Source organism: Bradyrhizobium genomosp. I (2014) (assembly GCF_000261685.1).
GTDB lineage: Bacteria > Pseudomonadota > Alphaproteobacteria > Rhizobiales > Xanthobacteraceae > Bradyrhizobium.
This window is the reverse complement of sequence record NZ_AJQE01000286.1, coordinates 1-57,671: the sequence shown is the minus strand read 5'-3', so window position 1 is coordinate 57,671 and position 57,671 is coordinate 1. Positions and strand designations below refer to the sequence as shown.

At 60.1% G+C, this 57,671-nt stretch carries 38 protein-coding genes and 2 pseudogenes (1 of these 40 running past the window's edge); 34 read left to right on the top strand and 6 right to left on the bottom strand.

Features of this window, described 5'->3' with window-relative positions:
* The 5 genes in view from IC50_RS26320 to IC50_RS26300 are tightly spaced (each overlapping or abutting the next) and all read left to right on the top strand, a layout consistent with a single transcriptional unit that may run on beyond the window.
* Positions 1–462, top strand: partial view of a ribokinase gene (locus tag IC50_RS26320; protein ID WP_020607991.1) — the 3' portion only. The gene continues 462 nt to the left of window position 1, outside the view; the window shows 462 of its 924 coding nt (coding positions 463–924); the start codon falls outside the window, past its left edge; the stop codon is at positions 460–462.
* Complete coding sequence (locus IC50_RS26315) at positions 459–1,229, top strand: SDR family NAD(P)-dependent oxidoreductase (RefSeq protein ID WP_011084698.1); 771 nt, start codon at positions 459–461, stop codon at positions 1,227–1,229. The genes IC50_RS26320 and IC50_RS26315 overlap by 4 nt, the downstream gene beginning before the upstream one ends.
* Complete coding sequence (locus IC50_RS26310) at positions 1,222–2,049, top strand: HAD-IIA family hydrolase (protein ID WP_011084699.1); 828 nt, start codon at positions 1,222–1,224, stop codon at positions 2,047–2,049. The genes IC50_RS26315 and IC50_RS26310 overlap by 8 nt, the downstream gene beginning before the upstream one ends.
* Positions 2,049–3,161, top strand: a complete 1,113-nt coding sequence (locus IC50_RS26305; protein WP_011084700.1) for an ABC transporter ATP-binding protein — start codon at positions 2,049–2,051, stop codon at positions 3,159–3,161. The genes IC50_RS26310 and IC50_RS26305 overlap by 1 nt, the downstream gene beginning before the upstream one ends.
* Positions 3,115–4,974, top strand: a complete 1,860-nt coding sequence (locus IC50_RS26300) for a sigma-54-dependent Fis family transcriptional regulator (protein WP_028144081.1) — start codon at positions 3,115–3,117, stop codon at positions 4,972–4,974. Before IC50_RS26305 ends, IC50_RS26300 begins: the two co-directional genes overlap by 47 nt.
* 4 nt (positions 4,975–4,978) lie before the next feature.
* On the opposite strand, the gene IC50_RS26295 is transcribed toward IC50_RS26300, so the two are convergent.
* On the bottom strand, positions 4,979–5,485 hold the full coding sequence (locus tag IC50_RS26295) for a hypothetical protein (protein WP_018645264.1): 507 nt from the start codon (positions 5,483–5,485) through the stop codon (positions 4,979–4,981).
* A 799-nt stretch (positions 5,486–6,284) separates the two neighbouring features.
* On the opposite strand from IC50_RS26295, the gene IC50_RS26285 reads away from it, so the two are divergent.
* From IC50_RS26285 to IC50_RS26230, 11 genes and pseudogenes are all read left to right on the top strand, one after another.
* Positions 6,285–7,454 carry a Tm-1-like ATP-binding domain-containing protein gene (locus IC50_RS26285; protein WP_035711506.1) on the top strand — a complete coding sequence of 390 codons (1,170 nt, stop codon included), beginning with the start codon at positions 6,285–6,287 and terminating at the stop codon, positions 7,452–7,454.
* Positions 7,447–8,307, top strand: coding sequence for a phosphoenolpyruvate hydrolase family protein (locus IC50_RS26280; RefSeq protein ID WP_035711502.1), 861 nt, complete (start codon positions 7,447–7,449; stop codon positions 8,305–8,307). Before IC50_RS26285 ends, IC50_RS26280 begins: the two co-directional genes overlap by 8 nt.
* Positions 8,304–10,079: an FAD-dependent oxidoreductase gene (locus tag IC50_RS26275; protein WP_049802025.1), complete on the top strand. Its 1,776-nt coding sequence runs from the start codon at positions 8,304–8,306 to the stop codon at positions 10,077–10,079. Before IC50_RS26280 ends, IC50_RS26275 begins: the two co-directional genes overlap by 4 nt.
* 145 nt (positions 10,080–10,224) lie before the next feature.
* Positions 10,225–11,082 (top strand): annotated as a pseudogene (locus tag IC50_RS43935) (pyruvate kinase); the annotation flags it as partial.
* 845 nt (positions 11,083–11,927) lie between these two features.
* Positions 11,928–12,791: a branched-chain amino acid ABC transporter permease gene (locus IC50_RS26260; protein WP_035711497.1), complete on the top strand. Its 864-nt coding sequence runs from the start codon at positions 11,928–11,930 to the stop codon at positions 12,789–12,791.
* Positions 12,788–14,008, top strand: coding sequence for a substrate-binding protein (locus IC50_RS26255; protein WP_035711494.1), 1,221 nt, complete (start codon positions 12,788–12,790; stop codon positions 14,006–14,008). Before IC50_RS26260 ends, IC50_RS26255 begins: the two co-directional genes overlap by 4 nt.
* Before the next feature lie 65 nt (positions 14,009–14,073).
* Positions 14,074–15,081, top strand: coding sequence for a branched-chain amino acid ABC transporter permease (locus IC50_RS26250; protein ID WP_035711491.1), 1,008 nt, complete (start codon positions 14,074–14,076; stop codon positions 15,079–15,081).
* Complete coding sequence (locus tag IC50_RS26245) at positions 15,068–15,802, top strand: ABC transporter ATP-binding protein (RefSeq protein WP_018645257.1); 735 nt, start codon at positions 15,068–15,070, stop codon at positions 15,800–15,802. Before IC50_RS26250 ends, IC50_RS26245 begins: the two co-directional genes overlap by 14 nt.
* On the top strand, positions 15,795–16,490 hold the full coding sequence (locus IC50_RS26240) for an ABC transporter ATP-binding protein (RefSeq protein WP_018645256.1): 696 nt from the start codon (positions 15,795–15,797) through the stop codon (positions 16,488–16,490). Before IC50_RS26245 ends, IC50_RS26240 begins: the two co-directional genes overlap by 8 nt.
* A gap of 76 nt (positions 16,491–16,566) precedes the next feature.
* A complete protein-coding gene (locus IC50_RS26235; RefSeq protein ID WP_157158159.1) occupies positions 16,567–17,823 on the top strand; it encodes an amidohydrolase family protein in 1,257 nt (418 codons plus the stop codon).
* Positions 17,824–17,971: 148 nt separating this feature from the next.
* Positions 17,972–19,192, top strand: coding sequence for a substrate-binding protein (locus IC50_RS26230; RefSeq protein WP_035711489.1), 1,221 nt, complete (start codon positions 17,972–17,974; stop codon positions 19,190–19,192).
* A 59-nt stretch (positions 19,193–19,251) separates the two neighbouring features.
* On the opposite strand, the gene IC50_RS26225 is transcribed toward IC50_RS26230, so the two are convergent.
* Entirely contained in the window at positions 19,252–20,034 is a 783-nt protein-coding gene (locus IC50_RS26225) for an enoyl-CoA hydratase-related protein (protein ID WP_028144089.1), read from the bottom strand.
* A 713-nt stretch (positions 20,035–20,747) separates the two neighbouring features.
* Here IC50_RS26225 and IC50_RS26215 point away from each other — a divergent pair.
* Together IC50_RS26215 and IC50_RS26210 are read left to right on the top strand one after the other, a co-directional pair.
* Complete coding sequence (locus IC50_RS26215) at positions 20,748–22,073, top strand: MFS transporter (RefSeq protein ID WP_063615341.1); 1,326 nt, start codon at positions 20,748–20,750, stop codon at positions 22,071–22,073.
* A gap of 201 nt (positions 22,074–22,274) precedes the next feature.
* Positions 22,275–24,908 (top strand): CehA/McbA family metallohydrolase, encoded by a 2,634-nt coding sequence (locus tag IC50_RS26210; protein WP_223153743.1) that lies wholly within the window; start codon positions 22,275–22,277, stop codon positions 24,906–24,908.
* Positions 24,909–25,072: 164 nt separating this feature from the next.
* Here the strand turns inward: IC50_RS26210 and IC50_RS26205 are convergent, their stop codons facing one another.
* Positions 25,073–26,164, bottom strand: a complete 1,092-nt coding sequence (locus IC50_RS26205; RefSeq protein ID WP_018645249.1) for a LacI family DNA-binding transcriptional regulator — start codon at positions 26,162–26,164, stop codon at positions 25,073–25,075.
* Between the two features lie 264 nt (positions 26,165–26,428).
* On the opposite strand from IC50_RS26205, the gene IC50_RS26200 reads away from it, so the two are divergent.
* The 4 genes from IC50_RS26200 to IC50_RS26185 all read left to right on the top strand — a co-directional run bounded on the left by IC50_RS26200 (position 26,429) and on the right by IC50_RS26185 (position 31,604).
* Positions 26,429–27,631 (top strand): CaiB/BaiF CoA transferase family protein, encoded by a 1,203-nt coding sequence (locus IC50_RS26200; RefSeq protein ID WP_028144091.1) that lies wholly within the window; start codon positions 26,429–26,431, stop codon positions 27,629–27,631.
* Between the two features lie 247 nt (positions 27,632–27,878).
* Positions 27,879–29,027 carry a hypothetical protein gene (locus IC50_RS26195; protein ID WP_018645247.1) on the top strand — a complete coding sequence of 383 codons (1,149 nt, stop codon included), beginning with the start codon at positions 27,879–27,881 and terminating at the stop codon, positions 29,025–29,027.
* 171 nt (positions 29,028–29,198) lie between these two features.
* Positions 29,199–30,128, top strand: coding sequence for a dihydrodipicolinate synthase family protein (locus tag IC50_RS26190; RefSeq protein ID WP_018645246.1), 930 nt, complete (start codon positions 29,199–29,201; stop codon positions 30,126–30,128).
* A gap of 12 nt (positions 30,129–30,140) precedes the next feature.
* On the top strand, positions 30,141–31,604 hold the full coding sequence (locus IC50_RS26185) for an NAD-dependent succinate-semialdehyde dehydrogenase (RefSeq protein ID WP_035711516.1): 1,464 nt from the start codon (positions 30,141–30,143) through the stop codon (positions 31,602–31,604).
* Positions 31,605–32,309: 705 nt separating this feature from the next.
* Here IC50_RS26185 and IC50_RS26180 read toward each other — a convergent pair.
* Genes IC50_RS26180 through IC50_RS26170 form a run of 3 tightly spaced genes read right to left on the bottom strand, consistent with a single transcriptional unit; the run spans position 32,310 to position 35,472 of the window.
* Entirely contained in the window at positions 32,310–33,212 is a 903-nt protein-coding gene (locus IC50_RS26180; protein WP_049813052.1) for an NAD(P)-dependent oxidoreductase, read from the bottom strand.
* The gene (locus tag IC50_RS26175; RefSeq protein ID WP_018645245.1) at positions 33,209–33,895 is read right to left on the bottom strand and encodes an HAD family hydrolase; all 687 of its coding nucleotides are present in this window, start codon (positions 33,893–33,895) and stop codon (positions 33,209–33,211) included. The genes IC50_RS26180 and IC50_RS26175 overlap by 4 nt, the downstream gene beginning before the upstream one ends.
* Complete coding sequence (locus IC50_RS26170; RefSeq protein WP_232208646.1) at positions 33,892–35,472, bottom strand: hypothetical protein; 1,581 nt, start codon at positions 35,470–35,472, stop codon at positions 33,892–33,894. The genes IC50_RS26175 and IC50_RS26170 overlap by 4 nt, the downstream gene beginning before the upstream one ends.
* Before the next feature lie 1,381 nt (positions 35,473–36,853).
* Here IC50_RS26170 and IC50_RS26165 point away from each other — a divergent pair.
* The 12 genes and pseudogenes from IC50_RS26165 to IC50_RS26120 form a co-directional block, all read left to right on the top strand.
* Positions 36,854–38,047, top strand: a complete 1,194-nt coding sequence (locus IC50_RS26165; protein WP_049813053.1) for a pyridoxal phosphate-dependent aminotransferase — start codon at positions 36,854–36,856, stop codon at positions 38,045–38,047.
* A 500-nt stretch (positions 38,048–38,547) separates the two neighbouring features.
* Positions 38,548–40,302 carry a nodulation protein NodU gene (nodU, locus tag IC50_RS26160; protein ID WP_080584113.1) on the top strand — a complete coding sequence of 585 codons (1,755 nt, stop codon included), beginning with the start codon at positions 38,548–38,550 and terminating at the stop codon, positions 40,300–40,302.
* Positions 40,303–40,355: 53 nt separating this feature from the next.
* Positions 40,356–40,475, top strand: a pseudogene (locus tag IC50_RS43305) (IS110 family transposase); the annotation flags it as partial.
* 10 nt (positions 40,476–40,485) lie between these two features.
* The gene (locus IC50_RS44065; protein ID WP_223153741.1) at positions 40,486–40,779 is read left to right on the top strand and encodes an Ig-like domain-containing protein; all 294 of its coding nucleotides are present in this window, start codon (positions 40,486–40,488) and stop codon (positions 40,777–40,779) included.
* Positions 40,706–40,954, top strand: coding sequence for a hypothetical protein (locus IC50_RS42060; RefSeq protein ID WP_131233136.1), 249 nt, complete (start codon positions 40,706–40,708; stop codon positions 40,952–40,954). The genes IC50_RS44065 and IC50_RS42060 overlap by 74 nt, the downstream gene beginning before the upstream one ends.
* 369 nt (positions 40,955–41,323) lie before the next feature.
* On the top strand, positions 41,324–42,223 hold the full coding sequence (locus IC50_RS38520) for a trypsin-like serine peptidase (protein WP_049806740.1): 900 nt from the start codon (positions 41,324–41,326) through the stop codon (positions 42,221–42,223).
* Positions 42,220–42,495, top strand: a complete 276-nt coding sequence (locus tag IC50_RS26145; protein ID WP_157461078.1) for a carboxypeptidase-like regulatory domain-containing protein — start codon at positions 42,220–42,222, stop codon at positions 42,493–42,495. The genes IC50_RS38520 and IC50_RS26145 overlap by 4 nt, the downstream gene beginning before the upstream one ends.
* Positions 42,496–42,664: 169 nt before the next feature.
* Positions 42,665–43,681 carry a trypsin-like serine peptidase gene (locus IC50_RS26140; protein WP_028143549.1) on the top strand — a complete coding sequence of 339 codons (1,017 nt, stop codon included), beginning with the start codon at positions 42,665–42,667 and terminating at the stop codon, positions 43,679–43,681.
* 1 nt (position 43,682) lies between these two features.
* Positions 43,683–45,782, top strand: coding sequence for a trypsin-like serine peptidase (locus tag IC50_RS26135; protein ID WP_035711482.1), 2,100 nt, complete (start codon positions 43,683–43,685; stop codon positions 45,780–45,782).
* Between the two features lie 38 nt (positions 45,783–45,820).
* Positions 45,821–49,183 carry an ATP-binding protein gene (locus tag IC50_RS26130; protein ID WP_035711479.1) on the top strand — a complete coding sequence of 1,121 codons (3,363 nt, stop codon included), beginning with the start codon at positions 45,821–45,823 and terminating at the stop codon, positions 49,181–49,183.
* Positions 49,184–49,380: 197 nt separating this feature from the next.
* Positions 49,381–51,504 (top strand): OmpA family protein, encoded by a 2,124-nt coding sequence (locus IC50_RS26125; RefSeq protein WP_035711478.1) that lies wholly within the window; start codon positions 49,381–49,383, stop codon positions 51,502–51,504.
* 98 nt (positions 51,505–51,602) lie between these two features.
* On the top strand, positions 51,603–57,671 hold a 6,069-nt coding region (locus IC50_RS26120; protein WP_157461076.1), incomplete at its 3' end, for a hypothetical protein.

Below are 57,671 nucleotides of genomic sequence, written 5' to 3'. Positions count from 1 at the left end.
CTTATTTTCAATCCGGCCCCCGTGAGGGCGGGCCTGTCGCCCGCGGCGTGGAGGAGTGTCGATTTCGTCACACCAAACCAGACGGAAGCTTTCGAGCTCACCGGTGTCGAGGTGCATGACTTCGACGGCGCCGCTCATGCGGCTGGAAAGCTTCTCGATCTCGGGCCGAAGGCAGCGCTGATCACGCTAGGTGCGCAGGGAGCCTACTACGCCGATGCCAGCGCGACTTTCGCGCTCCGCGCATTTCCTGTGAAGGTCGTTGATACGACCGCGGCGGGGGATGCCTTTAATGGAGCTTTCGCAGCCTCTCTTGCTCATCGGTTGCCGATACGAGAAGCGATCAAAAAGGCGCTCGCGGTTGCCGCCTTATGTGTGACGCGACGCGGCGCCCAAAGATCGATGCCTAGCAGTTGGGCCGTCGACGAATTTCTGAATTCTCAATCGATCTTGGAGTTGGAATGACCGAACAGTTCTCAGTTGCAGACAGGACCGTGCTTGTGACCGGTGCAGGTGGAGGCATTGGCTCAGCCATAGCTAATGCTTTCCGTCAAGGCGGTGCGAACGTCCTGGCAACCGACGCGAATTTGGAAAACCTGCGAGTCATTCTGACTCGTTTGCCGCACGGCAATGGCATCCTGCCGATGAGCATGGATGTGTCACGAGAAGATGATGTCGGCAGGGTGCTTGATGAGATCGCCAAGCGCTTCGGCAGGCTCGATGTCCTGATCAACAACGCCGGAATAAAATCGGCTCAGGCGCTTCTGACCGGAAATGCCGATCGAATCGAAAAAACCATCCAGATCAATTCCGTCGCAGTGCTTCGTTGCGCGAAGCTGGCGATCGAGCGCTTCATGAAGAGCAAAGGCGGCCGCATCGTCAATGTCGGGTCCTCGTTGTCATCTCAAGGTGCTGTTTTCAACTACCAGGCTGGCGGCGCCGACTATTGCTTGTCAAAAGCCATCGTGCACGATGTGACAAAGCTGCTCGCTTATGAATGTGCTCCGTTCAAGATCAACGTCAACGCGATTGCTCCCGGGATTATCGATACACCCTTGCACGGGCGTCCGCGGGAGGAAACCGAAGCGCGCCATAGTGGCCGAATTCCGCTGGGCCGGGTCGGACTGCCGGAAGATATCGCAGGGCTTGCGGTGTTCCTGGCCAGCCCCGCAGCTTCCTACATGACCGGGCAGATTGTCCATGTGAATGGTGGGATGCTGATGAATGGTTAGCCTCAGCTCTAAGATCAACTGGCCGCCGATAGAAGGGATTATCTCCGATCTGGATGGCGTCGTTTATCGTGGCGGCACCGCAATAGCGGATGCCATAGAGGCGTTTACGAGATGGCAGAAAGCAGGCGTGCCATTCTGCTTTGCGACGAACAATTCAACGCATACCCCGGAGGACGTCGTCGGCAGGCTGAGAGGATCTGGTCTTTCGATCGCACCGTCTCAGGTCGTTACAAGCGCTATCACCGCCGCAGAACTCGTTCGAACCAATTATCCGCACCTAACGCGAATCTATGTCATCGGAGCTTCCTCGCTTGTGACGGCCATGCGAGATGTTGGGCTGGAGGTCACGGACCGAGCGCCCGAAGCTGTCGTGATGGGGCTTGACCGGGACATCACGCATGAGAAGCTGCGAATTGCGGTTGAGTCGATCCTCAATGGAGCTGTGTTCATAGGAACCAATCCCGATCTTCTGCTGCCGACGGCCAGCGGGTTCGAACCTGGCGCTGGTGCGACCATTGCAGCTGTGGCCGCTGCTACGCAAGTGCGGCCTTCGATCGTTGGAAAGCCGCAAGTGCCGATGATCGAGACAGCGCTCTCACGCCTCGGTACGAAGCGCGGGTCGACCATCATGATCGGAGATCAAGTTCCTACGGATATTCAAGCCGGAAAGAGGGCGGGTCTTGCCACGGTGCTTGTTACAACCGGCGTGCCAACGCGTCAGGATCCGTCCTTGATGGCTCCCGACTTCATCGTATCGAGCTTGCGCGAGATTGAGGTAAGTGCTGCTCGCGCGGCTCAACCGCGACAGAGGAGGGCATAATGGCCGACGTTCGCCTGGAGGGCCTCAAGAAGACTTTTGGGACAATCGAGATCCTGAGTAATATCGACCTGACTATCGATCACGGCGAATTTGTCATCTTTGTTGGTCCGTCCGGGTCGGGCAAATCCACGCTTCTGCGCATGATTGGCGGGCTCGAGCCCATCAGCGGTGGGCGGCTCCTCATCGACAATGAGCTCGTCAACGACATCGATGCGGCCGATCGCAACCTCGGCATGGTCTTTCAAAGCTACGCTCTCTATCCGCATATGACGGTGAAAGAGAACCTGGCCTTTCCCCTGCGCATGGCCAAAGCCGGGAAAGCCGCGATCGCCGCCAAGATAGCCAAAACAGCATCGCTATTGCAGATCGACCATCTATTGGAGCGCAAGCCTCGACAACTTTCAGGAGGGCAACGCCAGCGCGTCGCAATCGGGCGCGCCATCATGCGAGAACCAAAAGTTTTCCTGTTCGATGAGCCGCTCTCCAACCTGGACACCGATTTGCGCGTGCAGATGCGGGTTCAGATCGCCAAGCTCCACAAGCAGCTCGGAAATACCATGATCTACGTGACGCATGACCAGGTGGAGGCGATGACCTTGGCTGACAAGATCGTGGTGCTCAAGGACGGCAACATCGAACAGGTCGGCAGCCCGCACGATCTGTATCACAATCCCGCTTCGCGCTTTGTTGCAGGATTCATCGGCTCGCCCAAGATGAACTTCCTGGGCGGCAAGGTCGAAGCAGCTCATGAACATGGCATGGATGTCCGGTTGGACGCCGGGCCCACGATCTCCGTTCCGGTCCAGCCGGACCAGATGCTGGTTGGCAAGCCGGTCACTGTTGGAATTCGCCCGGACGACTTCTCCTCGTCAATGCCCGGGCAGCAGGAGATCTCGATTGAACTTGGGGTCGATTTCGTCGAGCATCTCGGCAGCGTCACGTACATCTACGGTAATGCCGGAAACGAAGCTCTCGTCGCCAGGGCGCCACAATCCGGTTGGCCCAAAGGCGCCTCCAAGTTCACCCTCACCGCCGCTCCAGCCGATTGCCACTTGTTCATGGGCAATGGAAAGGCGGTATGGCGGTTGCACGCACCTGCGAGTTGGAGCTAGTCTTCACGTAGAGCCGTGCGATGATGCGCGGCTCAGGATCGACAGGCGGACGGCTGAGGTGAAGGGAGCCGGTATCAGGCAGTTCTTCCGCAATTCCCGTTCGTTTGTCCTTGGTGCGGGGATCGGGTCGGGCATGACCGCCAGAGCCGCCGAGCGGGCGGGGGCCGATTTCGTGCTCGCGCTCAATGCGGGCCGTTTTCGTGCCATGGGTGGGGCCTCGCCTGCCTCGATCCTCCCAATCCGCAATAGTAACGAATTCGTGGCAAGCTTCGGACGGACCGAAATTCTGCCCAGCACGAAACTGCCGGTCTTCTTCGGCACCTGTACATTCGACCCCGAGCTCGATGTTGATCGTTGGCTCGATCGGATCATCAAATGGGGATTTGGCGGCGTGACCAACTTCCCATCGGTCATACACATCGACGATGAGCGCAGGTCATTGCTCGAGAAGTGTGGTCTTGGTTACTCCCGGGAAATCGAGCTCCTCGTGAAAGCTGCAAAACGCGGCCTGATGACAATTGCCTATACGCGCAGTCAATCCGAGGCGCGTCGAATGGTCGAAGCGGGCGCCGAGGCCATTTGCATCAACTTCAATCTAAACCGCGCGGTTGAAAGCGGAGCCGATCCGTCGGTCAGCCTGTCTGAACTTGCAGCGCGTACGAGCGCCGTTGCGCGCGTTGCTCAATCCGTCAACAAGAGCACCATCTGCCTGCTTGGGGGCGGCCCCATTACGAAGCCGGACGAACTCCTCGACATCTGCCGCGAGACCGGAATCCAAGGTTTCATCGGAGGCTCTTCGCTGGACCGCGTGCCTCTGGAGATGTCGGTCCTCGAGGTGACGTCGGGCTTCAAGACCATCCACCTGTTGCGCGAGAAGGTGGATCTGCTCGAACGGCAGCTGCAGTTGAGTGGTTTCAGGCACGGCGTGATCGCACAGTCCTCGGCAATGAAGCGCATCCTTGAGATCACCAGACGCGTTGCGGCGACCCCCCGCCCGGTCCTCATCTGGGGGGAGGCCGGCTCTGGCAAGCGTAGAATAGCAACCCTGGTTCACGCGTTTAGCGACCGCAGGCACGCCAAAACGGCGTTGTTTCATTGCCGCCCCGGTCCGGCGATGGATATACTTGGCCCGTTGTTCGGCGCCGAGCGTCTTGAGAGCGGCAGACGCCAATTGTCACTCCTGGAGGCGTCGAGTGACGGTGCCGTCGTGCTATTGCATGTCGACCAACTTTCGCGCGATGGACAGGAGCGCCTTGCCGATTACCTCGAGACAGGCGGATTTACCCCTCTGAACGGGGTAACTGTCATGCGTTCCAACGCCCGGATCATTGCCACCGCGACCGTGGCCCGAGGCGCTGGTCTTGAAACGGTTCTGTGCGCGCGGCTTCTCGACCTTTTTACCGGGCTGGATGTCCAATTGCCTTCGCTACCCGACAGGCTTGAAGATCTGCCGCAACTCGTTCAACACTTCACCGTCGAAGCCAAAGGAGATTCCAGCGCCCAGACGCTCACGATAGAAAACTCTGCATTCCTTGCGCTCGCGGGGCACGATTGGCCAGGCAATTTGCGCGAGTTGCGGCAGGTCGTGAACCAGCTCGTGACCTTGCCATCAAGTCACATCACCGGTGAGGTGCTAAAGCCGTTGTTGGAGCCACCTTTTGGCGCACGGCCCGCGGCCTCGCTGTCCGAGCGAGACTGGATCATCGAGGGCTTGAAGAGAAACCGGCTTCACCGCGGCAAGACTGCTCGCTCTCTCGGGCTTTCGCGCAAAACCCTCTACAATAAAATCAAGAAACTGCGGATCCTCGAATAAGGCCTCATGCCCGTCGTAGCGGCTGCTTGGCCGTGGCGGCCTGCTCCAGGGAGAACCTCGGTACCGACGACGATCCATGAGAGCCAAGGCTTACGAGCCCGATATCCGATCCAATCGGCAGCGCAAGCGCCTCGGGTCGCAGATAGACGGCCCCATCCAGCTGCGAACCAAGCCGTTGCTCCGCTGCTGTCATCTTTGCCTCGTCCGCCGCGATAAACAGGACTTTGAACCCGCGCCTTGCAAACCACTCCATACGGCGAAGCTCGAGCTCCTGACCGCGATCGAGCGGCACTCCTGCCGATGTCCGTTCAATCATGCAGGCTGGCGGAAAATTCGTCACTCCGGTCATCTTTGCATCCTGTAACAGATCTCCGAGATCTTCCCAGCAGGCAAAGGGATCGATCATGACGACGGCCGCATAGCAGCAAGGGGGCGCCTTGGGGCTCGCGTGCAAGTCCCGCACGAGGCAGTCGTTCCAGTCGATGACAGGAAGTGTAGCCATGACGAGCATGGCATTCTGCGGAAGAGTCCGCAGTGACGGCGCATAGATCGTTATCTGATCACCGCGAGGCGAGGGGAGACTTGCGGCAAGGCGACCAAAGACATTGGCTCTCACGGTTCTACCCAATCCTACCCATTTGAACCTTTCGCCGATCTTACACGCCATTCCATCGAGGTCTAGACCACCACTCGTCGATCTTTGGGGGAGCAATGTCATGTCTTTCTTCGGCGGGGGAGCCGGGCTCGGCTGGATGCGATGAACGCTAACGCCGTCATAGCCGTTCTTGCTTGAGTAGCCTCTCCGCGCCTTGCTGTGAGCCGGATACGATTTGCCGATGCTGCCCGAGTTCGGCTCGTTCTGAAAAAGGGCCCGTGAAGCGTCTCGGGTAGAAAATTCCGGGCGAGCTATCGCTGCGTCCTACGGATCCGCTAGCAGACCGGCTCGTCTGCTTCCTCCCTGACTCGCGCCGCTGCTGGAAGATTCCGGCAGCGGCATCTTTTTGTCTCGGAGCGCGCCGACGATGCGGGCGGCCCAAACCACAAAGCTCCGCCAGCTGACGCTCGCCTCCTTGCAAAGGGGAGAGGCGGCTTCCCTCGTTACGGTGGCGCTCAGGATGAAGCGGCTGCTGCTATGGCCGCTTGGAGCTACCCAACTTTACCCAATCGCGCTCGTATCCGGGCTTATGGGCCATTTCACTCCGATCTAGACCTCCAGGTGTCCAGAAACGTCCAGGAGGAAGATCGTGTCTCACCATTACGCGGACGACGAAAGGTCGATCCGGGATGGTCAGCGGTGCGATCCTGCGGGCATGGCCGCGATCGTCGCAACCCTGGACACAAAGGGCCGCGAAACCGCTTATCTCGCGCGCGTCATCGAACAGTGGGGCCGCAAGACTCTTACGATTGATGTAGGCACATCAAACCGGAGGAACAGCAGCGATGCACGCGTGGTTTCACCCGCCGAGGTCTTGCGGGAAATAGCTGCAAGCGCGCGTGAAGAGGTCAAGGAGCTCCTCCGATCAGGTGCGATCGACGCCATCGTCGGCGTGGCGGGCGGCAAAGGCAGCGCGGTCTTCGGTGAAGTTGTATCGGATTTGCCGTATGGATTCCCGAAGCTACTGGTGAGCAGCGCGAGGCCAGCCCTCCTGGCCGAATTGGCCCTCCACAACGACATCATCCTCTATCCGACCCTGGTCGATCTTTTCGGGATCAACGCGTTCACCGAACGCGTTCTGGACAATGCGGGGCGGGCCATTGCGGCGATGCGCTATGTGCCCGCTCAGGATCGGCGGAAGAAGAAGACGGTTGCGATCACGGCCTTTGGGGTCACGACGCCGGCGGCAAATCGCTGTGTCGCGCGGCTGGCAGAGGCAGGCATCGACGCGATTGTCTTTCCGGCCAATGGCGCCGGGGGCCGCAAGATGGAGCAGCTCGTGTCCGCCGGCGAGTTCGATGCGGTGCTCGATCTGACCACAACCGAGCTCGCTGACGAGCTTGTCGGCGGCACCGCTAGTGCGGGTCCGGGTCGGCTCAAAGCAGCATCTCGCCGCATGATTCCGCAGCTCATCGCCCCGGGGGCCGTCGATATGGTAAATTTTGGCCCTCCCTCGAGCGTGCCTGCCGAGTTCAAGGAGCGCCAATTCTATTCGCATACCCCCTTCACGACGCTCATGCGTACGACCGTCTCGGAGAATGAGCGCATAGGCAGGCTCACAGCCGAGCGCCTTTCGCAAGCAAAGGCGCCCGCCCTCGTTCTGTGGCCGGTCAAGGGGGTCTCTGACTATGACCGGGACGGCGGCATCTTTCGAAACCCTGAAGCCGATAGGGCCTGGTTCGACGCGGTCAGGCGACATCTGCCGCGATCGATCATCGCCCGCGAGCTGGATTGTCACATCAATGATCCGGAATTTGCGGAGGCGGCCGCATCGTGGATCGTCGAACAATTGACACCAGGAGATTCATCAGTTGCGGATGTTTGATCGGGCCGAAATACTCGCAAAGATCACAGCTCAAGTTGAGGCTGGAAAGGCAGTGCTTGCCGCGGCGAGCAGTTGCGGCCTCGTCGCAAAATGCGCAGCTCTCGGCGGCGCCGACATGCTCGTGGTCTACAGCACCGGGCTGTCGCGGTTGATGGGGCTGCCGACGAGCCGGATCGGCGATTCCAATGCGCGCACGCTCGAGCTCGCGGCGGAGATCCGCAACGTCGTCTCCTCGGTTCCTGTTATAGGCGGTGTCGAGGCCTGGGATCCCCTCCGGCTCGAGCTCGATGATCTCTTGGACAAGTTCTGGGCTGCCGGATTCTCCGGCGTGATCAATTACCCGACCATTTCAACGATGGGTGAGAAATGGCGCGAGCGTCGTGGCCGCGTCGGGCTCGGCTTCGAGCGTGAGGTCGAGCTGATCGCGGCGGCCCGCAAGAAGAACATCTTCTCCCTCGCCTATGTCGCAAGCCCGCACGATGCCAAGGCGATGGCAGCCGCGGGAGCCGACTGCATTGTCCCACATGTCGGCGCAACGCGCGGCGGGCTTGTGGGTCATGAGGCGGGACAGTCGATCGAAGAGGCCATCAGGCGCATCAACGAGATCAATGCTGCCGCTCAAGCCGTTCGGCCGGAAGTCATCCTTCTCTGCCATGGCGGGGCAATCGCCGAGCCCCAGGATACCTCGGAAGTCTACCGGTCTACCGGATGTGTCGGTTTCGTTGGCGCCTCCTCCATCGAACGGATTCCGATCGAGCGGGCGGTGAAAGCTGCAGCCGAAGAATTCAAAGCCGTTCCGCTCCCGCGAAAGCGTCAGCAATCAATGCAGAAATCTGCACCGAGGCAGGAATGAACAACCCGATCACCAAATTGAAACCTAGTACCGCTTCCTCCTCCAAAGCGAACAAGCCGACGCACGATTGGGAGACGGACGTGCTCGTGATCGGCAGCGGCGCTGCCGGGCTGTCCGCGGCGCTCTATGCGGCAAAAGCCGGACTTCGCGTGACGGTATGCGAGAAGTCTGGCCGGCTCGGTGGCACGACCGCCCTCTCGAACGGCATGATCTGGGTTCCATGCTCAATGCAGGCTCGAGCGGCGAAAATCGATGATTCGATTGCGAATGCGAAGATCTATCTGCAACACGAACTTGGCGATTACTATCGCCCCGACTTCGTGGATGCCTATCTTGAAGACGGCCCAACGGCGCTCGCCAGCTTGGAGAATGGGAGTGAAGTCAAGTTCACACTGGCCTCCGCTCCGGATTATCATTCGAGCCAGATCGGCGGGATCGACATGGGCCGGGCGCTGAGCCCCGCAGCTTACGACGGACGGCTTCTCGGCAAGGATTTCGACCTGATAAGTGATCCGATTCGCGTCGTGCTCGGCGGCATGATGATTTCGTCCGGCGAGGTCAGAAGCTTTCTCAATCCCTTCCAGTCGGCTGCCTCGCTCAAGCACGTCCTTCGCCGGGTCAGCCGCTACGCAGGCGACCGGCTGCGCTACAGGAGGGGCACTGAACTCAGTGGCGGCAATGCTCTGATCGCGCGGTTATTGGCAAGCCTTCGCAGATACGACACTGAAATCTGGCCAAGCTGCCCAGCGGTTGATCTGATGAGGGAGGGAGGGAGAGTTACTGGCGCACTCCTCAAGCGGGATCGCACGGATCTCCGCGTCCGAGCCTCGCACGGAGTAATCCTGGCAACCGGTGGCTTTGCGCGGAACGGTAAATTGCGAGCCCAGCTCAGCCGAGCCCACCAGCACAATGATACGCTGGCCCACAGCGATGTCACAGGAGACGGCATTGCGCTCGCAGGCAGGCTCGGAGCTGCGATCGATAATGACGTTGCATCGAGTGGATTCTGGACGCCCGTGTCGATCCTCAGGAACGGCCGCTCCTCGCAAGTGGTCCCGTACGGCTGGCTCGATCGTGGCCGTCCAGGTGTCATCGCGGTGGGGCCAAATGCTAAGCGCTTCGTCAATGAATCCAATTCGTACCATGACATCTGTCTTGCCATGTTCAATAGCGGCTATCCGGCGGACAAGCGGTTCTATTTCATCTGCGACAAGGAATTCGTCCGCCTCAGAGGCATGGGACACCTGCTCCCCTGGCCCTGGACTTTGAGTATCAAGAAGTATGCCCGCTTGGGTTACATCGAGATTGGCCGGACGATTGCGGAGCTTGCGGCGGAATTGGGCCTCGACCCGCAAGAGCTCCAAAAGACCGTTGAAGAACATAATGCCCACGCAGCTGAAGGGCGCGATCCGCTTTTCAAACGCGGTGAATCGGCTTTCAACCGAACCCTGGGAGATCCCGCGGTTGGAAAGAAAAACCCGAACCTTGGAGCTATCAAGAACGGGCCATTCATTGCGCTCCCGATTGTCCCGGCGACCCTTGGAACTGCGACCGGCCTGTCAACGGATCCTGGCGGAAGGGTCCTAAATGGAAACGGCGTGCCGATCGCAGGTCTTTATGCCTGCGGCAACGACATGACTTCACCGATGCGTGGGATCTACCCTGGGGCCGGCATTACGATCGGACCAGCCATCGTGTTCGCCTACCGCGCGGTGAACAGCATCGTACAATCCACCCATCAGGGACAGACGGCGGCGGCATCCGGTGCATAAGTGCAGTGTTTTCACCTCTTGGTCCAGCAACGACGGACGGTGGAGAGAGCGAAAGTGCGCAACGTCGGCCAGCTCGCTTTGAATACCTTGTGAGCGGCCCTATCTCGTTTGATGCTGAACTTATCTTCTGAACTAGAGGGGCACGATGCGCCGCTCACGCCATGCCAAGATTGTCGCAACCGTTGGGTCGGCAACCGCATCACCTGAAAAGCTTTGTGCGCTCTATCTTTCGGGGGCTGATACTTTCACGCTGAACTTCAGCCGCGGGGACCCATGACGATCACGCCCGTGTGCTCGTCTCGATCCGTGCGCTGGAGCTGGAATTCAATCGGCCGATCGGCGTGCTGCAGGATCCGCAAGGCCCGAAGATCCGCATTGGCCGGCTCGATGAAGGCAAGCTCGCGCTGGATGCCGGGGAGACGGTCTGCTTCGCGCTAAGAGACAGGCGGGAAGCAGTCAATCCCGCGGCCTCATCCAGAAATATTCGCAGCCGCTTATCCCGGTCAGGCCCTGCTCATTGACGATGGGCGTTCGTCTAGCTAGTCGTCGAAAAGCTCGGTTCTGAACGGAGAATGGCGTGCGTTGTGATCGGCGGCGTCATCCGTGATCACAAGGGCGCCAGCCTGCCAGGCGCGCTGCTCAAGATCTCGCCTCTAACCAAGAAGGATCGAGCCGATCTTGCGTTCGGCCTCGAGCTTGGCGTCGACTGGGTTGCTGTCCTTTGTTCAGAAACCATCTGACCTGGTCGAGGCACGAGCTTTGATCGGTGAGGCCGCCGGTGGCGTTGCCAAGATCGAGACCCCGATGGCGCTTGATCGTATTGGGATATGATCCACTTGTCAGACGCCATCATGGTCGCGCGAGGCGACCTCAGGGTTGAAATCCCCCTGAGGAGGTGCTGGGCCGGCAAAAGGAGTTCGTCAGGGCCTGCCGGCTTGTTGCCAAGCCCGTCATCGTCGCAACCCAGATGCCGGACTCGATGATCACTGCGCCGACAGCGACCTTCTCGTTGCCATCGATGCACGCTGTACCGCTCGGCAACAGCTATGGCGGTGTAAGGGAGTGGCTCGGCGTGTAGATCGACGCGCATTACGATATACTCGCAAGGGAGCGGAGAGCCGCATCGAAGCTCACGGGGAGGCAATTGCGAGCCGCATGGGGGATGCTGAACTGGTCGGTGAAGCAGTTGGCCGAGCGAAGCGGGTTATCGTGCGCCGTCATCAGGCGGCTCGAAGAGTACAATGACACGCCTCCCGCATCCGACGATCTGCTGCAGACTCTGTGGACCACGTTTGCGGGTGCGGGAATTGAATTCACATTTCCGCTGGTCGGCAAGCCAGGTGCTCGGCCACAATGACTTGATGCCTTCTCGGTGCTGAACTCACGGCCTGCGGCCATCGCAAATGGTGCGTCAGCTCTTCTGGTTTCCTCCGATAGTTCGGTAGGCGCTAACGACGCGCGCGTTTGCGGGAGCCTGCGGTGAGGGCATGCGGATAGCTCTCTATCGCTTTTGGCTGCATCGAAATTGGGCTGGCGAGAACGGCCGGCGACCCGCCGTAGGACCTCTTTAACGTGTCCGCAATGTCGGTCGCCTGGCCAACATTACCCAACATTACCCAAATCTCCCTACGTTGATCTAGGCAATCTCGAGCCGCATGTCGTGAATGAAGCGCCGACAGGCGGGCCGCCCTAGAAGCCCACCATCGCCTGCAACTCCCATTGCCGGGATGACCTTCCAGGAGCGCTCTTGTGACAGCAGCCCTTCGCATTCCAACGAGTAGCTCACGCCTTCGCGCGGTCGGCGTGAAGAAGCTGTGCTCGCAAGCCCAAGGAATGTGACGCAGCAGCATGGATACGCTACTTATCGCGACCTTCGAGATTTTGAGCTTCGGTGCCATTGTTGTGCTGGTCGTGCTCGGTCTCGGGATCATTGCCAGCATGATGGGCATCTTCAACTTCGCCCAAGGCGAGTTCGTCCTGCTCGGCGCTTACGTCACTTATCTCATGCACAGCGTCGGTTTGCCGGTCCCGCTCGGCATGCTTGCCGCGCCCGTCGCGGTCGGCACGCTTGGTTTCGTCCTGGAAAAACTCGTGGTGCGCCGATTCTATGCCGCTCCAATCGTCGCCATGCTTGGCACCTATGCGCTGGGGCTGATCATTCGCGAAGCCGTGCGCGGCCTGACCGGGGGACTGTATCTCTCGGTGCCGGAGCCAATCAGTGGCTCTATCACGATCGGCAGTCTGCATTTCGCCGCCTGGCGCGGCGTCATCGTCATCATCACTTTGCTGGTCATGGCCGCGAGCCATGCTCTGCTCGCCTACACCTCGTTCGGCCTGCGAGTCCGCGCCTCGCTGGAGAACCCACAGCTGGCGCGTGCCTCGGGCATCTCCACGGGCATGATCTACAGCGTCACCTTTGCATTTGGTGCGGCACTCGCGGGTCTCGCCGGCGCGCTGATCGTGCCGGTCTTTTCATTGTTCGCCGATCTCGGCATCCGCTTTCTTATCCAGGGTTTCGTTGCTGTGATGGTCGGTGGGGTCGGGTCCTTCGCCGGCCCAGTCGCTGGCGCCGGCGTCATCGGCACGTTCAGTGCCTGGCTGCCTTGGCTGATGTCACCGGTTATCGCCGACGTTCTGGTGTTCGTGCTTGCCATCATTTTCATCAAGTTCCGGCCGCAAGGCCTTGTTTCGGGAAGAGGGGTCAACCGATGATCAACGCCAGCCGTCAACTGAGCCGCCGCCGCTTTCTCGGCAATTTCGCCTTCGCCTCCGCCGCCATCGCGGCGGGTCCGGGCAGCTGGATAATTCGCCCGGATTGGGCAAATGCTGCGGAAGGCCCGATCAGGCTTGGCATTGCGACCGATCTTACCGGGTCACTTGGCTTTGCCGGCAACACTGACGCCAATGTCGCTCGCATGCTGGTCAAGGAGATCAACGACTCCGGCGGCCTGTTGGGACGCCCGATCGAACTCCTGATTGAGGATACTGCCTCCGACGAATCCGTCGCCGTGGGAAATGTGCGAAAGCTGATCCAGCGAGACAAGGTCGACTTGGTGATTGGCGGTATCTCGAGCTCGATGCGCAATGCGATCAAGGACGTCATTATCTCTCGCGGCAAGACGCTCTATATCTATCCGGAAGGTTACGAAGGTAAAGAGTGCACGCCCTATCTGTTCTGCACGGGACCGGTACCGGCACAGAATTGTGACCAGTTCATTCCCTGGTTGATCAAAAATGGTGGTAAGCGTTTTGCCCTGCCTGGCTCCAATTATGTTTGGCCGCAAACAATCAACGCCTATGCACGCAAGGTGATCGAGAGCAGCGGTGGCGAAGTCGTCTTTGAAGAATACTACCCGCTCGACCAGATTGACTTTTCCTCCACAGTTAGCCGGATCATATCCAACAAAGTCGACGTGGTTTTCAACGCCATTGTCCCGCCCGGCGTCAGCCCGTTCTTTAAACAGCTCTATCAAGCCGGCTTCTCCAAAAACGGCGGGCGGCTGGGGTGCGTCTATTACGACGAAAATTTCCTGGAAATGAACCAGGCCCAAGAGATTGAAGGGCTCGCGAGCAGCCTCGACTACTACAAGATGCTTGCGGCGGAGGATCCGGTAAGCGCCAGGATTCAATCGGCCTACGACAAACAATTTCCAGCCAAGTTCCGGTTCTCGGCAGGCAGCGCCGCGACCGGCACCTATCGAGGATTAAAGCTGTGGGAGGCTGCAGTGAAGGAGGCCGGCACAATTGACCGCGACGCGGTAGCCGCCGCCCTCGACCACGCGAAGATTGCGGAAGGGCCGGGCGGGCCTGCCGAAATGGCGCCCGGCAAGCGCCACTGCAGGATGAACATGTACATTGGAGTGGCGAAGGGCGGCCAGTACGAGATTGTCGCGCGTAGCGCCGGCCTGGTCGATCCGAAGGAGTGCTGATGTCATCGACCGGCACTGGCACACAGCCCCCGCCACACGTGATTGAAGCTGCTCGTTCGCCCGTCATGGCATCTGCCATCGCAGGGCGAACGAAGGTGCTTCCAATTCTCGAACTGGCATTGCTGATTGCCGCTTCGATCGCACCGCTCGTCCTGCGGGATTACATCACTGTCTATGCAACGCGAGTGCTCATCCTGTGCCTCTTCGCGTTGTCGTTCGACCTGGTGTGGGGCTATGCCGGGATCTTGAGCTTGGGTCAGTCGTTGTTCTTCGGCACGGCCGGCTACGGTGTGGCGCTGCTTTCACGCGATTTCGGGGTCGCATCGATTTTTGCCGTTCTTCCGGCCGGAACCTTGATCGGTTTTGTAGCGGCATTGTTGCTGGCAGGTTTCCTGCTGCTTGGCCGTCACCCCTCCAGTGTGGTCTTCGTTTCGCTTGGTACTATGACCGGAGCTTATGCAGCCGATCGGCTCGCTCGGGGTTCTCATTATCTTGGCGGCCAGAACGGTATCCCTTCGATCCCGCCGATGACAATCGGCTCGCACGAATTGAGCGAGGGACCAGGATTTTACTATCTGGTTCTCGCCATTCTGGTTCTGATCTACCTTCTGTCGCGCTTTTTGCTGCGGTCGCAGTTCGGTCTGGCACTGGCGGGATTGCGAGAGAATGAACAGCGCATCGCCTTCTTCGGCTACAATGTGCAGCATTTGAAGGCCATCATATTCGCAATCAGCGGCGCGATCGCAGGTGCTTCCGGCAGCCTCTATGCGTTTCACGAGGGCTTCGTCTGGACGAACATGCTGGGCGTGGTCATGTCTACCCAGGTCGTGCTCTACGTCTTGTTCGGCTCCGGGACATTGATCGGTGCGGTCATCGGCACCGCGATTGTTGAGGGCCTCAGCTTCTGGCTCTCCGACAATTATCGCGATATCTGGCCGATCATTCTCGGCGTTTTGCTGTTGCTCGTCATTCTGTTCCGCCCCCTCGGCTTGATCAGCCTCGTGCTGGGCGAGCGGGAACGTGTAGGTCATTTCGGCCCGAGCCTGAAGGAGAAGCGCAATGCCGCTCCTTGAAGCCGCCGGCATCTCCAAGGTCTTTGGCAAACTCACCGCGCTGGACGGAGCGGCGCTCAGCGTCGGCGAGAGAGAGTTTCATGGCCTGATCGGGCCGAACGGCTCGGGCAAGAGCACGCTGATGAAGTGTCTTGCAGGTGCGCTAGTGCCGACGCGAGGCAAGGTGACATTCATCAATACTGACGTCACCTCGTTGACGCCGCCAGAGCGTGCGCGAGCGGGCATGAGCCTGAAATTCCAGATCACCGCCGTGCTACCGACCCTCACGCTATACGACAACATCCTGCTCGCGCTGCAGGCCCGGTCCTCACTGCTGGATCTGGCGTTCTCGCGCAGTCGGGGACGACTGCACGAGGAGGTCATGACGTTGCTCCTCCAGTTCCGGCTCGCCGATCGCGCGTTTGATGCTGCGGCGACCCTTTCTCACGGTCAGCAGCAATGGCTGGAGATCGCGATGGCGCTCGCATGCCGGCCGCGCCTTCTGCTCTTGGACGAGCCGACCGGTGGCATGAGCCTTGAGGAGCGCCGCGTCACGGGCGAGTTGCTGCAGCCGATCAAGCAGCATTGCTCGCTTGTCATCGTGGAGCACGACCTGGATTTCATCCGAGACATCTGCGACCGGCTAACCGTGCTCGATCAGGGCAAGGTTCTGGCGTCGGGGACGGTTGCCGAGATCCAGGCCAACAGAAGCGTCCAGGAGATCTATTTGCGCCGTGCCTGAATTCCTCAATCTCAAGCATCTCGACGCCGGCTACGGACGCAGCCAGGTGCTGTTCGGTGTCAATATGACCGTCCCACCGCGGGGCGGTGTGGCCGTCCTCGGCCGTAACGGCGCCGGAAAGAGCACGCTCATGAAGGCGATCGTGGGCGAACTGCCGGCATGGAGGGGCGGCGTGCAATTCAACGGCCAAGATATCGATCGCCGCCGAACCGAAGAGCGGGTGCGGGCCGGCATTGGATATGTGCCGCAAGAGCATTCAGTGTTCGGGCGCCTGTCGGTGCGCGACAATCTCGCCGTCGGATCGCTTTTGCACCGCGATAGATCGGCAGTGGACCGGGTCATGATGATGTTTCCAAAACTCGGCCAGCGTCTGGATCAGCCGGCCGGAACGTTGTCCGGTGGCGAGCGCAAGATGCTCGCAATCGCCCGCGCGATGCTCGGAAACCCCAAACTCCTCCTGCTGGATGAGCCGACCGAGGGTGTCTGGATCGGCGTCATCGAGGAGATCACCGAGCGCTTGATCGAACTAGCCAGAGAGATCGCGATCATCATCGTCGAGCAACATCTCGATCTCGCAATGCGCGTCGCGGAGCAGGCCTATGTGGTCGATCGCGGCCGTGTCGCGCTGTCGGGCCCGTCGCAACAGCTGCGCGACGACCCGCGGCTCTTGACGTATCTGGCGCCGTAGAGGCGTCCCGGCTGCCATCCCACGCCCGAAAGATGGCGCGTTGAAGTTCCTTGCGATGACTGAACAGAGAGGGACGATGTCCAAAACCATGAGCGATTTTGTGAATGCGTGCCAGGTCGTCGATGTCCATGAACATCACATGTCCGAGGTCGCACATAGCCGGGACGTGAATCTTTTGAAACTGTTCCAGCAGAGCTATGCGGCTTGGACAAGCCACGTCCTGCCATCCGAGCCCAAGGCGACTGGCGATATGTTATCTACCGCTACCGAGCCAACCACCTGGGAGGCCCTTGCTCCGTTCCTGGAGAGGAGCGGCTCAAATGCATTCGTTCGTAACCTCGCCGGCGGTGTCGCCGAGCTTTACGGCGTCGCCGAAACCGGAATCACGCGCGACAACTGGGAGGCAGTAGACGCTTTGGTGCGCTTGCGCCACAGGGAGGCGACATGGCCAAGTGAAGTCATTGGGCGCGCCGCCATCGGAAGGATCGTAACGGACCCTTTTCTCGATCCGTTGATGGATCCGCGGCCGGTCCTAGGGCAAAGTTACGATGCGGTCCTGCGGATCAATGCATTCGCCCTCGGCTGGCACCCGGAATCTCGCGATCACAATGGAAATTGCGGCCATACGTTGCTGCGGCGCCTCGGCATGGAGGTGAAAACCTTCGACGATTATTGCGACGCAATCCGGGAGCTCGTAGCCGGCTGCGCCCGGCGCAATCACGTTGCGCTCAAAAACGCGCTCGCCTATGACCGCGATCTAAGCTTTGACGAACCGAACGAGGACCTCGCTCGGCAGGCCTGGGGACAAAGGTCTCCATCCCCTGCGGCGCGCAAGGCTTTCTGTGACTTTGTCGTCGATTTGTTTTGTCAGCTCGCAGGCGAAGCCGGCCTGCCAGTCCAAACTCATCTTGGAACGGCAATCATAAGCGGCTCCCACCCGCTACGCATGACCGGGTTGATTGAGCGTCATCCTCGGACCCGTTTTCTGCTGATGCATTTGGCCTATCCCTGGAGCCGGGACTTGTTGGGAATGGCTTTTGTGTACCGCAATGTTTGGCTCGATTTGTGCTGGTCCTTCCTGTTGAGCCCGTCCCATTTCAAGCTGGCCCTGCACGAGGCTATTGAAGTCTTGCCGGATGAATCGCGAATGATGATCGGAGGAGATTGTCTTCACGTTGAGGAGACATTTGCCGCGATACAGGGCGCACGCCGGCTCATCGGCGAGGTTCTGAAAGAAAAAGTTGCGAGCGGCTACTTTCGCCCCCGAGACGCAGAGCGCTTGGCGGTCAGGATCCTTGGCGAGAACGCGAGGGAGCTTTTCAGACTGTCCTGATTGCTGCACTTCGTTCGCGATTTTAAAAAGTTGATCCGAAGAGCCGACTTGAAACCGAAAAATGACGGATAGCGTTCCGGTTACCGCGCCCCCCAGGAAAGAGCAGGGCGCGTGGATTAAGGCCATGAGCCAAGGGGAGGTCAGTTCCATGTTGAATGATCACCGGCAACTCAGCCGCCGCCGCTTTCTCGGCAATTTCGCCTTTGTGTCTGCGGCCATTGCGGCCGGCCCGGGCAGCTGGGTGATCCGTCCTGACTGGGCCAACGCCGCTGAAGGCCCGATCAGGATTGGCATTGCCACCGACCTTACGGGGGCACTCGGCTTTGCCGGGAATACCGACGCCAATGTCGCGCGCATGGTCGCGAGCGAGATCAACGAGAACGGTGGTCCCTTGGGGCGCCCGATCGACCTCCTGATCGAAGACACCGCGTCCAACGAGTCCGTCGCTGTTGGCAATGTCCGCAAGCTGATTCAACGAGACAAGGTCGACCTGGTACTCGGCGGCATTGCGAGCTCGATGCGCAACGCCATCAAGGACATCATCATCTCTCGTGGCAAGACGCTCTACATCTATCCACAGGCCTACGAAGGCAGGGAGTGCACGCCCTATCTGTTTTGCACCGGGCCGGTACCGGCGCAGAATTGCGACCGGTTCATTCCGTGGTTGATCAAGAACGGTGGCAGACGCTTCGCGCTGCCTGGATCAAACTACGTCTGGCCGCAAACAATCAATGCCTATGCGCGCAAGGTGATCGAGAGCAGCGGCGGGGAGGTGGTGTTCGAGGAGTACTACCCGCTTGACCAAATCGATTTTTCATCGACCGTGAGCCGCATCACGTCCAACAAGGTAGACGTGGTCTTCAACAGTGTTATCCCCCCGGGCGTCGGCTCGTTCTTCAAACAGCTTTATGAAGCGGGCTTTTCTAGGAATGGGGGACAGCTGGGCTGCGTCTACTATGACGAGAACACGCTCGAAATGAACCAGGCTCACGAGATCGAAGGCCTCGCCAGCAGCCTCGACTATTACAAGGCGCTCGCGGCGGAAGATCCGGTGAGCGCCAAAATTCAGTCGGCCTACGAAAAGCAGTTTCCGGGCAAGTTCCGGTTCTCAGCAGGAAGCGCCGCGACCGGCACGTATCGAGGACTGAAGCTGTGGGAAGCCGCAGTGAGGGAAGCCGGTACAATTGACCGCGAGGCTGTCGCTGCCGCGCTTGACCACGCCAAGATTGCGGAAGGGCCTGGCGGGCCGGCGGAGATGGTGCCGGGCAAGCGCCACTGCAGGATGAACATGTACATTGGCGTGGCAAAGGCCGGCCAATACGAGATCGTCGCCCGTAGCGCCGGCCCGGTCGAGCCGAAGGAGTGTTGAATGTCGCATGTTGCGCGGGCGAGCTTCGCCGGCGCCGCGTGCGAGCCAATCGCGGGGGGCTACTTCCCGCGATAATTCGGCGGCCTCTTGTCAAAGAAGGCGTTCATTCCCTCCTTCTGGTCAGCTGTGCTGAAAGCGTGACGTATCGCTTGCCGCTCGAACTCGAGCCCGGCGTCCAACGTGGTCTGAAAGGCGGCGAGAACGGCAGCTTTGGCAAGTTCAGCCGAGCGGGGAGGCTTTTGCGCTATCAGATCGGCTATTTCGAGCGCTCGCCTCTGCGCCCTGCCGCTTTCGACAACTTCCGCCACAAGGCCGGCCTGCATCGCACTCCGCGCCGTGATGGATTGGCCGCTCAGGATCATCAGCATGGCCAGTGATTTGCCAGCCACGCGTGTCAGCCTCTGCGTTGCGCCGTCGCCGGGCAATATTCCGATGTTGATCTCAGGCTGCCCAAATACCGCCCCTTCACCTGCTATCACGATATCCGCGAGCAGCGCCAATTCGTGGCCGCCGCCGAAGCAAATGCCCTCGACCGCGGCAATGAGAGGCTTGGGGAAATTGGCGACATCCCCCCAGGCAGAACGTCGGGCGGAATTGTCGATTGCCTCAAAGCCGCGCTCCCGCATCTCCTTGATGTCGGCTCCGGCAGAGAAGAACGCATCGCTGCCACAAAGCACGACACAGCGGACATCCTCATCGATTGCGGCACGGCGCAAGATGGCGCCAAGCTCCACGATCAACTGGTTGCTCAAGGCGTTTCGTTTTGATGTCCTATTCAGCGTCAATAGGCGCACGTGGGGCGCGACAGATGTCGAGAGGATGAGATCGGGCGTCTCGGACATGGAGCGGTTCTCCTGAAGGAATATGAGAACCACGCCTTAGACTGAAATCGATTTCTTCGCAACGAGGCATCCAGAAGCCTCTTCTTGGAAGAACCAGCCTCAGCGGCGCTGAGCCACCTTGCTCAACGCGGAGCCGACGGAGACCATGAGGCGGGCTTCACCCGTAAAAAACGGCTTGACTCCGCAGTTCCGAATTCTTACTAATCTTGAAATCGATTTCAGAACTCGATGTCGAAATGCCCGGTACTGCGGGAAACCAGAAGGATGCGGCCGGCGAGAGTGGGTCACATCTGAAGGATCTCATTGACGATGCGACGGGTCTTGTGACGCCGCGCTGTCCAACAAGAACATCAGCTTCTTCAGAAGCGCGCTTAGAGCAACAGGAGGAAGGCTGGCCATGGGAATGGCACGGAATCTCGCGCGCGCTTTATGCGAGTCGCCGCGCAAGTCGGAAGCAACGATGAAGGCGTCCTGCGCCATTAGGATCGTGCAATGGCCGCTCGTGAGGCGAGGCCCGCAATTACGTGAAGCCAGGCGGACTTTCCGCCGGCATCCCGGGCAGCTGTTGCGCTTGCGCTTCCGCGGTCCGGCCTGCTCAAGGCCGCCGCTCTCGTAGACCCCCGCTCGCGGCGGGCGCAGTTGAGCCGACGAGCGGCTGCTCGTTCTCGCGCGACCCGCAAAATCATTAAGTCATCAATAGAGCCCGAGGACCCATGAACATCATTGCTCAGCCCAGCGCTGTACCCGTCCAGCTTGACAAGCAAACTGCCAACAAGCGAATGACCGCCGGCCTTGGAGGAGGGGTGGCGCTAGAGTGGTACGACTGGAATGTCTACGGCGTAATGGCGGCGTTTCTCTCGCCGCACTTCTTCCCTTCCGATGATCCCACCACCTCGCTGCTGGCGGGACTTGCCGTGTACGGCGCGGGCTTTTGCGCTCGACCGCTGGGCGCTGTTTTGCTGGGGCCGGTCGCAGATCGCATCAGCCACAAGCGCGTCATGCTGATCTCTGTCACGGCCATGGCGGTTTGCTCGCTTTTGATATCCTTGTTGCCCACCTACAAGGACCTCGGCGTCACGGCGGCCATAGCGCTGCTGATCATGCGGCTGATTCAGGGGTTTGCCACAGGCGCTGAAGCTGGTGTCGCCAACGCCATTGCAATTGAACTGGCGCCACCTGGTAAGGAGGGACGCTATCTCGGTCTGATTGGCGGCACATTCATCCAATTGGGAAGCCTTGGATCCAGCCTAGTTGCCTTCCTGGTGAGCGCCTCGGTCGCACCTGAAGCCATGCGCGAGTGGGCTTGGCGTATACCCTTTGCGGTCGGCGGCGTGCTGGGCCTTTTGATCATCTATCTGCGCACGACGGTGCCGGAAACCTTGATCAATCGAGCCATGCATCGGCAAGACGAGTCTTCGCGCATTCAGGAATCGACTGGCGGTGTGTGGAAAACGCTATGGAGCGTCCGCCTTTCGCTGCTCGCCGTCATCCTGGTGATCGGGTCGGTGCAGATCGCCAACTATGCCTGGAACACCGGTCTTCCCAACATGGCCAATACGGTCTTCAAGGAGGACAGCACGTATGTGTACGGGATCATGACCCTGATGGTCCTGATCTGGATGTCAACGGCGCCGTTTGTCGGCGCTTTCGCGGACAAGGTGCGACCCTCGCGCGCGTTCGCGCTGCTGCGCCTGTTGCTCATCCCATGCTTCTTCCTGACACTGCTCTATTCGGAAAAAGGCATCGTCACGTTCTTCTTTGTTACGGTGTTCGGCGGCGCGATCGTGGGCTTCAACATGGCCCTCTATAACTTCATCGCTACCACGCTGATGCCGCGCGCCGTGCGGACCACCGGAGTGGCTCTCGGCTATGCGCTCGGCGTCTCCTTGTTTGGCGGGACGTCACCCTATCTGCTGGTTTGGTTGCAACGCGAGCACATCGCCTGGATGTTTCCCGTCTACGGATCGTTGATCGCGCTCCTGAGCGTGCTGGTCTACCAGATCGCAAAGAAGCGCGGCTGCCTCTACATAGGTGAATGAACACGCTCTGCCCCTGCGCTTCGCCGTGCCCGCGACGGACGCAAGGCGTCCACGTTAGCTGCAAAACATAAGGGCTCGCGCGTATCTCTTCATGCTCGGCATGAGCATGGGGTCGGCGCAAGCGTCCTTGCGCGAGCAGTCATTCACAACAAACAAAGAATGCTTGCGAGGCACTGAGTTGCTGAAACTGGAGTCCGAAGCATGAAAACACCTTCATCGCCGCACTTCACGCCTGTGGACTTGAAGCGATATTTCAACGCCGAGCGCGCAAATGCCGGTGAAGGGTTCGCCGCCCGCCCGGGTGACACCGGCTGGATCGATTCACTTCGCGGGCTCCAGACCCATCGCGGCATGCCCTTTCTCTTCGGCAGCGAAATAGGGCCGGATGTGCTGGAGCTGCGCCCCGGCGCCCCTCCTGCCGTAATCGCGTTGCCGCCGACGATGGCGAGCTATGTGCTGTTCGTGCAAGTGGCGGCAGACCGCCCCAGTGCAAGCCCCGAGGGTTTCGGAGAGATCGGCCCGGCTACGCTGCCTGTAGAAGGCAATCCACTCGGCGACCGGGTGGCGACATACGGGCTCCGCTATGCCGACGGCAGCGAGACCGACGTGCCGGTGCTGCGCCGCTTCGCGATCCAGCAGAACCACATCTCCTGGAGTGCGAGTGCGTTCGCCGCCTTGCCGCTACGCGCGCCCATCGTACATGCAAGCACCGGCGAGGACTTTGTACTCGGCAGAGCGCCGGGGGCGAACTTCTTCCAGGGCGAGGCTCGCACCCAATCGGGACGCATGGATCGACAAGGTGAGAACGTGTGGCTTTACGCGCTCCCCAATCCTTATCCGGACAAGGAGCTTTCGGCGTTGAGCTTGCGCGCGGAACAGGAAATCTCGCTTGTGTTTGCGGTGACCACGACAGCGCTCACCCAGCACCCGCTGCGCCTCCAGGGCCGTCGCAAGCTGAAGGTGAGGCTGCCGCCGGGGTTCCATCTGAACAAGCTTGGCGAGCTCGATGTCGACGATCGGGGCCAGCAGATCGGCATGGACCTCGGCACGGTCATCTCGGCACGCGCAGTGCTCGAGTACTCCAGAGCGGATTGGCTGGGCGCCAAAGTTGATGTGCAGCCCGTGCGCTGCGGGAGCGAAGTCATCGTTGAGTACTCGGCGCATCCGGACGCAAGACTCTATCTGCGCTCCGACGATGGCCGCTTGCACATGTTCGAGCTTCGATCGTTGGAAGGTGGCGGTAACGCAAGCGCCTCGCTCAATGTGGCGACAGTCGAACCGGCCACAAGGCCGGTCAAGATCCGCATCATGGAAAAGGACAGTGGCGTGCGCGTTGCCGCGCGGTTGCATGTCCATGGTGCGCATGGGGAGTATCTGCCACCCAAGGGACATCACCGCAAGGTCAATACCGGCAGGTTCGAGGACTTCTCGGGCGAATTTGCCAATGGGCTGAACCAGTACGTCTACGTGGACGGCAGTTGCGAGGCGGACCTGCCGCTCGGGCCCGTGTTCGTAGAGATCTGCAGGGGTTTTGAGGTGCGCCCGTTGCGCACCATCGTCGACATCACTGCAAGCACGGACACTCTCACCTTTGAGCTCGATCGTGTGCTGCGCTGGCGCGAACAGGGATGGGTTAGCTCTGATACGCACGTCCATTTCCTAAGCCCGCAGACAGCGCTGCTTGAGGGCAAGGCGGAGGGTGTCAACGTGGTCAACTTGCTCGCCGCACAGTGGGGCGAGCTATTCACCAACGTCGCCGATTTCGACGGACGCACGACGTTCGGGGCAAAGGATTTCGGCGGCGACGGAGAATTCCTGGTTCGGGTCGGCACGGAGAACCGGATGCAGGTTCTGGGGCACATATCGCTGCTCGGCTATGAAGGTGAGATGATCAATCCGCTCTCTTGCGGCGGGTCCAACGAAGCTGCAATCGGCCATGTTCTGGAAGCGACCATGGCCGACTGGGCGGAGCGCTGCCGTCAGCAAGGGGGGCTGGTGGTAATGCCCCATGCGCCGAACCCGCAGGCGGAGCGTGCGGCCGACATTGTGCTCGGCCTTGTCGACGCCATCGAAATGATGTCGTTCAACCCGCGGACCGCGCAGCTCAGCGCATTTGGTCTCGCCGATTGGTATCGCTACCTCAACATCGGCTACCATCTGCCGCTGGTGGCGGGCTCCGACAAGATGGACGCGGCCGCGCTCCTCGGGGGCTCACGGACCTATGTGCGATTGGGCGAACGCGACTTCACGTATCGCAACTGGATGGATGCCGTACGCAGCGGGGACACGTTCATCACTGTCGGGCCTCTGGTTGAGATGACCGTTGAAGGACGTCGCCCTGGAGGCACGGTGTCCCTTCCCCGTTCAGGCGGCACCCTCACGATCGACTGGCGGATCGAATCGGTCAGCGTCCCGCCGGCGCGGGTGGAGCTCATATGTAACGGCACGGTCCTCGAGGAGGTTCGATGCGGAGGCTTGTCGTGCAAGGGGCAGCTCTCCCTGCCCATCAACGAGTCATGTTGGATCGCGCTGCGCGTTCGGGGCAGTGTCGCCGGACGCGAGGCCGACATTGCGGCGCACACCAGTGCGGTATATGTCAAAGTAGGCGGAATGCCCATCTTTGCCACCGCGGATGCAGTGTCGGTCCTTGCTCAAATCGAGGGATCGATCGCCTATATGGACACGCTCGCTCCCAAGTCCGACGAAGCGCGACACTCGCGGCTGCGAGCTGCCCTGGAACTTGCGCATCATCGCCTGCATCATAGATTGCACGAACTGGGCGCCAGCCACCACCATGCGCCCGTTCACTCCGTTCACGTTGAACGCGAGCATTGAGAAGTCTCTTGTGCCATTGACGATCGCGCAGGCGGCGCATCGCATGCTCAGCCACCTCTACTTACGGGCGAATAATGATAAGGGGCGAGCAGCTTGCGTCATCGGGTCCTGGGATGCGGACGCCAGCCTCCGGTTCTGAAATAGTTATCAGGACCGTGGCCCGGTCAATGATCTCGACTGCGCCCGCGACGGGCGGGACGGACGCTGGACCGCGGCGGGGCGCTCGATGAGCGCATGACCAGCCGGTACGGCAACACGACACTTCTCGGGACAGGACTTCCGGCAATGGCATTGATGAGATAATCGGCGGCTCCCCGGCCGATTTCTGCTGCCGGAACGCTGACTGTTGTGAGCGGCGGGTCCATTTGCGCCGCCAGCTCCACATCGTCAAATCCTGTGATGGAAAGCGTAGCCGGTACGGCCAGCCCCATCTTGCGAGCCTCTGCCATTGCACCGATGGCAAGCGTGTCGGTGGTGCAGATGACTGCTGTCGTGTCCGGATGATCGGTGAGGAGCTGACGAAGGGCGCTACGGCCCTGGGCAAGCGAATAATCGGCCTTGACGACCTGGCTCGGCTTGAGCGGGAGACCGGCGTCCGACAGCGCGCGCTGAATTCCCTCGAGCCTGGCGCGGGATCTGTCGTTGGACGCGGCGACAACGTTGGCAATCGCGCCAAAACGGACGTGTCCAAGCCTTAGCAGATACTCCGTCATCTCGCGGGTGGCGCTTTCGTTGTCGATTCCGATCGCGGGGATGCCGCCGCCGGCCTTGGCAACATAGGTGGTGATGACGGGTACGCCTGCCTGTTCGATCAGGCTCCTCAGCTCCCGTCCGTGGGAAGCTCCGACCAGCACGATTCCATCGATGCCGCGTTCAATGAGACTTTGCAGTTCCTGAAATTCACGCCGCTGGTCATATTGCGAATTCGCAATGAACAGCGTGTAGCCGCTTTCGCTGAGGCGGTTCTGGAGGGCTTCCACGCCTTCTGCAAAGATACCGAGCGCCAGTGTCGGAACGATGACGCCGACGGTCCGCATGCGTCCCGATTTCAATGCTCTGGCTGCGCTATCGCGCGTGTAGGCGAGGTCATTGATATGCCGCATGACCCTGTCGCGAAGCTCCGGCCGTACGATATCGGGGTGATTGAGAACCCGCGACACCGTCGCCGGCGACACATTCGCCTTCCGGGCAACGTCCTCGATCTTCACGCGCGGCTGCTGCCGGCCTTTGGGCGCGATTACAGGTTTCTTGTCCATTTGCGTTGGTCAACCAGGAGAAGGAGAGGGTCTCCCCTCAAAAGGGTTAAACCATCACGAGCGCTACCTTCTCAAGCCCTGTATGCGGGCCATCGGCGCTATTTTCTGCCCCTCTCATGCACAGATGGAGCGGGATGAAGCGAATCTCATTCGAAAGTTGGTAGATTCGCTTGACTCCGCTTCTCGCACAGCCTAAGTCTGAAATCGATTTCAGAAATCGAGAGCCAGCACCTCGATTTCAGGTAAAACCGAAAGCAAGGATGTATGGTCGATCTTTTGAAGGGCATTCGAGTCCTCAGCCTCAATCACTTTCTGATGGGTCCGGTCGGCGTGCAGTTTCTCGCCGACCTCGGTGCGGACGTGATCGCCGTGGAACCGCCCGGGGGGGCCTTTCAGAGGAAATGGGGCGGGGCGGACAAGCGGGTTGACGGCCAATCAATGTTGCTTCTGACGGGAAACCGCAACAAGCGCAGCCTCACGCTCGATCTGAAAAAACCCGAAGCCGTGGTCATCGCCAGGCAACTGATCGCCAAATCGGATGTGATCGCAGAGAACTTCCGCCCGGGTGTGCTCGACAAGCTTGGTCTCGGCTACGAGGATGCAAAGAAGATCAATCCGCAGATCATCTATGCCGCTGCCTCCGGCTACGGTCCTGACGGGCCCTATGTCGATCGCCCAGGCCAGGATCTCTTGATCCAGGCGCTATCAGGACTTGCGATGATCACCGGAAGTCGCGAGCAGGGGCCGCGGGCTGTCGGCGTTTCCGCCATCGATCATCACGGCGCCGCCTTGTTTGCGGCGGGGATCCTGGCTGCCTTGGTGCGGAAGGCGCGGACGGGGCAGGGCTGCCGCGTCGATGTTAGCCTGCTGTCGGCTGCGCTCGACCTGCAGATGGAATCTTTTACCTGCTACCTGAACGGCCAAAGGCCTGACGACGTCCGTCAGCCGGGCCCGGTGGCCGGCTGGTACTACGGTGCGCCTTACGGCATCTATGCGACACGCGATGGGCACATTGCGATCTCTTTGGGATCGCTGGAGGCGCTCTCAGGCGCGCTTGGCCTTCCGGCCGACCAGCGAATTCCTGACGAGGAGGCGTATCGCCGGCGGGACGAGGCCTCAGCCATGATTGCTGCCAACATCGCCAAACGCTCAACCATGGAATGCATCGTCCTGTTCGAGGCGCGTGGAATTTGGCACGCTGCGGTGAACGATTATGCCGACGTCGTTGCGGATCCGCAGATCGCGCATAACAAAAATTTTCAGGTCGTGACCGGCGCGACCGGAGCTCCCATCACCCTTGTCAGCCATCCCGTGCGCTACGACGGCGAGCAGCCGGACGTGCGTTTGCCGCCGCAAAAGCTCGGTGCGCAAACGGAAGAGATTCTGAAAGAGCTGGGCTATGACGCTAGGAAATTGAAGCATCTTTATGAAACCGGCGCCATCGGCGCTGCGGACTCGCATCACTAACGAACAACGAGGATTGTCGAAAGCAGCACGCTTACGTCGGAGGGTCATCGTGATTGGCATAAACTTGCACGCGGCTTTCCCTGCGGTGCTGCTGACGAGGCTTGCTACTCCGCAGAGATGCAGCCAAGCACGATTGGAAGTCTCGTGAACACCAACCGTTCGCGCCAGTCCAGGATCTGTTGGTAAAGAGCTTTAAGTTGCCGCCAGGGCAAAGCCGCGCGGCGAGTATTATGTTGGACCAGAAGCCATGTCGGAAAGCCAATATCTGCCCGCGCGCGAGCGTATGCTGAAGCGCATTGCCGAGACTCGGGACACCGCACGCTCGGGCTTGCCACACTGGGCGAGTGCCGCCGACGGAAAATGGACGTTTACCCCCGATGGTGATTGGACCGGCGGGGCATTTGTCGGTGAGCTTTGGCTCGCGCACCTCGCTGATCGCAGCCAGTTCCCAATCGAAGACGCGCGTGCTGCGCTAAGCCGAATGTTGCCGCGTGCCGAGCGGCTTACGGCCTTCAAGGGCTTCGGCTTCTATCATGCCGGCGCCCTCGGCAGCATCCTGTTCAAGGAAGAAAACGCCCGCGCGGTGGCTCTGACAGCAGCAAGATCGCTTCGTGATATGTTCGATCCACACCTCGGACTGATACCGTTGGGCAGGGATGCCGAGGAGGCGAGCGCAGTGGGAGCTTCCGAGAGCAGCATCGACTCGCTCCAGGCGACAGGCCTGCTCTATTGGGCCGCGGACGAGCTTTCCGATGCCCGGATGGAGGAGGTCGCCAATGCACATATGCGGCGCGTCCTGGAGATCCATGTGCGGCAGGACAATTCAGTTATCCAGTCTTCCACCCTTGATCACACCGGTAAGGTGCTCAGAACGCACACGCACAAGGGATATAGCGATATCAGCACCTGGGGCCGGGCGCAGGGATGGGCGATGCTCTACACCGCTCACGCCGCCATGGTCCGCCCCGACGAACCGCTATGGCGCGACTACGCCGTCCGCCTTCTTGACTGGTGGATCGACCATGTCCCCGCGGATCTCATTGCCTTCTGGGATTTCGACGATCCGGCGATCCCCAACACCAGCAGGGATACTGCGGCCACTGCTATCGCTGCCGCCGCGGCGCTGCGCCTCGCATCCGCACTTGGTCCTGAGGGGGGCGCCAAATATAGATTATTTGCGGAGCGCACAGTTACTCAACTGAGCTCGAAATACCTGACACCGACTGCTCCCGATGACCCGCGCCCGCCTGGAATGCTCACCGGCGGCTGCTTCACCCGAAAGGCGATCGTGCGCGATATCGATGCGGCCCAGAACGTCGAGCTGATTTTCGGAAGCTACTTCCTGTTTGAATGCCTTGCCATCCTGACGGATCTGGTGCCGCCTGGCTGGATCTAGAGGCGCGAAAGGCTTCCAACGCGAACAAAGCCTCCAACCAATCTTGTTTGTGACGCCACGCCAGTCAATCTGTCCAAACAGTCCGACGGCATCGGCTCCACTCCTTGGATATTCGCGATGGGCTGATCGAGTTAGACAGCAACTGACTGCCTCCTGTCTGGAATCCTCTACATGAGAAATGCGAAACCCCCCATCTATCGCGGCTTGTTCCCGGTCGCTCCGACGCCGTTTACGGAATCTGGAGATCTCGATCTCGAAGGGCAGCGGCGCGTGCTCGATTGCATGATCGACCAAGGCGTGGACGGGATCTGCATTCTGGCCAACTATTCCGAGCAGTTCCTGCTGTCTGATCAGGAACGTGACCTTCTGGTCGATCTCTGCCTCTCGCATGTCGCGGGCCGCAAGCCCGTCATGGTGACCTGCAGCCATTTCAGCACGCAGATTGCGGTGCAACGCGCCCGCTATGCGGCCGAACGTGGCGCAAGCCTCCTCATGCTGATGCCGCCTTATCATGGTCCAAGCCTCAAGGCGGATGAAGGCGCCATGATCGGGCATTTCGGCCGGGTCGCGGACGCCGCCGGGATTCCAATTATGGTCCAGGACGCGCCGCTCTCCGGCGTTACATTGACGGTCCCGTTTCTCGTCCGGCTCGCTTGCGAGGTGCCGCTCGCCAGATATTTCAAGATCGAGGTGCCGTTTGCGGCTGCCAAGCTCCGCAGTCTGATCGAGCTCGGCGGTGAGGTCATCATTGGTCCTTTTGACGGGGAGGAAGCCATCACCATGATGGCGGACCTCGATGCCGGTGCGAGCGGAACAATGTCGAGCGCGCTGTTGCCCGATTTGCTCCGCCCCGTGCTCGATCATCACAAAGGGGGCAGCAGGCAGGAAGCCGCTCTTGCATATGCAAGGGTGCTGCCGCTCATCAATTTCGAAAACCGCCAGTGCGGCCTGCGCGCCACCAAGAGCGTAATGGCTGAAGGCGGCGTGATCAAATGCGAAGCCGTGCGGCATCCGCTCGAGCAGATCCATCCGGCGACGAGAGCTGGATTGATCGAGCTTGCGCGTGAGCTCAACCCGCTGTCTCTTCGCTGGGGACATTGAGATGCGGGCATGATGCGCCGAGAACAAGCCACGCAGGCAGAACCTGTGTACCCCAAGATCAGGATGTTCATTGCCGGCGAGTGGACGGAAGGGGGTTCGGATCGCTCGGAAAAAATCCTCAATCCCGCAACCGGCCAGCCGATTGGCGAAACTCCTTATGCGTCTCGTGGCGATCTCGATCGTGCGATCATGGCCGCTCAGGAGGGATTTGAGATTTGGCGAAAGGTTTCGGCCTTTGACCGATACAGGACGATGCGCAAGGCCGCCGATCTCATACGCTCGCGCGCAGCCGGCATCGCATTGATCATGACGCTCGAACAGGGTAAGCCGCTCACCGAGTCGAGTGCTGAATCGCTCCTTGCTGCCGATATCATCGACTGGCTCTCCGAAGAAGGGCGGCGCGCCTATGGACGGATCGTCCCGGCGCGCTTTGGCAATGTTGTCCAGCTCGTGACCAAGGAGCCGGTCGGGCCGGTTGCCGCATTTACGCCCTGGAATTTTCCGATCAACCAGGCCGTGCGGAAGATCTCCGCCAGCCTTGCAGCCGGCTGCTCCATCATCGTCAAGGGACCTGAAGAGACGCCAGCGAGCTGCATGGCGCTGGTGCGCAGTTTCGCGGATGCTGGCTTGCCTGCGGGCGTGATCAATCTCGTCTTCGGGGTGCCATCCGAAGTTTCAGATTATCTCATACGCCATCCTATCATCCGGAAAGTCTCCTTCACCGGTTCGACCGTGGTCGGAAAGCATCTCGCAGCCCTTGCCGGCGCCCATATGAAGCGCACCACCATGGAGCTCGGCGGGCACGCGCCTGCCATCGTTTTCCCGGATGCCGACGTCGAGAAAGCCGCAAGAATCTTGTCGGCGAACAAGTTCCGCAATGCGGGCCAAGTCTGCGTCTCGCCGACGCGGTTTCTGGTGCATGACAGTATCTATGAAGATTTCGTCAAGAGGTTCGTTGCCGAGGCCAGCGCGATCAAGGTTGGCAATGGCCTTGAAAGAGATAGCCGGATGGGGCCGCTCGCCAATTCGCGCCGGGTCGATGCAATGGAGACCCTCGTCGCGGACGCTCTCGATTGCGGCGCCCAGTTGCGCATCGGCGGCAAGCGTATCGGCAATACGGGGTACTTCTTCGAGCCGACGGTCCTGACCGATGTTCCACCTCAAGCGCGCATCATGAATGAAGAGCCGTTCGGCCCTGTCGCGCCGATTGCGCGGTTTAAAACCTATGACGAGGTTGTGGCGGAGGCCAATCGACTGCCTTACGGGCTCGCCGCCTACGCCTACACGCGATCCGCCGCAACGATGGCCGCGATCGGGGCCGATCTCCAATGCGGGATGGTATCGATCAATCATCATGGGCTTGGGCTTCCCGAAGTGCCCTTCGGAGGAACGAAGGAGTCAGGCTTCGGTTCGGAAGGTGGCCTCGAGGCAATCGAGGGCTATCTCGACACCAAATTCGTGAGCCAGGCGAGCTAGAACCGGAATACCAAATACCAAACCGGAGCAGAACGACTTCGTTAGTGCCGCCGGATCGCTTCAAGCGCTCCGCCCTTCTCCGCTGGCAGACCGGTACGTCTGCCTCTCCCCAGACTTGAGCCGCTGTCGGAGAAGTCCGGCAGCGGTCCTTTTCTTTGCTGGACCGACACCTTCGTGTTCTTTCAGGCGGGAGCAGAAATGAGATACTTTGTCCGCAGATCAGCGCGGACGGATAACAGCTGCGTGTGCCAAAGCCCTCAAGTATCCGCGCCAATGATAAGCCCGCGAGCACCACGAATATTGGTGCGGTCCAGCATGACCATCGCCTGGAATTTCTCGGCGATGACCATCTCACGCGCAGAAGCGCGCAGATGCGAGCAGGAAGATCGTGGAGAACCGACAGGTCCATGTCCAGTAGACCCGATTCGACCGCATCACCAAAGGCGAAATCGATAATGATTCGGGCCTTGGCAGTATCGACCAATGCGTCGGCGGTGATGCGCAGGCCGCCATACTCAGTTTCCTCGCGAATGCGATTGACCTTGACGCTGTTTGGATCGAACTCCACCCCATCGTATAAGAAACGCCGCTGACTTCTTTGAAGATGCGGACCATGTCGTCCTAGTCATCGCTCTCGATGCCCAGGAAGTCGAGGGGCACCAGGGACTCGTGGAAAAATGGCCCGCTTGGAACCACACCAAGCGTCTACGATCGGGCCAAATGTGGGAGGGTCAGTTCACCTTTGCCTGCGACAACTGAGAGGTTGAGTTCCTGCGCGGCAGCATCCAGGACCGGCACGGAAACGGCACTCTCGCGCGCTAGGCGCACAGCACACTCGATGTCCTTTGCAGCATTTGCAATCGAGATTGCCAGTGCATCTGGTTTCTCTCCCAACAAAAAGGCGGCGAAGGCTTGGAATATTCCACTGTTCGTAGAGCCCCGACTGACCAAAGAGCGTAGTGTTACAAGATCTATCTGAAGACTATCCGCGAATTGGCAGACCTCAGCGGCGACCGCAGCGATGCCCATAGTCATGCTGTTGTAAACAAGCTTGAGCTTGTGGCCGTGTCCGACATCTCCAACATGCATAACGGTCTCGCAAAACGCAGCAAGAATGCGTTCAGCAACGGGAAAGAGTGTTGCATCCGATCCAACCATCGCATTGAGAAGGCCGAGCTCTGCTTGCTCGGGGCTTCGTGTTACTGGAGCATCAATGAAGCTAAGACCTCGTCTTTCCGCCGTTTTGGCCAATGCAATGGTCGATGCGGGATACGAGGTCGTACAATCAATTATCAAACCTCCTCGGCACATGTTAACAAACAGTCCATCGTGATCGAGGCACACCGTCTCAACTTCGCGGCTGGACGGTAATGACAACACCACCACACTTACATGCTGCGCCAACTCAGCGATCGACGCATGCTCGCGGGCCCCTGCATCCATCAGGCGATCAGCACCGAACCGGTTCTTGTTGACTTTGATGTGGAGTTCGTTTTGCTGACGCAGCAGGCTGATCCCTATACCTGTTCCCATGCGCCCCGCTCCGATAAGCCCTATGCTCTGCTTGATCGTTTTGGGAGCCGGGTTCGCTGACGATCCCTTGCTCATGATTTAGTATTCCGAAAGAAGCCATGGCTTTGTAGGATCGGCAACAGCTCGTGATGGTTGTTGATGGTGTAATCTGGACGCGCGGCTTGCAGGCGCGAGGTCGAAACAAATCCTCCGGTAATGGATATGCTTGTCAGCCCGAGACTGCGTGCAATATCAGTCTCGACGGGCATATCGCCGACGATGAAGGTTGACGACGGCTTTAGGTTGTGCCTGTTCATATAAAGGCGAAGCCGCTCTCCTTTGCTCATCGATTTGTATTGCGTGGCGCGGCTTTCAAAGGCGAGCACGTCGGTGACGTAGTCATCCACTCCAAGTCTCCTGAGCTGGAACTGTAGAGGCGCGACTATGTGGTTGCTGAGGATGATGAGTAGAGCAGATTCTCGGCGCGCTAACGCGAGCACTCTGCGCGCCCCCTCACGTAAATCGGCTTTATCCGCAAGAGGCTCGTACGTGTCGTGAAACAGTGCGCCTTCGTCACGCTCCACCGCCTCAACCTCCTCCTGCGACATTCCGAGGCTACGATAGAGACGATCGAGGGGAACATCACAATGCTCTCGAAAGGTGTTTATATCGATGCTCGGACGACCAAAGCGGTCCAAAATTACATTGGTCGTTTCGAGCAGCGCGTATGTGTCATCGAGCAGTGTTCCGTTCCAGTCAAATACGAGAGCGGGCTTCATGATGCTGACCTCAGACGGGGATTGACAGGAAGAGCGGCCAGCAAAGCTTTCAAGTTTCTGTCCGCGCGCTGACGTCCAGCGGGGGTCGGCATCTCCAACGTGAAGGGCGACAAATCGATGCCCTCTAGCCTGTTGGCCAATATGGATACAAGGGCACGGAAGGGCAGATAAGTGATGGTGGCTGCTTGGATTGCCGTCGCAATGTTGCTTTCAATAATTTTGAGGGCTGGCGGATCCATCCTGTGGAAGCGAAGACTCTGGGCGCGTAGTTCGGGCGGCAGTCGCTTCAACGCCTGCCAGAATGCGAGCTCATCTAGCGTATCAATACCCATGCCGTAGTAGTGTGGAGCAACTATAGGCGGCGAACCAATTGCCCAATGTACGGCTTCGGCTCCAGCGGCAAGGAGCATCATTGTGACGGCTTGGCTGGTATCACCTCGAATGAGGGCCTCATCGACAACTATGATGGTCCGTTTAGCGACGGCAGAGTCCGACACGAGATACTTCTGAGCAATGCGAGATTGTCGGGCCTTGGGTCTGCCCAGGAGCGTTCGCTCAAGAAATTGCGCTGCCACTACGTCACTACGCTCGGCGAGCACGCCCTGTTCGGCGAGAGAGTCAAACAGACCATCGGCGTACGGCCCCCCAGTCTTTGGCATGGAGGACACGATTGGTGGCATCAATAGTGGGTCTGCTTGGACTCGCTCCGCAACGATTCTCCCCAAGGCCAGCCCGATGTTGTGACGGGTCTGGCGATGTGAATGGCCCTCAACCGATGTGTTCGGACTTCCCAAATAGAGAGTTTCGTAGGCGCAGAGTTTGGCCTTACATCCTCGGCTGTTCAGGATATGGTCAACGCTGCGGCCGGACTTGGCGTCCACGCGCCGTATGCTCCCAGGCAAGAGCTGCTGGGTCTCGCCTTTCAAGCCAGCGAAGGCACAATTTTCGGAAGCAAAGAGCAAGAATCCATTGCTTGCCCGCATAGTCTCCAACGGTCGCAAACCGCTTCGATTGCGATATGCAACAAGATCACCGTTCATATCTAGCAAAAGCGCGGAAATGGCACCATCGATACGATCATCAAGCTCGCGAAAGATAGCCTCGTAGTCCGCGGGCAAGCCACGACGCCAATATTTTCGTTCGCAAGATCGTTCAATCCACCTCAGCAAGAGCTCGGCGTCCGTGTTGGTATCTATCAGTCGTCCCTGGGCGAGCAATTCGCTCCTGAGTTCATGAGCGTTCACTAAGGCGCCGTCCAGAGAAATTGCAAAATGGCGGCTGGGAGTTGACTGCACATCGCCGTCACCCCGAGTTCCACAGGATCCGCTACGGATCTGCGCGATTGCAACATGAGGCCGAAAGCGCGGCTCCTGTTCGATTCCGTCAATGCGCAGGGAATTATCGTCCGATTGAAACGCCCTTCCATGTCGGATCCCACGCTCTTGCATGAAAGCAGAGACCGCGACACCTGCTTGCCCACGGAGTGCAAGTGTCGGAATCATTTTCTTCAGCTGATCAACAACACGCGACCATGGTTCGCTTGAAGCGCAGAGAAACGCACCGGCGACACCGGACATATAGTCACCCACTTGTTAAGGAGCCGATCTGGCGGGGCGCCTCGCATGGCTAATGTGCCTATGAAGGCGGAAGTTCGCTTGATCCTTAAGCAAGCGTCGTACCACTCCTTTGAAAATACTGGCTGGCACTTCTAGAGCGAGGAGAATTGGAAGACGAGCCACTCTAGCCACTCAGTTGAGTGCTGTGCCTCGTTCAGGCCCTCACACGATGTTCAAGATGCTACGACTGTGTGCGAAAAGCGCCACACCGGAGCGAGAAGGTGCGAGTGCTTGAAGTCGGTGAAAGCCTTCTGATCTTCCGCTCATTTCCTTCCATTCTGCGGGCAAGCCACCAAAGCGGGTCCTTACGGACGACCAGCATTAGAAAAGGGCTCCGAGCAGGCCTGGTAGCGACGCGTTGGTATTTTCGTGTTTTGCGAGTAAGACCCGGCAGATGATGCAAAGCGACCCATTGCGCGATTGCCGATACCGAGAGCCGGGTCCCGGACAGCCGAAGTGCGCACGTCCGTCTGCGGGACAGAGTAACGAATGGACTTATAGGCAACCTAGCCCCTCCGTTCTTTGGCCAACTCACATTTGGTAGCCGCTGTGCGCACACTGCTACGAACAGGCTCTCTGGGGTAGCGAGCGCCTGACCGATCTCGCGGCCCGATGTTTTCCTGCCTTACCCTAATCAATCTCAGGGGGCGAGTGACGAATAGAACGGCTTTGTCGATCTCAACCCCCACAGAGTGAAAACCGTCCTTCTCACGCCATTGTAATCTTCGCTTCCATTTGGCTTACATATTGACCCTCTATCATCAGCTTGCATGGTGCATGATTGTCTGGAAAGGTCGCGACATCTTAACGCGCGTTTTCAACGCGTACCAGATCAACTACTAACACTGGTGATTGATCAGGCACCAAAATTCCTGGCGATGACACACCGTGCCGCCTGCGCGGATCGGGCGCCGATGCACCTTGAACGAGTTTGGCAAGAGCAACTGCAATATGTCACCGTCAACGCTCTGTCGCGGCGCACGTGCCTGGTCCTCACGTTTGCGAAATCCTTAGCCCGAGGTCATTCAAGTATCCACGTGCCGGCTGCAAAACGCTTCGCAAGTAGGAGGATGGCAGGGGCCCGCATTTTGCAAGCAGTCCAGCCGTTCTATGCAGCGTAGTCGAGCCAAAAGAGCCGTCAGTTTGATGTTGAGCCACAATAGTCGCACCAAGCACTCAGCATGGAGCGACGGGCGATTAGGCTGTCGGCTTTGTGTAGGGGGCTGTGTCGGTGTAGGTGAGATCGCCAGCCTCGCCGAATATGGTTCGATGGCTAGACCGCGAGAGTACGGCGGTCGCGAGCTTTGGCTCGCTGCTCGAGTGCGACGACCGAGGAGGTCACTTGCAGTCAGACTCGATATCGTTCTGTTTTACAGAGCGTGTGCCCGGCGCCCAGGACGTGGCGTCGGGTTGTGCTTTTGGCGGGCATGAGTTTATCGATCTCGCAAATGACGAGATCTTCCAGTCACTCTCATTAGCGCACGAGAGGGCGACGGTTACTGTCGATTCTGGGGCGAGCGGCGTCCTGGATCCCATTGGCCTCATGCCGCTCCGCAAAGCTATTGCGGAAAGGCTCGCCGCCCAGACAGGCTTTGATTGGAGTGCGGAAGAGATCGCAATCACTGCCGGCTCAAAGGAAGCGCTGCTTTGTGCGGGCCTGGCTGTCCTAGAGCGGGGCGACGAAGTTATCATTATCCGCCCCTGGCAACCGTTTGTCCCAGCACTGGTTCACGCCGCTGGCGCAGTACCAGTGTTCGTCGACGCTCAGCGCCCACGATATACTCCTGATGTCAACTCAATCCGAGCTGCCATTACATCGCGGACTAAAGCGATGATTATCAATTCACCCAACAATCCGACGGGCGCAGTCTACAGCCGAACAACATTGCAGGAGGTCGGCGAGCTTGCTATCGAATTCCGAATATGGATCATTTCGGACGAGCGCTACTCAAGATTGGTATTCACTGGTTTACACCGCCATGAGTCGATCGTTGTGGCGCACCCCGCCGTGCGATCGCGAACGATCATGGTCAATCCATGTTCACAGGCGCTGGAGATATCAGGCTCTCGCTTGGGTTATTTCGCGGCTCCAAGGGCCATCGTTTCCGCCGCTAGAAAGCTTCAGGGCTATGCAGCGATGATACCAAGTCGAGAGGCGCAGCAGGCTACGCTGAGCCACTTTCAGGTCGGCGGCCGTATTGAGCGGGAGACATACCAACGGCTTTTCGACGCTCGCGACATAGGTCTTAACATCCTTTCTAATCTACGTGATGTAACGCCACCTCGTGCCGACGGGGCATTATTCTTCTATCTTGATCTGAACAGGCTTGCATCTGCTTTGAAGGACGAAGGTCGCGTTGGAGTGACGGATGATGTTGCAAGCTGGCTCCTGAAGCAAACTAACGTGGCTTGCGTTGCGGGAGACGCGTTTGGCGACGTCAACGGTTTGCGACTCTCATTCGGCGCCCCTCCGGGGGCATCGGCCATCGGCCTGACGCGCGTCGTTCAGGCGCTAAATAGCCTTAGGATCAAATAACGGCCGGTCCAGTTCCAGACGAAAGGCATGGTTGTGAATATCTGCGCTTCAGCTGATGACTTGCACTCGGCAATGTAAGCAGCTCCTATGTCCGTTAACGGCGAGCATCGGTCGAATCGTAACGTCAAAGACCGCATGTCGTCGCCGCCTTAGGAGGTCACGTCTCGTGATCTGGTCGACGATCTCACCATCCGGTAAAGAGTTCCGATGCACTCGTTCGCTCCACGTCGGAGAAGGCACAAAGGGCCGCAGGTCGCACGCACGCAAATTGTCGCCGTAGGCGGGAGTGCTTGGTCCGAAACTGAACGCGTCCGGTGTCACGAATCGGTCAAGTCGCTTCCAACTCCGACTTTGATCAGACAATCGCCAGCGATTCCACTGATTGGAACTGGCCCAGAGCGTGCATCGTGACAGATGGGAGCCCATCTGAGTCTCGCGATGAGCAACAGTTGCGGCGCCTTCAAGTCGAGTGGATCACCGGCATTAGGTTCGGAGACAGTATGCGCATCTGCGGTATCAAACTGACCCATGACGGAGCAGTCGCCCTTATCGAGGACAGACGGCTTGTCTTTTGTGTCGAGCAGGAGAAGCGGGGCAATAATCCGCGATATCAAAAAATCACCAATCTCGATGCGGTTGTTGTCGCCTTGGCAGAGCACGGTTTAGATCCGCGGGACGTTGATCGGTTCGTCATCGACGGATGGTGGGGCGAGGTTGAGTCACAATTTGAGGTTTTCAGTGGGACTGCGCCCATTACCCTTAAAGGGGCACCGTATGTTGAGGGCGATGCCGAAGGCCTCCTCATAGCGCACGACGGATCTGGGCTGATGCTCAACGAGAGCGCTTTCCCTTATAAAAGCTATCCGCATGTCACAGCCCATGTGGCTTCCGCTTTTTGTACCAGCCCTTTCGCCAAGGCCGGGCAGCCCGCGTTCTGTCTGGTGTGGGACGGCGCTTCCTTTCCACGTCTCTACCATGTAGAGCGCCGCGCCGCCAGGTTCCTCGAGTGCCTCTTCCCGCTGATCGGGCATGCTTATGCTGCCGCGGGCTATCACTTCGGACCATACAAGCAGACGAACCGGACCAAGTGGGACCTCGGTGTTGCGGGCAAGTTGATGGCCTACATCGCGCTCGGTTCAGTCGATGAAAGCATTGTCGAGGTGTTTCAGGAGCTCTACGAAAAGCACTTTAGCACGTTTACGGAGCCAGTCGGTCGTTGCAGCGAGGACGCCGCGCTTGAGCCTGTCCACGAGTTCCTCGATGCCAGCGCGCTACGGTTAAAAGCCAAAGCCCCCGAAGATGTGCTTGCATCCTTTCATTGGTTCCAAGAGCGTCTGCTCGTTACCAAGCTCGCGAGTGCTATACAGAGACATTCGAGGCTTCCCGCGCGCAATCTGTGCATGGCCGGCGGTTGCGGTCTCAACATAAAATGGAATAGCACACTACGAGCTGCCGGCTTGTTCGATGCTATCTGGGTGCCACCCTTTCCGAATGACAGTGGCTCGGCAATAGGTGCCGCTTGCTCCGCATTAGCGGCGGACCAAGGCTTTGTACCATTGGAATGGTCCGTCTATAGTGGTCCAGCCGTGGAACGAGGCGACGTGCCGCCCGGATGGGACGGCTCACCATGTAGCATGCGTGAACTTGCAACGATTCTCGCCAGCAACAAGCCCGTCATTTTCCTTGCCGGCCGCGCGGAGCTTGGACCTCGGGCTTTGGGTAGCAGAAGCATACTGGCCGCGGCGACATCGCCGCGAATGAAGGACCGTCTCAACGACATCAAACTTCGCGAGCACTTCCGGCCGGTAGCGCCAATATGCCTGGAGGATCGTGCGCCGGATATTTTTAGTCCTGGAACGCCAGACCCTTACATGCTCTTCGAGCACCTAACACGAGCAGAATGGCGGGCCAAGATCCCCGCTGTTGTGCATCTGGACGGATCTGCTCGATTGCAGACTATTTGCAGGACCTCTCAGCACAAAATCGCCGAACTTCTCGTCGAATACGAGGGCCTCACGGGCATTCCGCTACTATGCAACACAAGCGCCAATCACAATGGACGCGGGTTTTTCCCGAATGCGGCATCTGCCTGCCAGTGGGACCGCGTTGACCACGTGTGGTGCGATGGCGTGCTGTGGACGAAACGCGCGGGCGGAGACTCAGTGCTGGCCAACGACATCTTTCTCTCTCAGCGCGCGGAGGCGGAACCGTACGCCAAAGATCGGATACCTCCCGCCAGAGGCCGCCTTGTTTGACGAATGCGATCGCTGCAGGCCTAGGGGTAACGAAGAAAGGTAGGGATCGAGAACGGATTCGCGAAGTGACAAGGGAGATCGAGGCGGTCGCCGATCGAGAGGACGTCACACGCCGGCTGATGACAATCCCTGGTATCGGCGCATTGGGTGCGACCGCCGTACTTGTCGCAATAAGGATAGTGGGTGTTGTTCACCCCAACCAACCACGATCCGGTCGCAATTTCCGACAGCAATGGCGTAGCAAAAGGCAGGGTTGTTACAGCGTCGGCAGCCATTGGCGTACTCTCAAACGACAGCGACCTCGATCACGATCAACTGTCAGTCGGCTCGGTTACGGAGATGATCTTGGCGCAGGAGCAAGCCGCAAACTGGGGCAGAGGTGGACTCCTTCCGCAGTCCCAGCGTGGACACGAGTCTGGCTGGAGAGATCAGCCTCGTCAGATCCGCCGAAATGGCGTTCACGAGCGAAGGGCTTAACCTCACTACCAAACTCTCGGGCTCGAGCGGGGAAAGGCCGGACAGCCTTCTTGGATTGTCGGAAGTGAATACGGACAAGCTGACTTTCGCCTTTGCCGAGCGATCGGCGACGGGAACCATTGCCCGCGCGGCGCAAACTTCGCGAGCGCTCTCTCTACTGAACAACATTCTTTAGTGGTTCGCCATTACAGTGTGTTGCGAGAAAGTCGGAGGAGGAACGCTATCAGGAATGTCGAGGTGAAGTTTCTGCCTATGCCCGCCGACGAGCCACATGTTGCGGACGAAGATCGAAACGGCGGCTGCGCTTGCCAGGGTGCTGAATGTCGTCACTTTAGTCGCATCCGTGTTCAACGGACTTCGCCCCAGTTTTCCAGCAGAAGACAGGCCACAAGCTCATCGTTCAATATGGAATAGCTCCTGACCTTAAAAGATCCCGTCGTCGATGGCGGGACGGGAACGAGGATCCGATTTTGGTTGCAGAAAATTCTGACGCAACTAGGATGTAGCCGTAATCTCTTGATTTATTTTTTGAGGAGGATTTGGCATGAATGCGTTGCCCTGGTCGTCGTCAGCGGCCTTGCCGCCCACCGAAAATCAACCCATTGCGCCCGTCATCGAAACTGCCGGCAGTGATGGCAGCGCCGAGTCCAAGGGCGAATCGCAGCAGGATCTGCTTGTCTTTGGAAAATCGGATGTCAAGATAAAACCGAAGGGCGTGCGGGTCGGCAACGAAACAGTGCTGGGCACCGACGACCGCGTCAGAATTACCAATACAAAGGCCCCGCCGTGGCGCAAGATTGCCGGGCTGAAATTGAAGCCTCGGCCGCCACAGACATCTTCGTATATCGGGACGGGGTGGTTTATCGGCCCCAAGACCCTGCTGACCGCAGGACACTGCGTCTACAGCCCGTCGGATTTCAACGGCTGGATTGGTTCGATCGAGGTCTCGCCGGGGCAGGACGCAGGCGTGTCTCCCTTCAGGACCGTGACCGCAACGAAGTTCTTTGCGCTTCAGCAATGGATCAACTCGGCCGATCCCGATCATGACATCGGTTGCATTCAGCTGGCGGAGCCGCTGGGCGAGGAGGTCGGCTATTTCAAGATCGCGTCGCAGACGGATGCCGAGCTGGAGAACGCTCTCGTCAACATTTCGGGCTATCCGGGTGATCTCGACAACGGGCGAAACCAGTACTTCCACCAGAACAGGGTGCTTCGGACGTCCGCACACCGCATCTACTACGACGTCGATACGTACGGAGGCCAGAGTGGCTCGCCTGTCTGGGTCCAGGCGTCGGCGACCAGCGAAGCTGTTGCCGTTGCGGTGCACGCTTATGGAATAGGTGGCACGGCGCCCAGCCTCGGCGTGACGGCGAATTCCGGACCGCGACTTTCGCCGGAGATCGTGTTGACGGTGAAGGAGTGGTTGCAGGCCGCCTCGGCTTGACAGCTTCCGTGCCGCGCAGCCGGTGCTTCATTCATGTGACCCTCCGCGATGGGCGGCCGCTTGCCGGTGCCCGGATCGCGGTCGAGCAGGCAAGCGGTCCGGTGCCGGAACTGATGTATCAAACGGATGCGGACGGGCATGCCCAGATCGGGCTTCCAACCGGAGAGGTTCGGCTGCGCATCTTCACCGCCTCTGGCGAGAGCCGCTCCGTAGACATCAATGTCGGAGCGGAGCCGGACAAGACCTATGACGTAACAATCGATCCGCCCTGATGACGGTCCCCTGCGGAGAGACGCCATGATAAGTCGAGCCCGCTTCCCGGAGTCCACTGAGGAACGCGCCGAACGAGTCATCAAAGAGATCAAGAAGCTGGGGCTCGGACCAGCGGCGGCGCCGCGAGAAGCCGGCGGATTAGAGTCAGTAGCGCCGAAGTCACCGTCGTTGCAGGAGGTTGAGCAGCGCATCGAATGGAATCTCAAAGCGGCGTCTCCCGGCGCGACGGAGCTCGCTCGCGCGGTTGCCAACAAGACCGCACGGGAAGGACTCGACCTTGCCGCCTCGCTCGCCGGCGGTCACGTCAGCCATCGCGATCTCAACGCAGGGCAATTGGCGAATCTGGAGGCCGTGATCCAAGTCATTGGGCGGCCAGCCTGGTTCGTCGAGGGCGATGCGCCCGACACCAGTGCGGCGACTGCGAAAGACGACTTCTGGGTTGCGTATATCAATGCGGCACAGAACGCGATCCTGGACATCTGCGCTCGGGTTGGCTGCATCATGGTCGGCAACGCGGAGCCGTTCGTTCCTGTTGCGACCGGGTGGTTGATTGGCAGGAACACGCTGGTGACCAATGCGCATGTCGCCGGTGCGGTGGCCCGACAGAACGCTGCGCTGGCGGCCACCGACGTGCGCCAGGGATGGCGGTTGCGGACCGATCGGCCAGGCGTCGTAGATTTCCGCTTCGAGAAGGGAGGCTCGAAGCATTCGCGGTTCGCTCTCGACGAGGTGCTTTATGTCGAGGGCGGTGACAAACCGGATCTCGCGATTTTCCGGCTGAAGCCGCCGACGGCGGACGCGGCAGGCGGCATGCCGTCACCGATCGTGATGGATCTGAAGGCGCAGTCCAACGGATGGTCGAAACGGAATGTTTTCGTCGCAGGGCACCCGATCAAGGACCTCGCGGACGATCAGAACGTATTCAAGGTTTTCGGTGAGCTCGACGGCACCAAGCGCTTTTCTCCGGGTTGCGTGCTGGAGCTTCTCGGCACGGATGTACTGGCCCACGACTGTTCGACGACCAATGGGTCCTCCGGCAGTCCGCTGGTGGATTTCGCATCGTCGAAGGTTGTGGGACTGCATTATTTTGGCCGCCCCGGAGCGCGCAACGAAGCCGTGCTCCTGTCGGCGATAGCCGATCACCCTGCGATCGTCCGAAGCCAGACGGGGGAGTGGGGTATCTAAAATGCCGACGCAGGCGATTTTACCGAAAGTCTTGAATCTCTATGCCTCGTGGGCGGTGATAACGGCGGCGGTCGACGCGATCCTGCCGCCCGACACGCAGCCGAGCGATCGCAAGAACTATATCGAGCGTCTTGCGCCACAGGATCCGGGCAACAAGGTCGTCTTGACGGAAGCGCTGGTACCGCACTTGGCCAGCCAGGGATGGCTCGAACGGTTTTGTGTCGAGCTCATCAGTCGCAGTCAGACCAATGCCGTGCTTCGCGGAATCCTCTCGGACCAGATTGCCGTGAATGCGGACGGAGTGGCCGATCAGGCTAACCTCCAGAGCCTGAACAACAAGGTTCAGCCCTTCCTGGTTTCGAAGACGTTCTTTGAAGGAATGGAGGCCGCCCGTTACCGTGTGTGTGCGATCTGGATCGACGATCCGTACGAGCCGGGCTTCAAGGGGACCGGTTTCCTCATCGGGGCAGATCTCGTTCTGACGGCGCGTCACGTCGTCGAGCGCTTCCTGGTCCCCGGCCCGGCCGGGGATGTTGCGCTGGCGGGAGCGGAGCAGAGCCTAGCTTTCGTGTTCGACTACTGGGCGCCCGTCGGCGCCTTCGCCGTCGCAGCCCCGCCGAGTGGTCTGCGCGTGGTCAGGCTCGTGGCTCCTCGGGAAAATCCGCCAGCCGGCCGTTGGCTCGAATGGTCGAGCATGAAGCATCCGGATGACGGACGGACGCACCTCTTCGGCCCGCCGCCGATTGACCAGCGCCTCGACTGCGCAATCGTTCGTCTGGCCGAGCGGATCGGTGCCGAATCCATCGGCGGAGGCGGAGGCAAGCTTCGCGGATGGCAGCGTTTGAGCGCCCCGGTGCGCCCGCCGCGTCCTGGCAGTGCAATAGCGCTTCTGCAGCATCCCTCCGCCGGTCCCCAGATGTTCGATAAGGGGGACTTTGTCGACAGCGATCCCGACCCCTCGACCCGATTGTTTTATTCGACCAATACGAACGGAGGCTCCTCCGGATCACCTTGCTTCGACGCAACGCCGGATATCGTCGGGTTTCACAATGCTGGACACCCGTCAGCCTATCCGAACAGGCCCACCAGTCTCTGCAATCAGGGTGTGTTGATAAATCAGGTGATCGCCCGGCTTTCGGTGGAGAAACCAGGCCTTCTGCTGGAATCATCCGCCGTTTTCGGGACCAACGACGGGCTGTGGTCGTTGTCCGATGATCGCCAGAAGCCCGAGCCTGTGCTAGGAAGGGTGGATTTCAAGGAAGCCGCATTCGCGATGTTCGATTCGCATGCGGTGCAGCGGGTTCTGGTCGTCAGCGAGCAGAACGCATCTGGTGTGCCTGGAAAGTCCGGCAAGAGCTTTTCCACCCGAATCCTGCGCGCCATTGCGCGACGTCGGCCCGCGATCGTGGTCGAATTCTCCGCCGAGGAAATGAAGGAATTTAAATCCGACAGGCCGGAGGATTTTCTCCTGGAACTCGGCCGCCGCATCGATCTCGGCGAAATGAGGGGTATGCCGGAAAAACCTACGGACGAGCGGCAACGTACCCGCTGGTGGGCAAACGATCTGCCGGCCTGGTTCGGTCGGCTGTTGGAGGATCGCGCCAAAAACGCTGGACTTACCGTGAGCGAAACCGTGATCGACAGAACGACGGGGCCGGCGGCAGGTCAGGAACTGGTATTGCGCGAACTCGTTTGGATCGTCATCGATGACATCCACAAGTCGCCGCCTGACGGAGGGCTGAAGGAACTCATCGCGGGGATGATCGGTGTCACGGACACGCAGCAGGTGTTGGGACCGGGCTTGAAATCGATGCGTTGGCTGCTAATCGGTCATATTCCCGATTTTGTGCGCGAATATACAAGTCAGTACAAGCACGATGTCGTCGCTTACGACACGATTGGCATCGAAGCCTGGAAGAGCTGCATTCGGGCAGCAGTTTCTGCCGCTGGCGCGGACGGCCGCTACAACGATGATACGGTTGCAGCGCTCTACGAATATTCGAAGGCCACGTTGCCGGATTTGGCCGATCCTGGGCTCAGGCTGAAGACGTTGGCTGGCGGTGTGGTCCCAGCGCTGAAGGCAATCAAGGTCATGCAATAGAGGTGAATGGCATGGCGGCACCGGATAGCACGTCTTCAATGGCTGACATCGTCGCGCGATTGCGAGCAGCCGGTATCGATACGGCAAAGCTCGATAGCGATTTGAGCGTGGTGCGGGACGCTGCGAATTCCGTGTCGGGCAAGACCGAGCCGGCTTTCCCTGGTGACCTCGCGTCACAGCAGCTGCTGGCCGCCGCCACCCGCGGCTACTTCCTTCCCAACAGTATCGGCTTCTCGCCCGACAAGGACGAAAGTCCGGATCTTCGTGCGTTGCTTGCCCAATCCGAACTGGTGCCGCGGAGCGGGACGCCCATGTGGCAACTCAAGCCCAGCGTCCGTCGGCAGGTGCTGCTGGATGCCAACGCGTCCAACACGCTGAAGTCCGCGATCGACATACCTGCGGACAGCGACGATCTGGAGGGCGCCATGCTCCGCCGGGTCATAAAGGGTGATTTGCCCGAGCTAGACGCCGCCACGGCCTCGGAGCTCGATCAGTTGATGGTCGTGTCCGGCTGGCTCGCCGGGACCGACTTCGCGGCGGTGCCGCCAACGGCAGATGTCCGCAGGCAAATCGCCAAACGCGAATTGTTGGAGCCCTTGAGAGTCCTGGTTGGGCGGACGGAGCAGGATGGCGCGGACGGCAGCAGAGACCGCATCGTCGGCCGTGAAAAGCAGATCGAGACGCTGCGCGCATATGTTGGAATCGTGCCGCCCGAAGAGCTCAGGCAATATGCAAGTCGAGCCATTCGGAGCTTGTGGCAGAGAATAACCTTCAGCGACGCAGCCAACGAGCCGCTGATCATCAGCGGCATCGGCGGCATGGGCAAGTCAAGTCTGATCGGAAAATTCATTCTCGACCATGCCTTGTTTCCGGGCGTCGATCTAGCCTTCGCCTATCTCGATTTCGATCGCGCCGCGCTGGCACCGCGCCAGCCGCTGCAGATCCTCATCGACATTGCCCTCCAATTCTCCACGTGGTTTCCCGGGCTGGAAGCGCCGCTGGCCAAATTCCGAGCCGATTTGCGCGGTGCAATCGATCTGCTGGCCAACAATCCGTCGCAGCGGCTGCTCGAAGATACGACGCGATCGCAGCTCAATGCATATTGCTTCGAGCTGAGGTCGATCATCGAATCGATCAACGAGGGTCGGGCGCCGGTACTGCTCGTCTTCGACACATTCGAAGTGGTTCAGTACGACCAGCAGGCGGTGAAAGGTATCTCAGATCTAATCGCAACGCTGCGCGCACCGACGCCGCCGACGGGCGCGAGATCGGGGGGGAGCTGGGAGAATTTGCGGGTCGTTGTAGCAGGCCGCGCCGGCGCGCCGGAGATCACGACTAGTCACCCGCCCATCAAGCTCGGGCCGCTTCCACTCGCGGCCACTGTCGAACTCATCCGCCGGCGCAACCAAAGCGATGCCATCGGAATCGCGAGTTCGCAGATCACAGCTCTTGCCAAGCTGCTGCGGGGCAGTCCTCTCGATGTCGCAATCGTCATGAACTGGCTCAAGAGCAGGGACCAAGCGGAGCGTGCGTCTCTCCTGGACGAGATCATTCGGGAAGTCGAGGCATCTGACCGCGAGTCAGGGGATGCGCAGGAGTCGGCCGGAGACGATGACAGTGATGCCGGCGCAGACCTGGTGACGAGCAGGCGCATTACGGGCATCCTGATCAACCGGATGGTCAATCACATCAACGACCCGCAGGTACGGCAGCTCGCGGTGCCCGGGCTGGTCGTGCGCGCCGTCACCACCGACGTCATCCGCGAGGTTATGGCCCCGGCCAGCGGCCTCGTCGAAAAAGCCGATGCGCTGTCAACGGACGAAGCGATGGAGCTGTTGCGGCGGCTTGAATCCGAGCGCTGGCTTGTGACCCGCACCGGCGAGTGCCTGCGGCACCGAAGCGATGTAAGGCTTGCGATGCTCGACCTGATGCGCCGGCAGGATCGCCGGCGGTTCGACAACGCCAATTTGCGAGCCACGAAATTCTTCCGCGCCCGGGCCAACAGCAGCACCGACATGCGCGCGGAAGCGATCTACCATCTGCTGTTGAGCGGCGAGGAGAGAATCGAGGAGGCGGATTCCTATTGGAGGCCAGAGGTGGGAGCCCTCCTGGCCAGTGCCGTCGACGACCTGACGGGGGCGGCGCAAGTCTACCTCAAGGTCAGGCTCGGACGCGCCGTCTCTGCGGAGGCGCTCAGAACGTTGCCGCCTAGGGTGGCGTCCTCGTTGCTGGTGGCTTTCGGCAGGCGTCTTCTGCAGCGGGGAGCGGTCGTCGGGCTTTCCTCCGTGTTGGACGATCTGCAGAGGGGCGCGCACAATCCTGCGCTCGTCGGGATGGTCTGCGAAACCCAGTATCGTTCGGGGAACTGGGACGAGCTGCGGGAGTGGCTCAATCGAGGCACGACCTCCGGACCGCTGGCGCCTGCGTTCGCTGCGCTTGGCGACGGCGACTTCGATGCCGCGCGCATGGCCGATGAAGCTGCCGGCGGGCCGTTGCGCTTCTGCTTGCGTCTTGGGGCACGCGACCCGCAGGCCATTCCCGTCCTGCTGCAGTCCGGCATGGCCGACTGGAAGCTCGTATCGTTCCCGACCGGATTGGGCGATGCAGCCTGGGACTATGCAGCGTGCATCGTGCATGCGGATGACTTCGTTGCCGGCTCGGTCGTTCTGGAGCGAAAAGCTCGCATCCTCGATGCAGTCGGAGCGATGTGCAGGAGTGGACAAAAGGTGCCGGCGGCCGCGACCACGAGCGGCGCATTGCGCGTGCTCGCTTTCCATGAAACGGATACGGCGCGACCGATTTTGCGAAAGCTCGATTTCAACGCCGTTTTCTCCACGATCGGGGCGCGGATGTTGCAGGAGTTCGGAAAGTCATTTGAAGCCGTCGCTTCCCAATTGCAGCCCAATTTTCCGGAGATAGTCTCCGGCATGAGGACCTTGCTGAAGGGCTCGTCCGCGATTCCGGGCAACGCGGTGATCGCCGACCCAAAGTTCACGCGCGAATTCGCGGGGTTGGTCGCACAGATGGCCGCATCGGGCTCGGAGGCCGCGGCGCGATGTGTCCTGAACACGCTCGCCGGGACACATCCCGATTGGATAGAGCCGGCTGGGCACGCCCTGACCAGGGCATTTCCAGGAGAGATTCCGAGCAAGCTTGGATGGTGGTCGTCGGTCGACAAATACCTGGCGAACGGCGGCCGCCAGGCCCGCAGTCGGCGGCCACTCGATGGCTACGCCATTCTTTCGCTGGCCGATGAGGCCGGCAGTTTCGTCGAAGCCTTATCTGCATATGCGGAGATCGTCGACCACCACAGCGATCGGGCGCAGGATTTCATTGCGATAGCTGCCGCATTTCAGGGATGGAGACGTTGGCTGACGTCTATGCTGTCACCGACTGCTTGAGAATTTATACTCGTTGAAAGTCATTTGCTGATGGGGCAATCTTTCTAAGGGGGTGGGGGATGAGGTACAACCGAACGAGTCGGCGGGCGCCATGCCGGCCATGCGCGGCTCTGTTGACGCTCCTTTGTCTTGCGACCGCCACTCGTGCAACGTCCGCCGCAGTCCGTGAAGACAACTGCGGTGCACACGGTACGTGCGTGAATGCGCTGTATCAGAAACTGGCGCTCATCAATGGCGGTCCTGTCGAAACCGGCGGCACTATCGTCATTCGCGAGCCTCTGATCTGCTTTCCCCGCGGTGCGAGCAGGTTGAGCGGCCATGTCTGGTCGTCCGACAAGAAGCGGCCAGCTGCCATCATTCGGGAGATCAAGGAGCTGGGGGCCCTGCTCGTCGCGGCGAATCGTGACAGTGGCAGGCCGTCGAAGTCGCGCCTGCTCGTCCGCGTTTCGGGTTTCGCCGACAGCGAGGGCGGGGACGATTCAAACCTGAAGCTTTCGTTCCAGCGCGCGCAGACGATCGCCGCACTGTTGCGACAAAGCGCGCCGGGCGTGCCGCTCGCGCTCGAGATCGAAGGACGCGGGCAGGCCAAGGCGAATTCAGGAGCAGGCGGCGCTTGTGCGGATCCTGCCAGGCCGGCCACCGAGGCTGCAGGCGAGCCGGCCCCGCAACCGTCCCATCGTCGGGTCGAGATCGAGATTCTTTCCGCGGCGCTGACGCACGCGTCGGCTCCGTCGCCCGAGTCCGACGATATGGCGCTTCGACTGTTTCCGGAAGGAAGCATGCCGTATGGTCCGTTTCGCGTCACGCTCGCGGAGGGCGACCTGAAGATTGACGCGATCAGCAAGGCGTGCCGGACACCGATCGCGGCGCCTGCGTCGGAGGCTCCCGCAAACCGCCCGCCGGCCGAATTCGAGTATCCATCGACACCTTGGGTCGAGCTCGCTCGACCTGGCGGCAGCGTCGATTCGGCGAAATACCCTCTTCACCAGTTCGAGCCGAACTTGTCCGGCTCGTTCGAGGTCGTCCCGGTTCGCCGCCTCAACGGAACGCGCACGACCGACGGGGTGCGCATCGTCCTTCGGCTCGCCAAGGCCGAGAGCACGCCATACCTGATCCCCGGATACTGGGCCGTCGCCCTGCATCTGGCGACGCTACCTCAAAAACTTACGTCTTCCGTCGGAAATCCCGCCGTGGAGAATCCGGCCACGAAGCCCTGGGAACGGATCGTCGATTGCTACGCAAGCATCGCCGCAGGACGAACGGCTTCGAAACTTGTTGACGAGAGTCACAAGCTCCTGAACGGGCAGATCGTATCTGAAGTGGTTTCGCGCCTGCCGAAGACGATCGACGGGATGATGCTACACACGCATCGGGCGGATCGAAATTTCCATTTCTTCGATCTGCACCCGGGGATGTCGCTTCGTTTCAAGTCGACCAGCGTGGATCCGGTGTCGCGCACGATGCAGCCCGGCGCGCCACTGGATCTGGCCACCCAGGCCGATCCGATTGATCCCTACGCATTGGTTCCTGGGCCGCGAAAGGTGGCCGCGCCGCGCGGGCGCGCCGCCTCTGACCTGTTTTTGGCGTACATGTTGTCGGGCAGGCTTAACCGGCCGAGCAGCCTCGGGGCGGAAAGCGCCGAGGCCGAGAGCGCCAAGGCGGAGCACGCCAATGCCGAGAACGCCAATGCCGAGAATGCCAAGGCCGAGAGCGCCGCCGGGGCTGCAGTGGAGGCCGGTACCACACTTAAACTCGGGGCCCTCGCGTCCCATGTCGTCTTTGAGGATTTGCTCCAGCAAGGGGTTGTGCGGGTTTTTCTCCCGAGAAACTTGCGCCAGGTCCAGACCATAGCGACTATTCCGAGCCCGGCCATTTATTTCAGCAAGGCGCCTGACTCGCTCGCTCAAAATCCGGCCACGTTGATCGTGGCGGCGCAGGATCTGGCCGCGTTGGACAAGTTCACAGCCGACGCTCATACGACCGCATTCGACCGAACGGTCCTTTGCAAGCCGGAATATCAGGTTGCATGTGCGGTCGCCCTCGGTGGCCTGACCTATTCGCCGAACGTCAAGATCGAGATCGGCGGGCAGGATCGTCAGGTGCCGCTGGGAGCACGCCTTGCGCATGTCCTCCCGGCGGATATTCAAAAAGGCTGCTTCGAACCGATCAAGGACGCCACCGATCAATGGCCGCCCGGTGCACGGCTCGGCAAGGCGGTGACGATTGAACTCGGTGGCCTTCCAGCCCCCCTGATTATTGACCGTAAGGATTGTCGTTTACTCGGATTGCCGTTGACCGAAGGGAGTCGCATTTCATGGTGACATTTTCCCGTTGTGGAACTTCGTCCATTTTTGCCAACGATGCTGTAAACCCCAGAATCCTGTTTCGTCCTATCAACGATGTCGCGTCGGAGCCGTCGTTGACCTTGGACGACAGCGTCGTTCGCAACGGCATCTTTTGGGTGCTGCCGTCAGCGCAACCGTTTGCCGGACTTTCGGAGATCGTTGCATGGCTCGATCATCGGGCGGCCGAGCAGGCAACAATCGGGCTCGCCCAGACAGCGGAGCGAATTGCTTTCGGTCGCGCCGGCGGCGGTGTGCCGCTGTTCGTATTGAAAGGCGGGCGCAGCGGGTCCTTTCCGCTCGGCGCTAACCAGGTCCAGCTCGAGGATCCGGCAACAGGATTGCTGGAATACGTCCTTGACCTAGACCGATCGATGCTTTCGGCCGGCCCGATCGGTCTGGTATTCACGCCCCAGGGATCCGGACATGTTTTCGGTCGACGGCGCGCACTGGACACAAGCCGCTCGCCCTTCGCCATCATGCAATTGGAGCTCGATCTCACGGACGCTTCCGCGATCGGATGTTTCCGTGGCGAGGGTCACCTCAGCTCGAGTAGCGATGTCCTGACGCCGACGTCGATCGACGAGATCGTCGGCGCGGGGCTCGTCAACCGCTTTACTTACCTGAAGCGGAACGATGGATCGCCCGCGACCTCTACGGAAGAGGCTGCCGTGCTGCACGGCGGCGAGGCCGGCACGAGAAGCGGTCGATGCGTGCTTTCGCTTGATCCGTTTGCACCGCTGGACCAGCTCCGGTCGTTTCTCCAGCCATTGCCTCGCTCCGACACCGAAGCGCTCGTCCTGGCGATCCCGACAGCGCCCGGGCACGACGTTGAAGTCGTGCCACATCCGACCCCGGCGCTGCAGCGCGGACCGGTTTTTGTATTCACGCGCCAGCCGCTGAAACTTGAAGCAGGTGCCAGTGACTACGACGACACGATGTCGTTGCGCGGGACCTTCAAGGCAAAGGTGAAGCCACCTGCGGGAGGCACCGAAGCCGGTGCGGCGCTCGACCTTGCGCTGCTCGGACTGCTGCCTGGTTTTGCGCCCAGCGAGACTTTGGGGCCTTCAGCTTCCGGAACTGAAGCGTCCGGAGATATATTCGTCACGTTCGACCTCGGCCCCGCGATTGACAAGCGCCCGCCGGAGGGGTTTGCCGAAGCCGCCGAGAGCACTGCAGCCACGAACACGCCCGCGCTCTCGGCGCAAGGTGACAGCCTCGGCGTTACGTCGTGGATGAGCGTGCACCGCGGCGATCCCTCCGGCACCATGCGAATGATCGCCGAGCCACCCAGTGGCCGCAACCTGAAGATGGATGGCGGTGTGCTCGAGCATGCGCCGCTCGAGCTGACGGTCGGGAGGCAGGACGCCGCGAATATTCCGGCGGGTTTTGTGCCTGTCCTGCCGCCGCGCGGCGTTCAGCAGGACAAGCGCAAGTCCGCTCAGGCGTTCGACATAGAAAGGCTGGCGCATGAGCGCCGCAAGCTGGCGGCCCCAAAGGGATATACTGTCACCGAGAGTTCGCCCGCGACCGAAACCGATCCGGACATCAGCAGATCGACGACGCCGCTCGGCTTCGAGGTCGAGCGCCTGCCGGACGGGCGCATCGCGGCGATCGTCTTTGCCGTTTCGGTTGGCACCGCCAAGGGGCAGCCGGCGCAGTTTCAATTTGCCGTTCGCGGCCGGACCCCGGGCGGAGGGAAGGGGCCGGTGCTGCCGGCCGTTGCCGACGCATTGATCCGCAATCGCTTGTTCCTGGTCGCGAACAAGATGCCCGACGTGACGGCGCAAGGTGGCACCTCCCTCGAGAGCCGGTTGGCAATCGGGGGCTGGCCTTTCGATGTCGGCATTCCGGGCGCAGAAGGGCGCGCGGACCGTCAAAAACTACGCCCCGAGACGCTTTTCATCATCAAGGGATATGAAAGCAGAAGTATCATCGAACTCGCCGATGACCCGGCATCCTGGTCGGGCAGGGATCAGTTTCTGCGCCCGGGACCCGAGGGAAAAGAGGATCCGACCGCGAATGCGCGTGATATCCTTAAGGCCTTCATCAACCGTGCGAAGACAGAAGCCGCTGCCACCGACTCCGCTGCGGCCAGGCAATACCAGCTACTGCTGAGCATTCTCAACGACGGCAACTGGGCCGGCGTTCTCATCATCAATTGCGATCTGGGGCTCGGCGATCTCCCCGCGCAGGTCCAGGGTCTGCTCGGCGGCATGGATCTCGACCGGCTGCGCGGCGAGTATGTTGCAATCGAACTCAAGGGTATCGGCAATTCGGGCGGGTCCACAAAATCGCGCCTTTCCGGTCTGGTCGACTATCGGGACGACGGCTCGGCGATCAAACCTGCCCTAGCAAATGAGGAAGAGCCCGAACACGACGGTTCTTACGGCTTCAAGATCCGGCGCTTGCTCGTCAGCTTTGCGAACGGCGAAATTTCGACGTTTCAAGCCAAGATCGACTTCTACCTGGGACGTTTGTTCCATGGGTTCGGCGACATATGGGAGAAGAGAGGGAGCACGGCCTGGCAGAGAAAGCACGACTCCATTCTGTCTTTGGTCGGACGCTACGAGCGGATACGCGAAGGCGGAGCCACGCGTGAAGTATACACCTATGAGACCGACCCCGAGCAAAGCTTCAGATACGCCGCCAAAAAGGAGGGGCAGGTTGCACCTGAAGAGGGCGATGAAGATGCAATCATCCGTATAGTCGACGTCAATCGCATTGCTTATGTGACCGACGATTCGAAACCCGACGGGGCGGATGCAAGATCGGTCGTCTCCCGCTTTCTTCTGGACGGCAGGGTCAAATTTGGCTCCCTGGGCGGGCTTGATGTCATCGATATCGAGGCCCTCGATTTCAGCGACATGGGCATTGCGACGGGGTTCAGGATTCCGAACCTGCCCGGCCACGCGATTGAGCGAGCCCTGCGAATGTTCTTCAATCCGGGGCGGCTGCGCTTTCAGTTCGGCTCCGCCGCCAAGCGGCCCGGCCGCGGATTCTGGTCCTCCTTTCCATTGAAGTTCAAGGCTCTGAACCTGTTCGGGAAGGGATTGAGACTTCCCGATCTCGGCTATTTTGGATTCGGAAATTTTCCGGAGACCGACGGCTTCCGCTTTGGTCTCGAGTTCGATCTTGATCTCGGATTCCTCGGCTCGCTGGCGCCGAAGAAGGGATTCAAGCTGTCGGTGCTGTTCGGCTTCAGTGACGGAGTGAGGACGGGTGGCGGATGGGCTCCGCGCTGGGCGCTGGGCATCAAATTCCCGGAAAGCGATGGCAAGCTCGACATCGGCATCGAAGGCGTGATCAAGCTGCGGGCCGAACGGTTCAAGATTCTCGACAAGCAGTTCCGGCCGCCGGGGGGCGGCGCTTCATCGCAGATCAAGCTGCTCTATGCGATCGGCGCCCAGCTCGAAATTCTCGGATACAAGTTTCCGAAGGATGAGGCAGGCATCTCCCTGTTCCTGTTCGTGGACCCCAAAACGCTGGGGAGCGGACAGGCCGCGAGTGGCATCGGCTGGTTCGCCGCCCGCAAGCCCATCGATGGCAAGATTGGCGTGTTCGATCTGAAGGCGATTGCGCTCGGGCAGCGTGTCGATCCGCTTCCGGCGACCCAGCCTCCTCCCAGGACCACCAAGGAGGTCGTCGGTCGCTTTACGGCCCTGACATCGAAAGCGCCGTATGACCAGGATCCTGGAAACAACGAGACGGCCGCGCTGGACAAGATATCCACCGCGATCGAGAGGGACTACATCCGCTTCGACCCGTCGCGAGGCTGGTCCGTCGGCTTCTCCGCAGTATTCGCCGATCGCGTCGAGCTCGGCCTTGCGATGCGCGACGACGACATCTATGGCATTCGCTTCGGTGTCACGCTGTCGCCCGGCTCCAGCGACTATCTCTTCTCGCTGGATGTGCTGTATCGGAAGCTCAGTGAAAAGCTCGGCGTCTATTCGATCGAGATCGTCGCGCCGCCGGCCTGGCGTCAGCTGGAATTCGGCGTCGTCAGTGTCACGCTTCCAACGATCGCATTTGAGATCTATACCGACGGCGGTTTCACCGTCGATCTCGGTTATCCCTTCAACAAGGATTATGGACGCGCCTTCGGCGTACAGGTATTCCCGTTCATCGGATCTGGCGGGCTCTACTTCCGCCGCGTATCGGGGCCTGCTGCATGGTTGATCCCACAGCCTAGATTTCACCAGGGCGGCGGATCGGGCGCATTGATCGTCGATGATAGCCTTCTGACCTACAAGCCCGTCACCGAGGTCGGCATGGCGTTTCGTGTCGGCCTCGGCAAGGAGATCAACAAGGGTATCTTTCGTGCCGGGCTCTCGGTCACGGTGTTCGCCGAGATCGAGGGAGGCTATGGCGTGCTCTGGCACGATCCGGCTCGCCCGGAGGTGCGCCAGTGGACGCAGGCAGCATCCACCTTCGTCGCGATCCGCGGGCAGGTCGGCATACTCGGCGAGATATACGGCTATGTCGACTTCGGCATCGTGAAGGCCGGAGTCTCCATTCGCGTATGGGTTGCTTACGGCTTCGATATGAAAACGGACCACCGCATTCGCCTCTATATCGAGGCCGGTGTCAGCGTGCGGATTTCGGTCGTGATCGCCCGCTTCAGGGTGTTCGGCAAGACCATCGAGATCAGTCTGCATTTCAGCTTCTCGACGACCGTAGACTATTCCGTCTACGTCGGGTCGGACCGCAACACGCAGTACTACCTGTTCCAGCCGCGTGCCGGCACCGAGTCGATTGTCGTGACCGAAGCCGGCAGGCCGCTTCTGGTGTTCAAGGAGCCGCCGGCCTGGACCGAAAACATCAATCCGGCAGACTGGCGGCTCGCACCGGATCTTGGGCCATGGCGGATGCCCGTGTATCTGATGCCGGACATGACGCTCGCAGCGGCAGCCGACGCGTCCGTTCGCGCCAACGCCGTTTTTCTCGGCGTCATTCCCGATAGTACGGCCGATGGGCATCCCGTCGGCGGATCGAGCCTGGCTGTCTTGATGGCGGCCTGGACGATCGCAAACACCACGAACCGGAGCCCCGGTGTCGCCTTGCGCGATCACGAGATCACGTTCGACACGCTCGACAGAATTTCGCTTTGGGTTGCTGCGGGCGACACGATCTTCGACGGAACCGCCCACGCATCCGAGCGTCGGAAGCGCCAACCGTCTTTCCTGTTTGTCGATGCGCTGTTTCGGACCAATGTGGACGCGACGATCTCGCGTGCGCCGGACGCGGTCGATGGTGCCGCGCAAATCGGCGGCGTGTTCTTCCCGCTTCCGCCCACCGCGACGATCACCCGGAGCGGCTTTGCCGAATCGGAATGGCCGGTGACGACGCGCCTTGCCGACAAGCAGGTCGTCAACGATGCCTACCGCGAAAAGATCGACGCCGAACTCCAGCGTCAGATGGCCGCTCTTGTGCCTTCCCGAGTTGCCGAGTCGGTCGGCGCCGAGGCGGAGCCGCAGCGGCTCCCGATCGCGCAGGTCCTGTTCGAGGACTATGTCGGGTTGATCATCCGCGGCTCGATCTCGCGCCTTTGTGCCATCGCCGCGGAGAAGATCAGGACCGCAGCGCCGCGTGCGGATGGATCGCCTCATGCCTTCAGGCTGGGCGATCTGCTCGACGAACTGGAACGGGACGAGGTTCGCTCAGGCGTTCTCGCAATGGCGACGCGCCTGTTCTTGCATGGACCGCGGCTCCCCGACCCGGATTCTCCGCCCGCCGGCGTCATGCCTCCGAACCTTGCGCCCGGAATGCATCATGGTCTCTACCAGCTCGCCTGGCTGCAACATCCGCTCGGGCGCCCCGCCGTCCCGGCTGAGCGGCCGGCCTTCGTCATTGAGACGGGAGATTCGTTCCTGCGTGGCGGGGCGCTCACCTTTGCTATCGACGGCGTCGAGAGCGATGCCTTGGTCCAGTTCGCGGCCAGTGCGCACCTGTTTACCGACCTTGGCGGGCGCATCAGCGCCGCCGACAGGTTTCGAACGGTGCCGCGCGACTTCGCCGTGGGGCGCCCCCGCGTTCTCGGTGGCAACCGTGCCCATCTGGTCCCGTTCCCGGCCGAGGTCATTCGTCACCAGGCGAGGACGCGTAGCGAGGGCCTTCTCAGTCGTCCAGGCCTCCGTGCCTTCAGA

Bases quoted from the DNA above. Each gene is read 5' to 3' on its own strand.
- IC50_RS26135 (WP_035711482.1), top strand. From the start codon at position 43,683: ATGCCGACGCAGGCGATTTTACCGAAAGTCTTGAATCTCTATGCCTCG.
- IC50_RS26205 (WP_018645249.1), bottom strand. From the start codon at position 26,164: ATGGACAAGAAACCTGTAATCGCGCCCAAAGGCCGGCAGCAGCCGCGC.
- IC50_RS26230 (WP_035711489.1), top strand. From the start codon at position 17,972: ATGTTGAATGATCACCGGCAACTCAGCCGCCGCCGCTTTCTCGGCAAT.
- IC50_RS26180 (WP_049813052.1), bottom strand. From the start codon at position 33,212: ATGAGCAAGGGATCGTCAGCGAACCCGGCTCCCAAAACGATCAAGCAG.
- IC50_RS26250 (WP_035711491.1), top strand. From the start codon at position 14,074: ATGGCATCTGCCATCGCAGGGCGAACGAAGGTGCTTCCAATTCTCGAA.
- IC50_RS26175 (WP_018645245.1), bottom strand. From the start codon at position 33,895: ATGAAGCCCGCTCTCGTATTTGACTGGAACGGAACACTGCTCGATGAC.
- IC50_RS26245 (WP_018645257.1), top strand. From the start codon at position 15,068: ATGCCGCTCCTTGAAGCCGCCGGCATCTCCAAGGTCTTTGGCAAACTC.
- IC50_RS26280 (WP_035711502.1), top strand. From the start codon at position 7,447: ATGTTTGATCGGGCCGAAATACTCGCAAAGATCACAGCTCAAGTTGAG.
- IC50_RS26275 (WP_049802025.1), top strand. From the start codon at position 8,304: ATGAACAACCCGATCACCAAATTGAAACCTAGTACCGCTTCCTCCTCC.
- IC50_RS26310 (WP_011084699.1), top strand. From the start codon at position 1,222: ATGGTTAGCCTCAGCTCTAAGATCAACTGGCCGCCGATAGAAGGGATT.
- IC50_RS26260 (WP_035711497.1), top strand. From the start codon at position 11,928: ATGGATACGCTACTTATCGCGACCTTCGAGATTTTGAGCTTCGGTGCC.
- IC50_RS26285 (WP_035711506.1), top strand. From the start codon at position 6,285: ATGGCCGCGATCGTCGCAACCCTGGACACAAAGGGCCGCGAAACCGCT.
- IC50_RS26255 (WP_035711494.1), top strand. From the start codon at position 12,788: ATGATCAACGCCAGCCGTCAACTGAGCCGCCGCCGCTTTCTCGGCAAT.
- IC50_RS26130 (WP_035711479.1), top strand. From the start codon at position 45,821: ATGGCTGACATCGTCGCGCGATTGCGAGCAGCCGGTATCGATACGGCA.
- IC50_RS26235 (WP_157158159.1), top strand. From the start codon at position 16,567: ATGTCCAAAACCATGAGCGATTTTGTGAATGCGTGCCAGGTCGTCGAT.
- nodU (WP_080584113.1), top strand. From the start codon at position 38,548: ATGCGCATCTGCGGTATCAAACTGACCCATGACGGAGCAGTCGCCCTT.
- IC50_RS26215 (WP_063615341.1), top strand. From the start codon at position 20,748: ATGAACATCATTGCTCAGCCCAGCGCTGTACCCGTCCAGCTTGACAAG.
- IC50_RS26185 (WP_035711516.1), top strand. From the start codon at position 30,141: ATGCGCCGAGAACAAGCCACGCAGGCAGAACCTGTGTACCCCAAGATC.
- IC50_RS38520 (WP_049806740.1), top strand. From the start codon at position 41,324: ATGAATGCGTTGCCCTGGTCGTCGTCAGCGGCCTTGCCGCCCACCGAA.
- IC50_RS26225 (WP_028144089.1), bottom strand. From the start codon at position 20,034: ATGTCCGAGACGCCCGATCTCATCCTCTCGACATCTGTCGCGCCCCAC.
- IC50_RS26190 (WP_018645246.1), top strand. From the start codon at position 29,199: ATGAGAAATGCGAAACCCCCCATCTATCGCGGCTTGTTCCCGGTCGCT.
- IC50_RS26195 (WP_018645247.1), top strand. From the start codon at position 27,879: ATGTCGGAAAGCCAATATCTGCCCGCGCGCGAGCGTATGCTGAAGCGC.
- IC50_RS26300 (WP_028144081.1), top strand. From the start codon at position 3,115: ATGGAAAGGCGGTATGGCGGTTGCACGCACCTGCGAGTTGGAGCTAGT.
- IC50_RS26170 (WP_232208646.1), bottom strand. From the start codon at position 35,472: ATGTCCGGTGTCGCCGGTGCGTTTCTCTGCGCTTCAAGCGAACCATGG.
- IC50_RS26295 (WP_018645264.1), bottom strand. From the start codon at position 5,485: ATGCTCGTCATGGCTACACTTCCTGTCATCGACTGGAACGACTGCCTC.
- IC50_RS26200 (WP_028144091.1), top strand. From the start codon at position 26,429: ATGGTCGATCTTTTGAAGGGCATTCGAGTCCTCAGCCTCAATCACTTT.
- IC50_RS26315 (WP_011084698.1), top strand. From the start codon at position 459: ATGACCGAACAGTTCTCAGTTGCAGACAGGACCGTGCTTGTGACCGGT.
- IC50_RS26305 (WP_011084700.1), top strand. From the start codon at position 2,049: ATGGCCGACGTTCGCCTGGAGGGCCTCAAGAAGACTTTTGGGACAATC.
- IC50_RS26210 (WP_223153743.1), top strand. From the start codon at position 22,275: ATGAAAACACCTTCATCGCCGCACTTCACGCCTGTGGACTTGAAGCGA.